Here is a 47,710-nt window from a genome sequence, read left to right as displayed (position 1 = left end):
GAGGCCGGCCCCGCCGTCCAGCCGTCGGCACTCGGACCGCTCGACGCGGTACTTCTCAGTCACGACCATCACGCCGACAACCTCGACGACGCGGGCCGGGCAATCCTGCCCACGGCAACCACCGTCATCACCATCCAGGCAGGGGCTCGCCGCATCGGCGGGGTCGGACTCGCAGGCTCAGCCACACCCTGACAGCGTCCGGACGGCCCACCATCCGCATCACGGCAACCCCTGCCGCCAGCGAGAGACACCGGACGACTAGGGCAGCCATCCCGATGCTGCTATGGATGTCGAGCTCCGTCCGTGGGCGCCCCTCTCGCCAGCAGAGCTTGACTCCGAGGAACGATCAGCGGTCGCTGGACTGGCCAGACATAGAGGTTGACAGGTACGCAAGTACCCCACCTTCTACAGCGTTGCGGGAGATGACCGCGTGGCTGGCCGCCGAGCAGGTCACGCAAGTGGCGATGGAAGCCACCGGCGCGCACTGGCGGCCCGTCTTCCACGCCCTCGCCGAGGCCGACGGGCTGGAGATCCTGCTGTGCAACGCCCACCACGTCAAGAACGTGCCGGGCCGCATAACCGACGCCTCCGACGCGGTGTGGCTGGCCGAACTGTGCGAGGTAGGGCTGCCGCGCGGCAGCTTCATCCCGCCCGCCGACATCGCCGCGATCTGGGAACTGACCCGCTACCGCAAGAAGCTGATCGAGGAACGCACCCGGGAGAACCAACGGCTGCACAAGGTCCTCGAAGACGGCGGCATCAAGCTCGACTCCGTCGCCTCCGACGTCGGCCGCCCCGGTCGTCACTCGGCTAGTCACTCAGTCCACGGGCGGGCTTCCGGCTGTCCCTGTCTGCGTGGGCTCTAATGGCCTCGTGCGTATGCCCTCTACACCCTCGCTTCTCTACTACCTGCGGTTCCCTCTGTGGTGCTTCATGTTGCCCGTGCTGCTGTTCGCCGGTCTTCCTGCCCTGATGTTGGCCGGTCAAGGCGAGTTCGGAGCAGCATTCCTAGTGTTGATCAGCAACGTCTACGCGATCATCCTCGGCCGCCTGCTCCTCGCTAGGAACCTTCTCGGGAAGGGAAGGGTGAAGCCCGAGGACCTAGCGTGAACGCCTTCACCAACTCGCCCCTCGCCTGCGCTTGCTAGCCATCCCGCCGCCGACCCGGCATGTCAAGACGGCGTTGACGCACGTACGGACGCTGGCGGGCCGGGCGGTGGTCTGCTCGGCTTGCCCCGGGTGGTCGGCTGGCGGGATGGCCCTGCACCACCCACGGACCGCAGCGCGCGGACGGACCCCGGCCATCCTGGAGTCGTTGCGCCCCCGCCGGAGGCGCCGTGACGCGACCCGGCGACCGGCGTGACCCGCCGCGCGGACCCGGCGTGCCCTTCCCTGCGCCGCGTCGCTCGGGCGCGGCGCGGCCGGCTGCCGGCCCATGAGCCTCAACCACTCTCGGCGCTACCGTCCGCGGCGGCCCCGGGCTTCCCGCTCTCCGCGCCAGCCGCCGGGCATCCGGCGCGGCGGCCGCAGAGCGACAGCTGCGCGGCCGGCGCGCGCCCGGCGGCGGCGCGTGCGGCCCGTTCAGGGCCACCTTGATGGATGTACAGGAATTTTGAACCACTCCGCCGGCAACCCGTTCGACAACCCGTCGCAGTAGAGGTCAAGGCCTGTTCGACTCAGCGACGAAGACGCCGCGGCCTGGACGTCCGACCAACACGCCCTGCTGCCGCAGCCTCGCCACCGCCCGGCTGATCGTGGACTGCGAGACGTCGTACTCGTCTGCCAGCGCGCGGCCGGAGGGAAGCTGAGAGCCAGGCGGATAGGTCCCTTTCTTGATCTTGCTCTGGAGATCGTCGAGCAGCTCGTCCATTGTGGGCGGAATAGGCACGTCAGGCCCCTTGCAGTCGGTTGGCCCGCCCAGTATCGAGCAACCGCTCCGACACCGGCAACGCATGTAGCGCTGGTGACGCAGGTGGGCAGCTGACTCAGAGACATGCTTGACATAGGTGACTCGGTGGCAATACCGTCGCTCTCGGTGATGCGGTGCTGCTGCGGTCGGTTGGCGCCTCTCGTACCGGTCTCGCATCGCCGTCGAGACCTCACCCTCCGCGCTCCCCCAGCGCGGCCCTGCTGCCGTACCCCAAAACAAGGCGGCAGGCTCTCCGCTGACGGCAACTGGCGGAGGCCGCCCCCTCTTCGACACGACTCGACGAAGGGCGATCCCCCGTGCGCAACCTGTTCCGTCGGCTGGCGGGCCGACGCGAGGAGAGACACCCCCTGAACGAAGCCCACGGCCGAGTTCCCCTGCGGCCCTGGCAGATCCGCGACCGGTGCTTCAACGTCCGCCGGCGCGGCCTCGACCCGGTCGAGATCCGCACCTTCCTGCACCGGGTGGCCGACGAACTGGCCGTCGCGCAGACCGCCCTGGTCGCGGTGCAGGAGGAGAACGTACGGATCAAGAACGCCCTGCGCGAGTGGCAGAGCGCCCAGTCGGCGAACCACCGTTACCGATGACCGACCGCTGGGTGATCCACCTGCCGGTCACCGCGCCGGACCTGCACCGTGCCCGGATCTTCGCCCGTACCGCCGCCCGGGTGCTGGCTCAGCTCACCGCCCGGGTCGAGCCGGGCGGGGTGACTGTGTCGGCCGAGGACCAGCAGTGCGTACGCCACTGGGTCTTCTGCGACCGGCCGCTGCCCGGCGGCGGGCGGTGTGCGCTGCCGGTGGACCACACCGCGGCCTGCGCGCGGCGCGCGCCGTGGCTCAGCCGCCGGTGAAGACGACCGGGCGCAGGTGTGCGGGCAGGTGGCCGGAGCTCAGCTCAGTGCGATCACGCGCTCGCGTACCGGTGGCAGGCAGGTGCTCGCGCTGCACGCGCCGTACGTGACCACCAGCTCGGTCGGACCGCCCCCGGTGGACCGGACTGGCAGCGTGACGGTGACCGGGCCGTCCGGGTAGACGGGCAGGTTGACGCCCAGCTCCTCGATCCGCAGGTCGCTGACCGGCACGTCGGCGCTCGCCGCGCCGGTCGCGTCGAGGCTGCCCCGGACGGCGACGACCGTCGGGATGCCGAGCCCCTGCACCCCGTCGGGTGGCAGTTCGAGGCTGTAGAGGTGGAAGCCAGGCCGCTGCGGGCGGAAGGTTGTCCGCACCCGCGCGCCGTCGGGTCCGTCGGTCAGCGTGGCCTCGACGGTCACGCCGCCGGCCTCCAGCCGGCCGGTGCGGTCGGCCGTCGGCGACGGCTCGGCGGTCCGGGTGCATCCCCCGGTGAGGAGTACGCCGGCCAGCGCCGCGGCCAGCAGGGCAACACGACCGGTCAACTCTTCGGCGCCCACTTGGTGAGGAACGCGTTGACCTGCTTGCTGTCCATGTCGCGGGCGTTGGCGAAGGAACCGTCGTTGGTGGCCACCCGGACCTTCCCGTCGGGCGTCAACACCACCAGTGCCGGAATGCCGCTCCGCTGCAGGTTGATGTACTTCCCAGCGAACTTCAGATTGTGGTCGAACTCGCCGACGTCCACCGCCAGCAGGTGATAGTTCTGCTCGAGCAGTGGCTTGGTCTCCGCCGACTGGAACAGCTCGTGCAGCACGTGGCAGTCCGGGCACCAGTCCGCACCGAAGTCGATCAGCACCGCCTTGCCGTCCGCCCGGGCCAGCGCGAGCGCGGCCTTCAGGTCGGCCGCCGGGTTCCGCTTCGGGTCGTACCGGTCCGGCAGCGTCACCTTCGGGGCGGTCGGGGACGCGGCGGGCTTCGCGGCCGCCGTGGTGGCGGGTGCCGTGGCGGCGGGCGCCGCCCCCTGCGTCGATGGAATGTCCTGGCTGGCGCAGGCCGCCAGCAGCAGCGCCGTTCCAGCCGCTGCCGCGAGACCGAGGCGTTGCAGCATCACCACCAGTTACCCCCCGTGGATTGATCAGGCGCCGGAGGATAACGCAACACAACCTCGTGCCGCTGCCCCGATGATCAGCCGAGGTGGAACGCCGCCCTCGGCGGCGGTCACGAGCGGCGGCGCAGGTAGCGGGCGCGGCGGCCGGCGTCGTGGAAGCCGAGCCGCCGGTACAGCGCGGCGGCCGGGTTGTTGTCGTTGACGCAGAGCCACACCTCCCCGGCGCCGTCGGCGGCCAGGGCCCGCAGCGCGCTCGCCACCAGGTACGCCCCGACCCGCCGCCCCCGCCAGCCCGGGACGACGCCTACCTGGTCGACCCAGTTGTCGATGACGTTGAGGAAGCCGACCGCCGTGCCGTCGGGACCTCGGGCGATCAGTGACAGGTCAGGCCGGTACTCGTCGTCCTCCCGCAGCTCGCCCAGCCACTCGTCGGCATCCGGCTCCACGAAGCCGGGCCGGTCGCAGAACGACGCACGGTAGGTCTCGAACAGTTCGGCGCCGATCTCCGAGGTGATCGGTTCGGTTCGCACTCCGTCCGGCGCAGCCAGGTCGGGAAGCGCGTCGAGGTCGTGCCGCAGCACCCACTCCAGGAAGGTCTGGTCGAAGCCGCGCGCGGTGAACAGGCGGTCCGCGTCGGCGCTCCACGACTCGGTGGTCACCAGCAGGTCCGCGTCGCCGACCTGCTCGTCCGCCCAGCTCAGCAGCCGGCCGCCGAGGCCCCGCCCGCGCCACGCCGGATGCACCAGCCCGGTGCCGGTGGCCGGCCGGCGGTCGGTGCCGACGCCGACGGCCGCGACGAGCGCGTCGTCGTGCCAGGCACCGAGGGTACGGGTCTGGAGCAGTCGCGCCCGCAGCACCGGTGAGTCGGCGAACAGCGGCAGCCCGCCGTCGGCGGCCAGGCACGCCTCGGCCAGCTCGGCCAACCCGGCGAGGTGCTCCTCGCCGAATTCCTTCCAGGTGAGGGCGTCCACGCCCGGGTACGTCCGGTCCACCATCGATCCTTCGTCGTCCTGCTCCGGCGCACCAGTAGGCGTCCCAGCCACCGACCCTGTCAACGCGGTTTCCGGGTAGGAGGGCTCAGAGCACCCGGGTGACCTGCTCGGCGGCGATGCGGGCGTCCAGCTGCTCCCGGTCCAGGTTGGCGCAGAGCACTACCGACGCGCCGGCGGCGAGCGGGGCGAGCAGCCACTTGAGCGGCTGCTCGTGCTCGGCCGCGTCGACCAGCAGCCGGTCGCCGGCCCGCAGGTCGAGCTGCTCGGCGATCCCCTTCGCCAGCGCGGCCCACTCGCCGTAGCTGGTGCCGTCCGGGCTGGCCGGGTCGGACGGGCGGATGGCGGTGTAGTCAGGCGACGTGTCGGTGTGCCGGAGCACCTCGGCGGACCAGTCGAGCCAGCCCGAGGGCACGTCGGTGAGCGGGCCGGGTCCGGTGCCGACGAGGTAGCGGTGCACCCCGTCGGGCACGTCCTCGAGCCAGTCGTCGAGGCGTTCCGGGGTCACGAAGACCGCGTCGTACGGCAGGTCGCCGCCGGGTTCGAGGACCGGCAGCCCGGCGGTGGCCCGCGGCCGGAACGACACCGCCATCCCGACCGACCAGGCGCCCACCAGCACCGCGGCGGTCCGCCAGTGCGGCGGCAGCAGCACCGCGACCCGGCTGCCGGGGCCGAGCCCGCAGCCGTCGCGAAGCAGCGCCGCGCTGCGCGCCGCCCAGCCGCCGAGCTGCTGCGCGGTCAGCTCGGTGCGCTCCCCGGTCGCGTCGTCGTAGTAGCTGAGCAGCGCAAGGTCGGCCTCGCGCGGCGCGTCGGCCGGAACGGGTACGGGCGTGTGGACAGCCATGCGGATACTCCTCCCTGCCGGTCCGCCCACCCTAACGATCCAGCGTCAGCGGCAGAATCGGTGCACCAGGAGCACCAGCCGGCGCTCGTGGTCGGTACGCCGGAGCCGGCCGCTGCGCATGAGCGTGACCAGGCCGTGCAGCCCGCTCCAGAAGGTCTCGGTGAACGTCTCCAGGTCGTCGTCGGCGGCGACCGGCCGCAGGGTCTCGGCCAGCTCGGCGAAGCCCCGGGCCAGGTCGACCGGGACCTCCTGGCTGGCGAACGGGAGGTCGACCGCGAGGGTGAACATCGCGTCGTAGAGCGCGGGCCGCCGCTCGGCGAAATCGGCGTACGCCGTGGCGACGTCGACCACCGCCTGTCGCTCGTCGGTCGCGGCGGCACGCGCGGCGGCCAGGTCCCCGGCCAGTTCGGCGAAGCCCTCCACGGCGACGGCGGCCATGATGGCGTCCTTGCCCTTGAAGTGGCTGTACAGCACGGGCTGGCTGTACTCGATCCGCGCGGCGAGCCGGCGGGTGGTGACGGCGTCCCAGCCCTCCGACTCGGCCAGCTCCCGGGCCGCGGCGACGATCGCCCGCTCCCGTTCCGCCCGCTCGCGCTCCCGGCGCGCCTGAATCACCATGACCGCAATCCTAGCACCGCTAGCGAAACTGCCGCCGATCTGCTAGCTTCGCTCTCGGATCTAGCAGCGCTAGCAAATTGGAGCCGAACATGCTCAGCCCCCTCGCCTACGGGCTCGCGGTCGTCCTCAGCCTCCTCGTCGTCGTCATCGGTGCCCGGTTCCTCCTGCAGCCCGAGGCTGCCGCCGCCGGTTACGGCGTACCGGCCAAGCCCGACGGCGACCCCGCCTACCTCACGATCAAGGGACTGCGCGACCTCAGCTACGGCCTTCTCGGCCTCGCCCTGATCGCCTTCACCACCGCCGACGCGGTCGCCTGGTTCATGCTGATCGTCGCGCTCAACCCGCTGGGCGACACCCTCGTCGTGCTCCGGCACGGCGGCACGAAGGCCGCCGCCTTCGGCATCCACTTCGCCACCGCCGTGGTCGTACTCCTCGACGCCGTCCTGCTGTTCGCCCTCTAGACACCCCCCTCGGAAGGAGCCCATCAGATGTCCCTGATCACGCCCGACTTCGACAGGTCCGTCATCGTCCGCGACGCCGACGCCGAGGTGGTGGGGCGGGCACCGACCACCATCCGGCTGCTCGCCGACAGCAGCGCCACCGGCGGCGCGCTCTCCACTCAGCGGGTCACCCTGCACGACGGCGCGGACGGCGCCCGGCCGCACCACCACGCCAACTCCGCCGAGCTGTTCTACCTGCTGGACGGCACCGCGCAACTGCTCTCCGGCGACCAGGTGGTCACCGCCGAGCGGGGTGACCTGGTGATCGTGCCGCCCGGCCTGGCGCACGCGTTCGCCGCCGCCCCGGGCGAGAACGCCGACATCCTCATCGTCATCACGCCCGGCGTCGAACGGTTCGAGTACTTCCGCCACCTGGAGCGGATCGCGTACGGGAAGGTGCCGCCGGAGAGCCTGCTGGAGGTGCAGGAGCTCTACGACACGTACTTCCGCAGCAGCCCCACCTGGGACGCCGCCCGCCGCTGACCCCCGGACCCGGACTGCCCCGAGGCTCAGGACCCGGGGCAGTTCGGGCCGTGGCGCTACGGGCGTCGGTTCGGTGTGCCGGGCGGCGGTGGTTTCGGTTCGCTGGGGCGGTAGCGCCAGGCGATGGTGTCCGAGGCGGCGATCGCGGTCAGGATGACAACGGCCACCACGGCGATCAGGATCGGTGCCAGGAACGCCACCACGGGCGACAGCACCACCAGCAGGAGCAGACCGATCACTCGGGACACGGCGACCTTGCTGAACGACAGGTAGTCGAGCCGGGCACGGCCGGCCAGGTAGATCGCGGGTCCGCACAGGATGACGGCGGACCAGACCAGGTTGGCCTGGGCGATTGGGTGGGTGATGACGATCTCGTCGCCGACCGCGCTGAGTACGATGCCGCCGGCCATGAAGAGATGGGCGTACGAGGCGGACCGGCTGAAGACTGCCGGCGCGGCGCTGGCCGCGATCGCAGCCGGGAGGAGCAGGCCCGCGCGGTAGAAGTAGATCCGCCACAGCAGCGTGGTGATGGCGAAGGCCAGCACGAACGCGATCAGTCGGTCACTCGTGTTGCCGGCGGTCATCGGCGCGCCCGTTCTGTCAGCTCTGCCGCATTTATGCCGTCAGTCGTACCACGCGCCGCACAGCCCGGAACCCTCCGCCGGGAATCCAGGGCGGTCGACACGCCACGAACTGGCCGCGCTGGCGACCGGATCCTGCCTCAGAGCTGCGGGGCGATGTGTTCGGCGAGCTTCTTGTACTTGGCCACCGGGACGACCGGCGCCCCGGTGAACAGCACCACCCGCAGGTCGGACTGGTAGGCCACGGCGAAGGCGAGGAACCGCGTCCCGTCGCTGACGTAGGTCACCGCGGCGTCGCCTAGCCCGTCCAGGTGGGTGACCTTCGCGCCGCTCTTCCGGGCGATCGTGTCGAGAGTGCTGGCACCGTCCGTGGCGCGGTCCCGCAGGGCCACCACGTTGATCGCCATGGCTTCCTGACCCTTGCTCTCGTAGGCGCAGCCGAGCGTGGGTTCGCTGTCCTTCTGGTCAACCGGCTGTTCCTCGGCGGTCAGCTTGGTGCCGCTGGAGCTGCCGAGCACCGAGACCACCACGTTGGCGGGGAGCAGCGCGCAGGCGGAGGTGATCTTCTTGATCGGAGCGGGTGCGCTCGCCGTGGGCGTCGCGGCCGCAGGCGCCGCCCATTCGGCGGCGGATCCGGAACTGTCGGTACCCCCGCACCCGGTGGCCGTGAGTGCCGCCGCCGTAACGGTAAGAAATGCGCCGATGCGGCGAATGCTGCCCAGCATGGTCATGTCGCCCTCCTCAGTCGAATCGGACTCTAACCAGGTCGGGTCCCATGAACCAAAATCGGGGAGGTCCTCAGCCGGGCAGCTCGGGGCCGCCGTCCAGCAGCGGGGCCAGCAGGTCGCCCTGCTTCGCCACCCGCTTGAGGACCTCGTCGGCCGTGTACGGCTTGGTCGAGGGCCGCTTGCCCGCCGCACCCGCCTCGACCTCGTCCCAGGTCAACGGCGTGGACACCGACGGCACCGCCTGGGCGCGCAGCGAGTACGGCGCCACCGTCGTCTTCGCCGCGTTGTTCTGGCTCCAGTCGATGAACACCTTGCCCGGACGCAGGTTCTTCGCCATCTTCGACACGATCTGCTTCGGGTGCGCCTTCTCCAGCTCCTGGGCGATCCGCCGGGCGTAACCCGAGACGAAATCGGAATCCTGGGTGCCGGCGATCGGGCAGCAGAGCTGCATGCCCTTCTTCCCGGAGGTCTTCGGGTACGACTCGATGCCGTCGTCGGCGAGCCGGTCCCGCATCAGCAGCGCCACCTGGCAGCACTGTTTCAGCACGGCCGGGGCGCCCGGGTCCAGGTCGACCACCATCATGTCCGGGTGCTCGCCGATCTTCCACTGCGGCGTGTGCAACTCCAGGGCGGCGAGGTTGGCCAGCCAGACCACGGTGGGCAGGTCGTCGGCGACCACGTAGTCGATGGTCTCCCGCCCCTTGCTCGACCCGGGCGCGGGCAGGGTCTCGGTGCGTACCCAGGCGGGGGTGGCGGCCGGGGCGTTCTTCTCGAAGAACGAGCCGCCCTCGACGCCGTTCGGGTAGCGGATCCGGGTCAGCGCCCGGTCCCGCAGGTGCGGCAGCAGCACCGGGGCGATCCGGGTGTAGTAGTCGATCACCTCGCCCTTGGTGAAGCCGGCCTTCGGGTAGAGGATCTTGTCCAGGTTGGACAGCTCCAGCGAGCGTCCCTCGACGTCCACCTTCAACCGGTCAGCCGGCATCGTCGACCTCCTCGGGCGGTTTGTCCGGACGCAGGCGCAGGATCCGGGGAAACCGCAGCCGCCCGTCCGGCGTGCGCTGGCCGTACTTCACCTCCACCACGACCTGCGGAGTTACCCAGATCGCGCCGCGGGCATCCTCGCGCGGCACGTCCCCGGCGAACGGTGCCGCGCCGGTGCGCAGCGGTTCCAGCTCGCGCAGCAGGTCCCGTTCGAGGGCCGCGCCGATCCCGCCGCCGACCCGGCCCCGGTAGGTGAGCCGCCCGTCCGGCCGGGGCACCCCGACCAGCAGGCCGCCGACCTTCCGCGCGCCGGGCCGCCAGCCGCCCACCACGAAGTCGCCGGTCACCTCCAGCTTGACCTTGACCCAGTCCGGCGAGCGCACCCCCGGCCGGTAGGCCGAATCGACCCGCTTGGCCATTACCCCCTCGAGGCCATGCTCGCCGGCCGCCTCGTAGGTGGCCACGCCGTCGGCGAAGGCGGGTGGCACCGCCCACCGGGCAGCGCCGAGCCCGAGCGACTCCAACGCCGCGCGCCGCTCCCGGTAGGGCCGGCCGGTGAGGTCCTCGCCGCGCAGCCGCAGCAGGTCGAAGATCATGTACGTGACGGGCATGGTGGCCGCCAACCGCGCCGCCTTGGCCGGGTTGCGCACGTGCATCCGCTCGGCCAGCGCGGTGAACGACGGCTGCCCGAGCTCGTTGAACAGCACGACCTCGCCGTCCAGCAGCGCGTCGTCGACCTGCTCGGCCAGGTTGAGCAGTTCGGGGTAGGCGGTGGTGATCTCCACGCCGGAGCGCGCGTACAGATGCCGGTCGCCGTGGGAAATGTCGGCGAGCGCGCGGACCCCGTCCCACTTGAACTCGTACGCCCAGCCGGCACCGGCCGGGAGCTGCCCGGTCATCGCGAGCATCGGCTTCAACGGCGCGCCGGGCACCTTCTGACTGTAGTTGCACACGGAAGCACGTGCGTGCCGTTCGATCATTTGCGATTCTGGTCAGAACCAGGGAGAGGAGCGCGAAATGCGGGCCATCTGGAAAGGAGCGGTGTCGTTCGGCCTGGTGTCGATCGGGGTGAAGGTCTACTCGGCCACCGAGGAGAAGGACATCCGCTTCCACCAGGTGCACCGCGACGACGGCGGCCGCATCCGCTACAAGCGCACCTGCTCGGTCTGCGGCGAGGAGGTCACCTACGACGACATCGCCAAGGGGTACGACATCGGCGGCGGCGAGATGGTCATCCTCACCGACGAGGACTTCGCCGACCTGCCGCTGAGCACCTCCCACGCGATCGACGTGCTGGAGTTCGTCCCCGCCGAGCAGGTCGACCCGATCCTCTACAACAAGGCGTACTTCCTGGAGCCGGAGGGCTCGGCCACCAAGCCGTACGTGCTGCTGCGCCAGGCGCTCGCCGACTCGGAACGGGTGGCGATCGTCAAGGTGGCGCTGCGCCAGCGCGAACAGCTCGCCACCCTGCGGGTCCGCGAGGGCGTGCTGCTGCTCAACACGATGCTCTGGCCGGACGAGATCCGTACCCCGGACTTCGGGTTCCTCGGCGAGGACCTGAAGGTGCGTCCCCCGGAGCTGGCGATGGCCAGCTCGCTGATCGACTCGATGGCCGGCGAGTTCGAGCCGGACGCCTTCACCGACGATTACCGGGCGGCGTTGCAGGAGGTCATCGACGCCAAGATCGAGGGCCGCGAGGTGGTCCAGCCGGAGGAGGAAGAGGCCGCGCCGGCCGCCGCGGTGGACCTGATGGCCGCCCTGAAGGCGTCGGTCGAGCGGGCCCAGGCGGCCCGGGGCGAGGCACCGACCGGCGCCGGGGCCGAGCCGACCCCGATCTCGGCGGCCCGCTCGGCACAGAAGGCGGCGCAGAAGGCGGCCGAGAGGAAAGCCCCCGCGAAGAAGGCGGCCGAGAAGAAGGCGGAGCCGGCGAAGAAGGCCGCCAAGAAGGCGGAGCCGGCGAAGAAGGCGGCGGCCAAGAAGACGGCGGAGAAGAAGGCGGCCAAGGCCCCCGCGAAGAAGGCCGCCGCCAAGAAGGCCGCCCCCCGCAAGACCGCCTGACGGCGCGGCCCACGGGGTGAGGAGGGGCTCCTTGCTCTACCCGAGGCGTTGACCAGGGGCCCCTCCTTTCGCTCAGCCGCGGCCGAGCTTCTCCGTCGGGGTGATGCGGACGATCACCCGCTCCTCGCCGGGCTGGGCGAACGGGTACTTGTCCTGCCCGAGGTACTTCTTCGCCATCCGGTCGATGTGCTCGTCGGCGCCCTCGGTGACGAACTCCGTGGTGCCCTTGACCCAGAGCGTGCGGAAGTCGTTCGCCTTGTCCACGACCGACACCGCGACCATCGGGTTGCGGGCCATGTTGAGGTACTTCTGCCGGCCCTTCACGGTGTTGAACACGATGTGCTCGCCGTCGGTGTCCACCCAGACCGGGGTGACGTGCGGGGTGCCGTCGGACTCGATGGTCGCCACGTGGGCGAGCTGCGGTTCGGAGAGCAGAGCCAGGTCTTCTTCGGTGAGGATCGCCATGGCCGTGAACGTACCGCGCCGGAACCCGTGTCGCTGCCGGTCGCCACCGGTACGCTGCGCAGAGGCCCGCGAGAGGACGCCGAGGTGCCGTACACCCCCGACTTCGACCGGCTGCGGATGCCGGGTTTCCGGTTCGCCGACGAGTTCGGCGAGCACGAGATCGAGGTGCATCCCGCCGGCATGGTGGTGCTGCCGACCGGCCGGGTGGTCGGCTTCGACCCGCTGATCTGCCCGGAGGCCGAGCCGTACACCGTCGGGGTCGAGCCCGGCCGGTATCCGGCGCGGGCCTGGGTGTCGTTGGTCCGGGAACCGGGCGGGTCCGAACGCCGGGTCGCCGCGTTGGAGCTGGTGGTCCGGGACGAGCCGGTGGCCCGCTGGGAGACGGCCCAGGTCGAGGGTCGGAGTCCGGCCGGGGACGACGACGGCGGGTACTGCGTCGACTCCGCCACGGCGGCGCTCGCCGACCCGGTGGCGCTCGCCGCCCTCCGCGGCTGGGACGAGGATGACGTCCTCGGCGCCTTCCTCGCCGAGGACGACGGCGCCGGACGGCGCCCGATCATGGGACTGGCCGACGTGGTGACCGACGAGGCCACCGGGGCGAACGTGCTGACCGTCACCACCGGCTGGGGCGACGGTTGCTACCAGACCTGGATCGGCCGGACCGCCGACGACCGGGTCGCGTCGTTCCTCACCGACTTCGGCGTGCTGCCCGGCAAGGAATGAGCTGTCCGGATCCGGCCGGCCGTAGGAGCACCGCAGGCGTCCGGCCGGGTACCGTGTGCGCTGGCCTCGGCGGCGGCCCGCCGAGCCGCAGCCACCCACCCAGCAGGGGAGTCGACGTGAGCGAGCGTGTGCACAACCGGTCGGCGGGCCAGGGCCCGGGCACCAAGGCGGAGCGGCGGCTGGCCGCCCAGCTGGCGGCGAAGAAGGCCGCCGAGGCGCGCCGCCGCCGGCAGTCGATGCTCGGTGCCGCGGCCGGTGTCCTCGCGGTGGCCGCGCTGATCGGCGGCATCGTCTGGCTGAACAGCGGGGACGACGACACGAAGTCCACCGCCGCCGCCCCGTCGGCCAGCGCCACCGTCCCGGCCGGGGAGACGGCTCCCCCCGCCCCGGCGCTCCCCGAGGGCGCCGACCCGGCGCTGAAGACCAAGCCGACGGTCGGCCCGGGCACGGGCGAGCTGAAGAAGCTCACCGTCACCACCCTGATCAAGGGCACCGGCCCGGCGGTGAAGGCCGGCCAGCAGATCACCACCAACTACGTCGGGGTGCTCTACAAGGACGGTAAGCCGTTCGACTCCTCCTGGGACCGGGGCCAGCCGGCCACCTTCGCCATCGGCGTCGGCCAGGTCATCAAGGGCTGGGACCAGGGCCTGGTCGGGGTGCCGGTGGGCAGCCGGGTGCAGCTGGACATCCCGGCCGATCTGGCGTACGGCGACACCGGTGAGGTCTCCGGACCGCTGCGCTTCGTCGTTGACGTGCTCGCCGCGCGGTAGCTCACACCAGGCTTCCGTACGGTCACCGAGCGGCAGTAAGTTCAAGGTCACCGTGGGCGGTCCATCCGCCCGCGGCGACCTGCCCACCGACGCGGAGGTGCACGTGGCGGCGCTGGACGACCCGGGGATCGCCCGGCAGATGTGGACCTGCTTCGAGCCGGTCCACGCGGTGACCTACTTCCACCCGCGGGCCCGGGCGGCCTACGAGGCGGTCGGGCTGCGCGGCTACTGGCGGGGCTACTTCGCCGGCCGGTCCGCCCCGCTCGGGCCGGTCGAGGCGCCGATCGTGGTCGCCGCGTTCTTCAGCTTCGCGCCGTCCATGGTGGCCCGGGCGCTGCCGTCGGTGTGGCGGCTGGCCACCCCGCAGGAGGCGCTGCGTGCCCGGCTCACCGGCGCCGTGCAGGCCCTCGCCGAGTTCACCTACGAGCTGCCCGAGTCGCACCTCGTCGAGGCGGCGGACCTGCTGGAGGAGGCGGCCGGGCGGGTCGAGACTGCCGGCCGGATGCTCGGCGCGGTCAACGCCGCCCTGCCCCGCGGGGAATACCCGCTGGCCCGGCTCTGGCAGGCCGCCACCACGCTGCGCGAGCACCGCGGCGACGGGCACGTCGCGGCGCTGCTCGGTACCGGGCTGGACCCGGTCGAGGTGGTGGCCTGGCGGTGCCGGGTCGACCAGTCCCGCGAATTCCACCAGATGGCCCGGGGCTGGACCGACGAGGAGTGGGCCACCGCCGAGGAGCGGCTGGTCGAGAAGGGCTGGCTGACCGCGGACCGGGAGCCGACCGAGCACGGCACCGCGACGTTCCGGGCCGCCGAGGAGGCCACCGACCGGGCCGCCCTCGGCCCGTGGCGGGCGCTGGGCGCGGAGCGCGCCGCCCGGGTGCGCGAGCTGCTCGACCCGATCGCCACCCGGTGCCGCACGATCATCCCGCCGAAGGCCCCGATCGGCCTGCCGGCGCAGCGCGGTAGCGCCACCGATGCGCCCAGCCCGGCGCGCTGAGTGGTAGCTGACCCTGTCCTGATCCGGCCGAGGTCCGGTGCCGGCCGTTCGCGCGCACGCTCAGCGCCGCGCCAACGGACCGTCCGGGCCGCGATCAGCCAACGTCAGGTGGATTGGCCGGCGCGAGCAGATCCAGTGCCCGCGCCGTCGTCAGGTTGGACGATTGGGGATCGACGGAGTCGAACAGGCGCGCACCTGTTTCGACTGCGAGAGCGACCAACGCGTCCAGCGCGGGCGTGATCTCCTGCCGGAATTCGTGCACCGGCTCGCCCCAGGATCTGTCGGTGAACTCGACGACCACCCGTTGTACGCCCTGCGCTCCGGCATAGACGAACCCATCAATGCTGGCTCGCGCTCCGGTAAATTCGAGCTCGACAATGTCTCCGTCCGCGATCGGCAGATCCAGCTCGGGGTCGTCCCCGAACACCTCGCGCAATCTGCCGAGTACGACGGCGACCGGCAACTCGGCCCCTGGCTCACCGGCTTCATCAAATCGCATGACGACAAGTTGGTCACCCATAAAAGGCCGGGTTGGGTCGGCCATACGGTCGACCCAACCCGATCACCTCCTCAAGACGCTATTCCGGGAAGTGGATGGTATATGGGATATTGTTCGCAATCAAGCAGTCGAGCACCGCCTGGGTTGGGCCCAGGCTGTTGTAGCCGTGGTGCGGCAGGAAATGCCAGTGGACCCCTCGTACCTTGTACTTGCTTGTCTGCTTGTTCGCGTCCACTACGTCGACAGACGGCTGCTTGAGCATCCAGGCGTCCTTCTGGCATTCGGCCAATTCGCTGCCGTAGTCCGGGACGCCGGTCTTCACCTCGTGCAGGGTCAGTTCGCCCGCCGGATCCTCAACGGCGATGTCCGGCTTCCGCGAAACCGATCTCGGCGTCGGATACTGAGGCGTCAACACCTTGAGGTTGCGGTGTCGGGTACCCGTCAGCAGATTGTCGGCGACGAAGTCCTCCCCGTCCCGCCAGTTGAACATGTAGCGAACACGCGGACCCTTGACGTGCAGGACGTTCTGGTACGCGGCCCGCAACCTGGCGAAACTCGTCCGCTCACCCTTGGCGAGTCGCAGCATGCTGGAGCGGACGGAGAGAGTGCCGAAGCCAGCGGTCGCCGACTCCGCGGCGAAGCCAGCGTCCTGAAGCGCGGTCCAGTCGTCACCGAGGATCTGCTCGAGCGCGGCTTCCTTGATGCTGTCCGGAATGCTCTCGTACGTGGCGACGAGCAGGACGACTTGTTCGAGTCGGTGCGCGAATTTGAGGACGAATCGCAGGGCCTTCCCCGGAATCGCCACGGCGTCACCCACGTAGGGGACGACGCCGAGAATGCTCAGCCCCGCACCGATCCAGTCGCCGTGGATCAGCCCGGCGATCGTGTCGCGGATGTCGGCGAGGCCACCGACGATCCAGCCGACGACCGGGATGAAGCTCAGCGCGCCGGAGCACAGGTTCCCGGAGAGCCAGGCGATCGAGTCGCGCGGGGCGAAGTCGCCGGCGAACATGCCGAGCAGGAAGTCGGACACGTACGTCCACTTGCTGACCTGCTCGTCCGGCCGGCCCGGGTCGAGGCCCTGGTCGTCCTTGTGCGCCACCTCGTAGTCGTCGCGCAGGCCATCGCCGTCGGTGTCCTGGACCAGGGGGTCGATGCCCCAGTCGTTGATCTCCGTGCCGTCGGACAGGCCGTCACCGTCGCTGTCCACATTGTTGACGTCGGTGAGGGCTTCCTCCTCGGCGACGTCGATCAGCCCGTCACCGTCGGTGTCCGCCTCGTTCGGCACGGGCACGATCGGCGGGACGTCGCCTGGCGCCGGCGGGGCGCGGGGCTGGTCGGGGACCAGCGGGTTGGTGCCGTTGGCGACCTCGGTGCCGTCGTTGGCCCCGTCACCGTCGGTGTCCGGGTCGGTGGGCGAGGTGCCCAGGTCCTGTTCCTGGAGGTTGGTGAGGCCGTCGTTGTCGACGTCCTCGTCGCCGTCGGTGACCGAGTCGCCGTCGGTGTCGACCTTGTTCGGCCTGGTCCAGCCTGCCAGCTCGGTGATCTCGAACTTGTCGGTCAGCCCGTCGCTGTCGGAGTCGACCAGCAGCGGACTGGAGCCGAAGCGCAGTTCGACCACGTCGACCACGCCGTCGGAGTCGTGGTCGCCGTCGTAGGTGATGCCCAGCCGGGTCAGCACGTTGAAGCCGCTCGCCCAAGCCCGCCCGGCCTGGATCGTCGCCGGCTCCACGTTGGCCTTGACCAGCATATCGTCGGCCTTGGCCAGGCTCGCCTTCGCCTCCTCCAGATCCGCGAACGCCTCGGTCAGCCCCGCCGGGGCGGGTGCGGGTGGCGGGCTGGCCCGGAACGGGCCGATGGTCGCCTCGGCGTCCTGGATCGCCGCGTCCGCCAGCAGCCGGACCCCGGAGAGGGTCTCCACCAGAGCCCGGACGTGCGCCTGCTCCGCCTCACCGCTTGGCGGGCTGGCGCCGGTCAACCGGCTCTTGAGGAACGACTCCAGGTGCTCCAGGTTGTCGAACGCGACCTGGCCGTCGGCGGCGCTCTTGAGCCGGGCGCCGTCGAAGTATCGGCTTTCCACGTCGGCCAGCACCGGGGCGAGCCGGCTGTCCCCCAGCCCACCCTCCACGTACGGGCTCAACGCCTGGCAGGACTCGGTGATGTAGAGCTTCGCGTCGCGGGTGTACTTCGCGGTCGGGATCTTTCCGACCTCCGTCTGCCACAGGGGGGTTTCCCCTGCCGACGCCGGACCGCCGAAGAGCGCCAGCTGCGCCACGACGGCAGTCGCCACCGCCGCAGCCAGACTTCTTCGTCGCAGTCGCCCATGGAAACCCATAGATACTCCCATTCGTCGATTGGGCGTGATCGTGGGCAGACTAGCCGGCAGGCGTTAGCGTTCGCCGTCCCTTGTGGCGTTTCCGGATGTACGTTCCACATCGGACAGGGGGTGCGTCTTCCGGACCAGCGCCGCCGACCGCGGCACCGCCACCGGCACGCCCACCCGGGCGCGCTGCGCGAGCGGCCGACACCCGACCGGGCGATCCGGCAGGATGGGTACGTGGTGGATGCGGTGCTCTTCGACCTGGACGGCGTGATCGTGGACTCCGAGCCGGTCTGGGAGGAGGTCCGGCGGGCGTACGTGGCCGCGCACGGCGGCACCTGGCAGCCGGACACCCAGCGCCGGCTGATGGGGATGAGCACCGGCGAGTGGGCCGCCTACCTCAGCGTTGAGCTGGGCGTGGACCGCACCGCCGAGCAGGTCGCCGCCGAGGTGGTGGCCGAGATGACCCGCCGGTACGCGGAGCGCGTACCGCTGATCGACGACGCTGACGCGGTGGTGCGCCGGATGGCCGCGCGGTGGCCGCTGGGGCTGGCCAGCTCCTCCCCCACCGCGCTGATCGCGGCGACGCTGGCGGCCACGGGCCTGACCGACGCCTTCGGCGCGACCCTGTCGACCGAGGAGACCGCCCGGGGCAAACCCGCGCCGGACGTCTGGCTGGCGGTGGCGGCGCGGCTCGGCGTGGACCCGGCCCGGTGCGTGGCGGTCGAGGACTCCTCGAACGGGGTCCGGTCGGCGGCCGCCGCCGGGGCGCGGGTGGTGGCGGTGCCGCACGGGTCGTACCCGCTGGACCCGGACGCCGAGGCGCTCGCGGCGGTGGTGCTGCCCTCGATCGACGCGCTCATCCCGGAGCTGGTGGCGGGGCTGGACTGAACGGCCGGCTTGCTCCTGACGCGACGTCAGGTCATAGCGTCGGTTCCCGTCGCCGCAGGGTGCGGTGACGCGAGGAGGGAGCGGGACGTGGCGTCCACCTGGCGGATCGGTGAGCTGTGCCGGCGTACCGGGCTGACCGTCCGGACCCTGCACCACTGGGACCACGTGGGGCTGTTGCGGCCGTCCGCGCGGACGTCGGCGGGGCATCGGCTCTACGACTCCGGTGACGTGGACCGGCTGTACCGGATCGTCGCGCTGCGCGAGTTGGGCCTGTCGCTGGAGACCATCGGCGCGCTGCTGGACGGTGGCGGGGCCGGGGGCCCGGGACTGGCCGACCTGCTCGGCGAGCACCTGGCGCACGTGGAGCGGCAGCTCGCCGCACTGGGCGGGCTGCGCGACCGGCTGGCCGCGCTGGTGCCGGCCGTACGCGCCGCCGGTGGGGCCACGCCCGTCGACCTGCTCGCCCTGATCGAGGAGGTGACCAGGGTGGACGACACGATCCGGAACTACTTCACCGAGGAGCAGCTCGCGGCGTTGGCGAAGCGGCGGGAGCAGTTCGGCGAGGCGGCGATCCGCGACGTACAGGAGGAGTGGCCGAGGCTGATCGCCCAGGTCCAGGCGGAGCTGGACGCCGGGACCGACCCGGCGGATCCGCGGGTGCGGGCGCTGGCCAAGCGCTGGATGGAGCTGTTGGAGGCGTTCCACGGCGGGGACCCGGGGCTGCGGGACTCGCTCTACCGGATGCAGGCGGAGAACAGCACGGAGATCGCCCGGCAGTTCGGCGGCCCGTCACCGGAGCTGATCGACTACGTGAAGCGGTCCGTGGCCGCGGGCTGAGCTGCCGCGGGAGTGGGTCGGTCGACCCCGGCCCACTCCCCGGGGTTACCACCCGCGCCTTCGTCGCCGGTATGTCCCGCATCACACCCCTCCTACCGCCGACCACCTCGTTGTACGTTTTCCCCGGCACGTTCGATCGGAATGATCAGAGAGCTTCCGGGTAGCGCAGCCGGTGGCGCACGTGGCGACGGTGAGGGGACGGCGATGAGGGCGATCGTGTACGAGCGCAGCGGGGACGCCTCGGTGCTCCACCTGGCGGAGCGGCCGATCCCGGAGCCGGTCCCGGGCGAGGTACTGGTGCGGATGGCGGTCTCCGGGGTCAACCCGACGGACTGGAAGGCCCGCCAGGCGTGGCCGCTGCCGGCCGGCTGGCAGATCCCCGGTCAGGACGGCGCGGGCGTGATCGAGGCGGTCGGCGAGGGTGTCGACCAGATCCTGATCGGCCAGCGGGTGTGGCTCTGGGAGGCGGCCTGGCAGCGGCCCTGGGGCACCGCCTCCGAGTACACGCTCGTCCCGGTCCGGCACGCGGTGCGGCTCGGCTCGGCCTCGTTCGACCTGGGCGCCTGCCTGGGCATCCCGTTCATGACGGCGCACCGCTGCCTGACCGCCGGCGAGTTCATGCCGGACAAGCTGCACGCGGGCGCGCTGAGCGGCCACGTGGTGCTGGTGCAGGGCGGGGCGGGTGCGGTGGGCAACGCGGCGATCCAGCTCGCCCACTGGGCCGACGCCTGCGTGATCGCGACGGTGAGCAGCCCGGAGAAGGCGCAGCTCGCCGCGGCGGCCGGGGCCGACCTGGTGATCAACTACCGGGAGCAGGACGTGGTGGAGGAGGTCCGCAAGATCGCGCCCGACGGGGTGCACACCATCGTCGAGGTCTCCGCCGCCTGCAACGCCGCCACCGACGTGCAGGTCGTGCGGAACGGCGGCGCGGTCTGCGTGTACGCCGACAACGGCGGCACCGAGGTGACCCTGCCGATCCGACCGCTGATGATGCCGAACGCCCGCTGGCAGTTCGTGCTGATCTACACCGCCCCGAAGGCGGCCAAGGCGCAGGCGGTGACCGACATCGCGGCGGCGGTGGCCCAGGGCGCGATCCGGGTGGGCGAGGAGGCCGGCCTGCCGCTGCACCACTACTCGCTGGCGGCGACCGCGACGGCGCAGAAGGCGGTGGAGGACGGGGCGGTCGGCAAGGTGCTCATCGGCACGACCGAGGTGGGATAACGCGAACCGATTTCGCCATCATCGGGACAGAGACGAACAAGTTTCGCGAGAATGACTTTGCGGGTCGCCCCGCAAAATGGACGGGCGGCCCCGGCGCGGTGCGAACGCCGGGGCCGCCCTCTGGGGAGGGATGCCTTAGGAAAGGTGTTCCCTACCCGTGCAGCGACGCTACGCCGGAAAGTGTTACGGCGCGGTCAGTTCCCGTACCTCGAGGCCACCTTCGGCGTACCGGGAGCGCACCACCTTCTTGTCGAACTTGCCGACGCTGGTCTTCGGGACCGCATCGATGAACGCCCAGCGCTCCGGCAGCTGCCAGCGCGCCACCGACTTCCCCAGGAACTCGCGCAGCTCCTCGGCGGTCACCGAGGCGCCCTCCCGGACCACCACGGTGGCCAGCGGCCGCTCGTCCCAGCGCTCGTCCGGCACGCCCACCACGCACGCCTCCAACACCGCCGGGTGCGCCATCAGGGCGTTCTCCAGCTCGACCGAGGAGATCCACTCCCCGCCCGACTTGATCACGTCCTTGGCCCGGTCGGTCAGCGTGATGTAGCCGTCCGGCGAGAGCATGCCGACGTCCCCGGTCCGCAGCCAGCCGTCGCGGAACTTCTCCTCGTCCGGCGTCTCGTCCCCGACGTACCGGGCGGTCACCCACGGCCCCCGGACCTCCAACTCGCCGACGGAGGTCCCGTCGGCGGGCAGCGGCTCACCGAGCGGGCCGACGATGCGCGCGGCGACCCCGGCGGGGATGCGACCCTGGGTGTAGCGGTAGCGCCAGGCCGTCTCGCCGGTGGCGCCGGCCGGCGGCCGGGAGACCGAGCCGAGCGGCGACATCTCGGTCATCCCCCAGGCGTGGATGACCTCGATCCCGTGCCGCTCGTGGAACGCGTGCATCAGGGCCGGCGGGCAGGCCGAGCCGCCGACGATCACCTCCTTGAGCGAGGAGGTGTCCACGTCGTGGCTGTCCAGATAGGTCAGCAGGTCGGTCCAGATGGTCGGCACCGCGCCGGCCAGGGTGGGCCGCTCGGCGGCGATCATCGCGGCGATCGGCTCGGCCTGGAGGAACCGGTCCGGCATGATCAGCGACGCGCCGGAGAGGAACGCCGCGTACGGCAGGCCCCAGGACATCGCGTGGAACATCGGCACGATGGCCAGCTCCCGGTCCTTCGGGCCGAGCCCGAAACCCTCCGGCATGCAGACCTGGAGCGAGTGCAGGTAGATGGAGCGGTGCGAGTAGGCGACCCCCTTGGGGTTGCCGGTGGTCCCGGAGGTGTAGCAGAGCGCGGCCGCGTCGCGCTCGTCCACCTCGGGCCAGTCGAAGATGTCCGGCCGGTCGGCCAGCAGGGCGTCCCAATGGTGTACGACGATCCGGTCGCCGGCCGCCGCCACCAGCGGGGCCGGGTCGCCCCCGCCGACCACCACCACGTGCCGCACCGTGGTCATCTGGCCGATCACCCTGGCCAGCAGCGGGATCAGCGTGCTGTCGACCAGCACCACCCGGTCCTCGGCGTGGTTGGCGATGTAGGCGACCTGGTCGGGGAAGAGCCGGAGGTTGAGCGTGTGCAGCACCGCGCCCATGCTCGGCACGGCGAAGTAGGCCACCAGGTGCTCGTTGTTGTTCCACATGAACGTGGCGACCCGCTCGTCACCGGTCACCCCGCACTCGTCGCGCAGCGCGTGGGCCAGCCGGGCGGCGGTGCGGCCGACCTCGGCGTACGACATCCGACGGGGTTCGGCGCCGGTCCAGGTGACGACCTCCGCCGTGCCGTGCACGGAGGAGCCGTGTTCGAGGATCCGGGCGACCTGGAGGGGGGCGTCCATCATCGTGCTACGCATGGGTAGCAAGCTAGTGTGACCGGTCCCACGTTGGGAACCCCCGGAAAGCCGGTCCGGCCGGCGGAACATGCGTAAATTGTCCGGGTGAGCATCTCGTGGGCCGACTCGTACGTGGGGCAGCTACGCGCCCTGGCCGGTGACCGCACCCTGATGTTCGTCGGCGCCCGGGCCGTGGTCCGGGACAACGCCGCCCGGGTGCTGCTGATCCAGCGCTCCGACAACGGCCAGTGGGCCATGCCGGCCGGCGCCATGGAGCTGGGCGAGTCCATCGCCGACTGCGCCGTCCGGGAGGTACGCGAGGAGACCGGGCTGCGCGCCCTGCGGGTCGGCGCCTTCGCTCTCTACACCGGCCCCGACCGCACCCACACCAACATGTACGGCCACACCTACCAGATCTTCACCACCGCGTTCCGGGTCGAGGAGTGGGACGGGGACCTGCTCCGGGTGACCGACGAGACCACCGACGCCGGCTTCTTCCACCCCGAGGAGCTGCCCACCCCGCTCTCCGCCAGCGTCATCGAGACCCTCGCCGACCTGGACGTCTTCGAGCAGACCAACCGCCTGATCCTCAAGTGACGGCGGTGCCGACCCCCGCCGGCCGCTCGCTGAGCACCCCGTCGTCACCCCGGCCGGCACCCGGGCGGGCGCCGGAACGTTCCGCGCCGATCCCGGCGACCACCACGAAGGCGATGCCGGCCACCGCGCCGACGCCCGGCACCTGACCCAGCGCGACCAGGCCGACGACCAGGGCGATGGCGGGCTCGAGGCTCATCAGCGTGCCGAACGCGGCGGTGGTGAGCCGGCGCAGCGCCAGCAGTTCCAGCACGAACGGGACGACGGGCAACAGGACGGCCAGCCCGAGGCCGACCAGGAGCACCTGCCAGGTCAGGTCGCCGAACGTCGAGGGACCGACGACCAGGGTCGCGACCACGGCGGCCACCGGCATCGAGACCGCCAGGCCGCGGATGCCGGAGACCTCGTCGCCCACCCGCTGGGTGAGCAGGATGTACGCGGCCCAGCAGGCCGCCGCGCCGAGCGCGTACGCCACCCCCACCAGGTCCGAGCCGCCGTGCCACGGCTCGGTGAGCAGCAGCACCCCGACCGCCGCGAGCGCCGGCCAGAGCTTGGTGCCGCCCCGACCACGGGCCACGGCCACCCCCAGCGGCCCCAGGAACTCCAGCGCACTGGCCGTACCCAGGGGCAGCCGGGCCACCGCCGCCATGAACAGGATGGTGACGCCGGCCGTCACCACGCCGAGCGCCACGCAGGCCCGCAGGGCGGATCGGGTGAAGGCCGACGGGCGGGGCCGGACCACGACCGCCAACAGCACCCCGGCCCAGGCCAGGCGCAGCCAGGCCGCACCCTCCGGGCCGACCCGGTCGAAGAGCCCGACCGAGGCGGCCAGCCCGAGCTGGACACAGGTCATCGACGCGACCGCCATCGCGGTGCCGGCACGGGTGGAGGTCGCGGTGGTCATGCGGACAAGTAGAGCCGGTCCAGACCGTTCGCGTCCACGTGCCAGTTCTGGACGAACCACTCGGGGATCGTGAACAATCATCCCCGTGGACCTGCGTCGCCTGCGCCTGCTGCGCGAACTGGCCCGGCTCGGCTCGATGCGCCAGGTCGCCGACGAGCTGCACGTCACCACCTCGACCGTGTCGCAGCAGCTGGCGGCGCTGGCCCGGGAGGTGGGCACGGAGCTGGTCGAGCCGCACGGTCGCCGCGTCCGGCTCACCCCGGCCGGCCGCCGACTGGCCGAACACGCCGTGACGATCCTCGCCGCGGTCGACGCGGCCCGGCTCGACCTGGATCCGCGGGCCGAGCCGGCCGGCACGGTACGGGTCGCCGGCTTCGCCACCGCCGTCCGGCGCTCGCTGCTGCCGCTCACCGCCCGGCTGGCCACGGACCATCCGCGGGTGCGCCTGCGCATCCACGAGCACGAGCCGGCCGAGGCGTACGCGTTGCTCGCGGCCGACGACGTCGACCTCGCGCTGATCTACGACTACAACCTGGCCCCGCTGGCCGCGGACCACGCGCTGGAGGCCACCCCGCTGTGGTCGGCGGCGTGGCACCTCGGGGTGCCAGCGGACGCGCTGCCCCGCCCGGGAGAGGGCGCCCCGGCGATCTTCGACCGGTTCCGGGACGAGGACTGGATCGTCAACTCGCGCAACACCGCCGACGAGGTGGTCGTCCGGACCATCGCGTCGATGGCGGGCTTCGAGCCCCGAATCGTGCACCGCGCGGACAGCCTCGACCTGGTCCAGGACCTCATCGTCGCGGGACTCGGCGTCGGTCTGCTCCCCGCCGACCAGCCGACCGGGCCCGGCGTCCGCCTGCTGCCCCTGACCGGACCGCAGGCCCTCCTGCGCGCGTACGCCGTGACCCGCCGCGGTCGGGCGGCCTGGCCGCCGCTGGCGCTGATCCTCGACCTGCTCACCGCCCACGCGGGGCCGCCGCACGAACCGTGACGCACGACCAGCGGCGGCCGGTCAGAGCATCGTCTGGGACTTCGCCTCCATCTCGGCGGCGGCCTCCTCCTTCGACTCCCTGGTCAGCGGCTTCCCGCCGGGGGCGGCCGCCTTGCCGCCGAGCGGATCCGCGCCGCCGGTGGCGCCCTGCGGACCGGTGCCGCGCAGCTGAGCGTTCGGCAGGGCCAGGGTGACCAGCACCGCGAGGATGGCGATCAGCCCGGTGGTCAGGAAGACCAGGTGCAGCGACTCCACGAACGCGCTCTGGATTGCGGCCCGCACCGGGCCGGGCAGGGCGAGGACCGTCTTCGGGTCGTTGATCGAGATGTTGGCGCCGCCGCTGGCCGCCACCGCCGCCTGCTGCTGCGGCGGGAGCTGCGCGATCGCGGCCGGCAGCCGGTCGGCGAGGTGGCGGGTGAGCTGGGAGGACAGCACCGCGCCGAGGATCGCCACGCCGAACGAGCCGCCCAGCGAGCGGAAGAATGTCGCCGACGAGGTGCCCGCGCCGAGGTCCCGCGGATCCACCGCGTTCTGCACGGCCAGGATCAGGGACTGCATGCACAGGCCCAGCCCGACGCCGATCACCACCATGAAGCCGAACGCCACCCAGAGCGAGGTGGCCACCTGGAGCTGCCGGAAGAGCAGCATGCCCGCGACCAGCACCGCCGAGCCGGCCACCGGGAACCACTTGTACCGCCCGATCCGGCTCATCGCCCGGCCGGTGAGGATCGAGGTGACGATGATGCCGGCCATCATCGGCAGCATCAGCAGACCGCTGCGGGTCGGCGAGGCGCCCTTGACGATCTGCAGGTAGAGCGGGATGAAGATGATCGACCCGAACATCACCAGACCGAGCACGAAGCCGGCCAGGTTGGCCAGCGAGAAGGTGCCGATGCGGAACAGCCGCAGCGGCAGGATCGGCTCGGCCACCCGGGCCTCCTGGAGCAGGAAGAGCACCCCGAGCACCGCGCCGGCGACGAAGAGCCCGATGATCACGCCGGAGCCCCATCGGTACTGGGTGCCGCCCCAGCTCAGCGCCAGCAGCAGGCAGCTCACCCCGGCGACCAGCAACCCCGCACCGAGCCAGTCGATGGCGTGCTCCCGCCGCTGGAACGGGACCAGCCGCATGACGTGGTAGCAGACCACGATGGCCAGGATCGCCAGCGGCACGTTGATGTAGAAGATCCACCGCCAGTTCGTCTCCGCGAAGTACCCGCCCACCAGCGGGCCGGCCACCGACGACAGGCCGAAGACCGCGCCGAAGAGCCCCTGGTAGCGGCCCCGTTCCCGGGGAGAGACCACGTCCGAGATGATGGTGAACGCCAGCGTCAACAGACCGCCGGCGCCCAGCCCCTGCACGCCCCGCGTGACGACCAGCTGGGTCATGTTCTGCGACAGGCCGGCCAGCAGCGAACCGAGCAGGAACGTGCCGATCGAGAAGAGGAACACCGGGCGGCGCCCGTACAGGTCGGCCATCTTGCCGTACAGCGGAGTCGAGGCGGTGGAGGCGAGCAGGTACGCGGTCACCACCCACGAGTAGTGGTTGATCCCGCCCAGCTCGCCGACGATGGTGGGCAGCGCGGTACCGACGATGGTCTGGTCCAGCGCCGCCAGCAGCATCCCGGTCATCAGACCGAACATCAGCAGGCGGATCTGACGGGCGTGCAGCACGGGACGACCGTTGGCCAGGGCAGTCATTCCGGGTTCTTTCCCACCTCCCGCAGATCATGCCCCCGAACCACGAATCGGCGACGCGGGCGATCCGTCGCCCACGTCGCCGGCTCGATGATCAGTGCTTCCCCTCCGCGAACTCCTCGACGATCTTGGAGCAGAAGGCCAGGAGGTCGCCCGGCTTGCGGCTGCTGACCAGGCCGTGGTCGGTCACGACCGCCTCGTCGACCCAGGTTGCGCCGGCGTTGGTCAGGTCGGTGCGCAGGCTCGGCCAGGAGGTGAGCCGGCGGCCGCGCACCACGTCCGCCTCGACCAGCGTCCACGGGCCGTGGCAGATCACCCCGACCGGCTTGCCGGCGTCGAAGAACGACCTCACGAACCGGACCGCCTCCGGGTCCGTCCGCAGGAAATCCGGGTTGGCCACGCCGCCGGGCAGCACCAGCGCGTCGTACGCCCCGACGTCCGCTTCCTTCGTCGTCACGTCGACCGGGTACTGGTTGCTCCGGTCCAGGTGGTTGAAGGACTGGATCGAACCGGGCTTGAGCGAGACCAGCTCGACCCGGGCACCGGCGTTCTCCACGGCCTCGCGGGGCTTGGTGTACTCGACCTCCTCCACTCCGTCGGCGGCCAGGAAGGCGATCCGCTTGCCCTGCAATGTCGCTGCCATGGTGGTTTCTCCTCTCCCGGGGTTGCCTGAACCCGTTCCCGACACCGACGCCGCGAAACCGGACGTCGGGGGTGGCCTGGCCCGCACCGGCCGGCCGGAAGCGGACAGGTTTGGCCGGACCGGCTCGGGGGACCCCGAGAGGCATGGCAGGAGCAGCAGCGGAAGAGCGCCGGCTCGCCACTGTCGTGGAGAGCTGGCTGGGGCGTCCCGTGCTGGTCGTCGGCGACGCCATGCTGGACGAGTGGCGGTTCGCGGAGTCCGAGCGGCTCTGCCGGGAGGCCCCCGCCCCCGTCCTCACCCTGCGCCGACGCATCTCCGCGGCCGGCGGCGCGGCGAACACCGCGGTCAACGTCTCCGCCCTCGGCGGCCGGGCCGCGCTGGTGGCCCCGGTCGGCGCCGACGTGGCCGGTGACGAACTGCACGACTGCCTCGACCGCGCCGGGGTCTGGGACCGTACGGTCAACCAGCCCGGCCGGCCGACGCCGGTCAAGCGGCGGATGCTCGCCGGCAACCAGATCCTGCTCCGCGAGGACTCCGGCGACCCGGACGACGCGCTCGACGACGACGGGGTGGCCCGCCTGCTCACCGCGCTGCACTGCGCCACCGAGGAGCTGTGGGCCGCCGCGAAGGGGCAGGCGCTCACCCTGGTCGTGTGCGACTACGGCCTGGGCGCGCTGCCCGCCGCCGTGCGCGCCTGGCTGGTCGCCAACCGGGACCGCTACGCCACCGTGGCCCTCGACGCGCACGACCTCGCCGACTGGCGCGGCCTGAACCCCACCGTGGTCACCCCGAGCTTCGCCGAGGCGGCCCGCCTGCTGGCCCGGGCGGCGGCCGGCTTCGGCGGCACGACCCGTGCCGGCGCGCCCGGCACCACCGCCGGCGACCTGCACCTGGACCACCCGGCCGAGCTGGCCGACGGGCCGTCCGAGCTGGTCGTCGGCGCGGCGCCTGGCGGGGCCGGCGAGCGGCCCGCGGGCACCCCGCACCCGACCTCCGGCGCGCCCACGGCCGACCGCCCCGGCGCGTCCGCCGGCCCGACCGGCGAGCCGACGCCCGGCGAGGAGCGGGTCGCGCTGACCGTGGACGGGCTCACCGTGACCGGCACCGGCGTGACCGTGAACGCCTCGGTCGGCGAGGGCGTGGACCGGGCCGTGCTGGCCGAGTCGCGGCTGGCCGAGCTGCGCGCGCACACCGGCGCGGACGTGGTGGCGGTGACCCTGGACACCGAGGGTGCGGTGGTCGGCGGGGCCGACGGCGAGCCCCGACGCAGCCACAGCACCCCGGTCCCGGCCAGCCACGCGGTGGGCGCCGGGGACGCGTACCTGGCGGCGATGACCCTGGCCCTGGCCGCGGAGGCGAGCCTGCCGACCGCCGCCCAGCTCGCCCAGCTCGCCGCCACCATCACGATCTCCGACACCGGGACCTGCGTGTGCCGGCAGGAGGACCTGCTCGACGCGCTGGGCACCGGGCCGGAGCAGACCGACCACCCCACCCTGGTGGGCGCCAGGGAGCTGACCGCGATCGTCGCGGAGCACCGCCGCGCCGGCCGCTCGATCGTCTTCACCAACGGCTGCTTCGACGTGCTGCACCCCGGGCACGTCCGCTACCTGACCCAGGCCCGCGCGCTCGGTGACCTGCTGGTCGTGGCGGTCAACTCGGACGGCAGCGTACGCCGGCTCAAGGGGCCGGACCGGCCGGTCAACCCGGTCGAGGACCGGGCCGCCCTGCTCGCCGCGCTGGAGTGCGTCGACCACGTGGTGGTCTTCGAGGAGGACTCCCCGGCCACCCTGATCGAGACGGTCCGCCCGGACGTCTACGTCAAGGGCGGCGACTACCCGCCCGAGATGGTCCCGGAGGCGCCGCTGGTCCGCCGGCTCGGCGGCCAGGTCCGCACCCTCGGGTACGTGCCGGACCGCTCCACCTCGGCGATCATCGACCGGATCCGGGCCCAGTCGGTCACCCCGACCGTCGGTGAGGGTACGGGCAGGCCGACGTGAACCGACCGCTCGACCTCGGCACCCCGGAGCGGTTCCGCCATCCCCGGCGGCTCGACGTGCTGATCCCCACCCGCAACCGCCCGGCCGAGCTGGCGGTCACCCTGTCCGGGCTGGCCGCGCAGGAGGGCGGGTCCGACTTCGGGGTGGTGGTGAGCGACCAGTCCGACGACGGGCCGGCGTACGCGCACCCGGCGGCGGCCACCATGGTCCGGGCGCTGCGCCACCGGGGTCACCCGGTGCTGCTGACCCGGCGGCTGCCCCGGCGCGGCCTGGCCGAGCACCGGGCGTACCTGCTCGACCAGTCGGCGGCCCGGTACGTGCTGTGCCTCGACGACGACGTCTGGCTGGAACCGGGGGCGCTGTCCCGGCTGGTCACCGCGATCCGCGAGCTGGGCTGCGGGTTCGTCGGCAACGCCGTGCACGGCCTCTCCTACGTCGACGACGTCCGCCCGGAGGCGCACGCCCACTACGAGGAGTGGCACGGCCCGCCGGTCCCCGAGCGGGTCCGCCCCGGCACACCGGAGTGGGAGCGGGCGGCCATCCACCCGGCGGCGAACATCCTGCACGTCACCGAGAAGCTGCGGCTGCCGGCGGGGGCCTGGCGGGCGTACAAGGTCTCCTGGATCGGCGGGTGCGTGCTCTACGACCGGGCCAAGCTGATCGACTCCGGCGGCTTCGAGTTCTGGCGCCAGGTGCACGAGCAGCACCAGGGCGAGGATGTCGCCGCGCAGATCGCGGTGCTGGAGCGGCACGGCGGCGCGGGCGTGCTGCCCAGCGGCGCCTACCACCTGGAGTCGCCGACCACGGTCACCGAGCGGCAGGTGGAGGCCTGGGAGGCGGTCGTCGCCGACCAGCGGTCACCGGCCTGACCTTCCTCACCCCGCCAGCAGTTCGCGGGCCGCCTCGACCACCTCGACCACCGGCACGTCGGCGACGAACGAGTCCCGGTGCGGGCAGTCGCCGTCCCCGGGGCGGTGCGGGTAGATCCCTGGGGTGCAGTCGATGCCGCAGACCGGGCAGTGGGTGGTCCAGGAGGCGATCGGCCGGTGCCGGGCGCGCAGCGGCGAGGCCCCGTTGATCAGGTTGCCGACCCAGTAGACGCCCACCGTCGGGGCGCCGACCGCGCCGGCCAGGTGCAGCGGCCCGGTGTCGTTGGAGATCACCAGCGCGCAGCCCTCGAAGCAGGCGGCCAGCCCGCCGAGGCTGAGCGTGCCGACCTGCCGGCGGACCGGCACGCCGGCCGCCGCGACCACCTCGTCGACCGTCTCCTGCTCGGCCGGCGTGCCGGTGACCAGCACCTCGTACCCGTCCCCGGCGAGGGCGCGGGCGACCTCGCCGAACCGCTCCGGCGGCCAGCGTCGACGGGTGTCGGTCGCGCCCGGGTGCAGCGCCACCCGGCTCCGGGTGGGCTCGCCCAGCACCTCGCGGGCCTCCGCCCGGTCGGCGTCGGTCACCGGCAGGGCCGGCATGATCGTGGTGGCGGGCGCGCCGACCAGGGCCGCCACCTCCAGGTAGCGGATCACCTCGTGCTGGTAGTAGACGTACCGGATCCACCGGTCCAGCGGCGGCGCGTCCTCGGCCCGCAGGCCGGCGGCGACCCGGGCGCCCAGCCCGGCGACGACCGGGTTGGAGTTGGCGCCGCCACCGTGCAGCTGCAACGCCAGGTCGAAGCGTTCCGTCCGGCACGCCGCCAGGAAGTCCGCCAGATCGGACGGTGCCTCGTCCGGGCCGGCGTCCCGGATGCCGGGCGCGGGCGGGACCACCAGCACTCGGTCCACCGGGCCGGGGCGAGCGCGCCAGAGCTTCGCGTGCCACGGCGCGCCGAGCAGCACGATCTCCGCCGAGGGGTACGCGGCCCGCAACGCCTCCAGCGCCGGCAGGACGAAGATGAAGTCGCCGAGCGCGTTCGCCCGCAACACGGCGATCCGCTCCACGTCGGGGACGCGCTCGCCGACCGGGCCGAGCACGGACGGGGTGGCCACCCGACCCCTACGGCCGGTCGATCTCGTCGACCGTGGTGTCCGGGTGGTGCAGCTCCCGGTCCGCGGCCGGGTCGGCCAGGGTGCGCGTACCCCCGGGGGCGGCCCGCGGCCCGGTGCGCCCGACGGTGATGGTGCGCGGCGCGGGCCGGACCGCCCGGGGCAGGCGTACCCGGAGCAGGCCGTGGTCCATCACCGCGTCGATCCGGTCGGGGTCCACCCGGGACGGCAGGTCCACCCGGTACTCGAAGCCGCGCGTCTCGAAGCCGCCCGGGATGCCGTGGTCGGCGTTGACCTCTGCCTCCGACCGGGCCCGTACGCACAGCTCCCGGTCGTCCAGCTCGACGGCGACCTCCTCCGGCGCCACGCCGGGCAGCCGGACGATCACCTCCCAGCCGTCGGCGACCTCGGTCAACTCGACGTCGGCGCTGCCCGAGCGGCCACCGACCAGGCGGCTCAGCTCGGACCGCAGCGACTGCAGCTCACCCATCGGGTCCCAGCCCTGCTGGCGCCCACGCCAACCCCGACCGCCGCTGTGTTCCGTCATCGCACGTCTCCGATCCGCTGGTGAGCCGAGGGGGGTCGCAGCGAGCTCGGGGCGTTCAGGTCGTGCTCCGGGTCCACGCCGACGCCGAGCCGGTCGACCAGCTCACCGCCGAGCCAGGCGCTGACGCCGAGGATCGCCACGGCGACCACCTCGATGGCGATCAGGGCACCCCCGGCGGCCCGGGACTCGGCGTTGAGCCGGACCACCCACACCGCGGCGAAGAGCAGGATCACCGCGACGTTGGCGGCGGCGTGGGTGAGGCCGACCCGCTTGGCGCGGGTGCCCGTGGGCAGGGCGAGCAGGTCGACCGAGCCGGCCACCGCGGCCAGCAGGCCGCCGATCAGGCCGACCGCGATGTTCCAGTACGCGACCTCGCCCAGGAAGTCCGGCCCGCCCACCGTGTCGACCACGTCGAAGATGACCGCGGTGACCAGGAGCGCGACGGGAAACATCACCAGCATCGGGTGCACGGGATGGCCGAGCACCTTCAGTCGGCTCTCCATCTCCGCCTCCATCGGTCGCGTCCGGGCGCGCTGCGGATTGGGCCCTACCCACCCGCTCCGGGGGCAAACCTCGCGTACGACGCGCTCCCCTAGGCTGACGATGACGGAAATCGACCGGACGCGCGCCGGAATCGCCGTCATGGTCAACGGACGGGGGAGGTCGTACGTGGCGACGCAGGAGATCACCACTGCCGAGGAGCTGGCCGATCTGCTGGGCACGCCGAACCGGCGGGCGCGGGACAAGGAGCGCCAGGTGCTGCACGCGCGGGACCGGGAGTGGCTGGCCGCCTCGCCGTTCTGCCTGGTCGCCACGGCGGGCGCGGACGGCAGCTGCGACGTCTCCCCGAAGGGTGACCCGCCCGGCTTCACGCTGGTGCTGGACGAGACGACCATCGCCATCCCGGAGCGGCCCGGCAACCGGCGGGCCGACGGCTACCGCAACATCCTGGCCAACCCGCACGTCGGGCTGATCTACCTGATCCCCGGGCGGACCGACACGCTGCGGATCAACGGCCGCGCCCGGCTGGTCCGGGACGCGCCGTGGTTCGACGACATGGTGGTCCGAGGGCACCGCCCGGTGCTGGCGGTCGAGGTCGCGATCGAGCAGATCTTCTACCACTGCGCGAAGGCGTTCCTCCGCTCCGAGCTGTGGCGGCCGGAGACCTGGCAACCGGACGTGCTGCCGTCCCGGGCCCGGCTGGTCAAGGAGGTCGAGGCGCCGACGGAGAACCTCGCTGATCTCGAGCGCCACTACGGCCCGGACTACGTGAAGACCATCTACGTCTGACCGTTCCTCCCCCGCCGCCCCGTCCGATGTGCACCGATCCGGTTGACGGCGACTTCCCGGGGTACGGATTCCAGTGGGGACGACTGAACGACGAGGAGGGTCCTGACCACGAAGGTCGAGAAGTCCATCGAAGTCAACGTGCCGGTGAGCACCGCGTACAACCAGTGGACGCAGTTCGAGGAGTTCCCCCGGTTCATGGGCGGTGTGCAGGAGGTACGCCAGCTCGACGACCGGCGGATGCACTGGATCGCCGAGATCGCCGGCGTGAAGCGCGAATGGGACGCCAAGGTCCTGGAACAGGTGCCGGACCGGAAGGTGACCTGGGCGGCCACCAGCGGCGCCACCAACGCCGGCGCGGTCTACTTCCAGCCGATCGGCGCCGACCGCACCCAGGTCCGCCTCTCCCTCGAGTACGAGCCGGAGGGGCTGGTCGAGAAGGCCGGCGACAAGCTGCACATCGTCGAGAAGCGGGCCGAGTCCGACCTGGAGAACTTCAAGTCGTACATCGAGGGCCGGGGCGTCGAGACGGGCGCCTGGCGCGGCACCGTCGACGAGGGCCGTACCCTCGGCACACCCGGCGTGGAGAACGCCGCCGGCTCGATCGGCGACGACGGCAAGGTCGGCGTCTCCGGCAAGGCCGTGGCGGCGGGCGCGGCGGCCGCGGGCGCGGCGGCGGCCGGTGCCGCCGCGGTGGCCAAGCACCGCAAGGACGGCGACAAGGACGCCCGCTGACTTTCACCTCCCGGCCGGAGCGAGCCCGGCGGGCCGGCCCGTGCCGTGCCCGTCGGGCTCGCTTCGTTTACGCCGGCCCCGGAAAGACGGCGGCTCCCCCGCCGCGTCGCGACGGGGGAGCCGGTCGGAGATGCCGACGAGGTCAGCTGACCTTGAAGCTCCGCCGCGGGCTGTAGCCGGCGGCGTGGTCCGTGTCGGCGGGCTTGTACACCCGGTAGTAGTAGGTGCCCCGGCTGGTCGGCTTGATGGAGAACGAGTAGGCGCTCGACGACGAGAGCGTCCTGCTCGTGATGTTCTTCCATGAGGTGCCGACCAGGCGCTGCAGGTAGACCGTCTGACCCGCGTGGCTCGGCGAGACCGAACCGGAGAGGGTCACCGTGCCGCCCAGGGCGAACGAGGTCTTCGACAGGTTCCCGGTCACCAGGGTGGCCACGGTCACCGTCCGCAGCGGGGTGACGCTACCAGTCAGGCTGCTGGAGCCCCGGTAGAGCCACTCGTAGCTGACGCCCTTGGCCGGCTTGTGCGTGTACGTGAGCGCGCCGCCGGTCCCGCTGGTCACCGTGGTGATCAACGTGTACGACGAGGCGCCCTTGTACTTGCCGTACAGCTGGACGGGCAGCCCGGCGAGGCCGGCGCCGGTGTCCTTGCGGACCAGCTTGCCGGTCAGCGTCACCGCGCCACCGTAGGTCAGCGCGGTGGTGCTGCTGCCGATCGTGACGCCGGTGCCGAGCATCGTCAGGATCGGCGCCGAGCTGTACAGACCGGACCGGTCCCGCACCCACACCCGGAAGGTGTAGGTGGTGCCGGCGACCAGGCCGGTGGCGGTGGCGGAGCTGCCGGCGCCGGCGTACACCGCGATGCCCTCGCTGACCCGGGACGGCGCGGTGGTGCCCGGGTTCGCCCGGATGATGACCTGGTCCAGGTCGGTGATGTCCGGCAGGGTCCAGGTCAGCGTCGCCCCCGCGAGGGCACCCTGCGCCTTGAGGCCGGTGACCGCCGGCGGCGCTACGTCGACCGTACGGAAGGTGGTGCTGAACTTCTCCGTCTGGACGGCGCCCGCGCTGTCCTTGACCCCGCTGACCGCGATCCGGTACGGCGTGTTGTCCTGCAGTGCCGCGGTCGGGGTCAGGGTCACGGTGTCACCGCTGACCGAGAGGTCGGCGGCGATGTCGGCCCCGGTACGGCCGTTGACCAGGCGCACGGTGGACGAGGTCACCGAGGCCGCGTCCACGTTCCGGGCGAAGGTCACGCTCGGCGTCGCCGTGAGCGGCACCGCGGTGGCGAAGTCGGCCGGGGCCACGTCGCGCGTCCCGAGCCGCTCGCCCACCGGGCTCGGCTGGGCACCGTTGTACGCCACGACCAGGCCGTAGTTGTAGTTCGCGGTGACGACGTCGATCTTCTTGTCACCATCGATGTCGCCGAGCGCCATGCCCTGCACGGGGGTGTGGGTGGCGTACGGCATGGCGGAGAAGCCCGGCGCGCCGAACGAACCGTCCGCCTGCTGCGGGAGGACGGCGACCGAGGTGCTCTGCAGCGTCACCACGTCGTTGCGGCCGTCGCCGTTCACGTCGGCGGCCTCGATCGGCTCGGGCAGGTCGCCAGCCGGGAACAGCTGAGGCCCGGCCAGGGTGCCGTCCGTGTTCTGCCGCAGCACTGCGACGTTGGCGGCCGGCCTGTTCAGGTACAGCGTGGCGACGACGTCGGCGCGGCCGTCGTTGGAGACGTCGGCGACCTCGATTCCCTCGATGCCCCAGGTGCCGGTGTAGACCACGTGGTCGGTGCGGTTCCAGCCGGCGTCGGTGTGGTGCCAGACCCGCACGGTCTTGTCCAGGAAGCCCACCACGTCCAGGCGGCCGTCACCGTCGACGTCGCCGACCTCCAGCTCCGGGCTGGCCTCGGCGTCCACCGACGAGACGGTGAAGGTGTGGTCCGCCTCCTGGGTCAGCAGCTTGACTCCGTCGCTGGTGACCACCAGGTCGGTGTCGCCGTCCCCGTCGAAGTCGGCAGCGGCGATGGTCGAACTGTTGGGCGTGCCGGCAATCGTGCCGGTCGACTCCAGCGTGCCGCCGGCGGTCTGCTGGAAGAGCTGCACACCCGCGCCGGTGGTCAGGGCGACGTCCTGCTTGCCGTCCCCGTTGGTGTCGAGCACGGCGAGGCCCGGGGACTCCCCGTACTGCAGGCCGGTGGCGTACTTGACCGGCGCGGCGAGCGTGCCGTCGGGCTGCTGCGCGTAGACGAAGAGCTTGTAGTCGTTCGCGTCGTCGAAGTAGAAGGTGGTCGCCATCACCACGTCGTTGCGGCCGTCGCCTGTGACGTCACCGATGGCCACCGTGCTCGGCCACGAGCCGGTCGTCTTCGCCTGGTAGGGCCCGAACATCGGCGCGGTGGCGCTGGCCAGCGACAGGGTGTAGGCCCGGGTGTCGAGAGCGCCGTTGTAGTTGCGCACCGAGACGTAGTAGGTGCCCTTGTCGATCTTGGCGGAGACCTTCTCCGGACCGCCGGCAGCCGCCGTGTCGGACTCGCCGACCAGGCGCAGGTTGCTGTCGTAGACCGCGAGGACCGGGTCGACGTTCTGCGACAGGTTCATGTCGTACCCGGGCGGGGTCACCGTGACGTCGACGGCCTTGAGGCTGTCGACGGAGAACTTGTACCAGTCGACGTCGCCCTCGGCACCGATGGTGCCGGTGACCGAGGCACCGAGCGCGGCGGCCCGGGCCGGCACGTCGTTGGGCTCGTTCGTGCCCAGGGACGGGGCCGGGAACTCCGGCGCCCAGCTGCCGCCGACCGAGGCGTACGCGTCGAGGATGCCGTAGCCGTAGTACGGGTCGACACCGCGCGGGCCGGCGTCCCGGGCGTTCTTGCGGATCCAGGAGAGGACCTGCGCCGGGGTCAGCGACGGGTACATCGTCCGCACCAGCGCGGCCGTGCCGGAGACGATCGGGGCGGAGAAGGAGGTGCCGTCGCCGATGTAGTAGTCCGTGCCGAGGCCGGTGGAGACGATGCCGGCGCCGGGAGCGGCGATGTCGATCCAGTCACCGTACGAGCTGAAGTCGGTGAGCTTGCCCGAGGCGTCGGTCGCGGCGACCGAGATGACCTCGGAGTACGCCGCCGGGTACTGGGCCCGGCCGTCGCCGTCGTTGCCGGCGGCCACCACGACCACCGCACCCTTGCCGGTCGCGTACTTGATCGCGTCGTGCAGGGCGGTGTCGTCACCCTCACCGCCGAGCGACATGTTGATGATCTTGGCACCGTGGTCGGCGGCCCAGATGACGCCCTCGGTGACGTCCGAGTCATATCCGGAGCCGTCGGCGCCGAGGACCTTGACCGGCATGATGCGGGCGGTCCACGCGGCGCCCGCCACGCCGATTCCGTTGTTGGTGTTGGCCGCCGCGATGCCGGCCACCATCGTGCCGTGGCCGTTGTCGTCGGCCGGCAACGCACTCGGGGTGATGGCGTTGTAGCCGGTCACCGTCCGGCCCTTGAGGTCCGGGTGGTTGACGTTCACGCCAGTGTCGACCACCGCGATGATCTGGCTGGTCGAGCCCTTGGTCCGGTCCCACGCCTGGGGCAGCCGGACGGTGTTCAGGTAGGACTGGTCACCGTAGGTGTACGCCGGATCGTTCGGCGCGACGGTGGCCGTGCGCTTGTAGTCGAGGCTGACGCTGGCGACCGCCGGATCCTTGCGCAGGCTGCGCATCAGGTCGGCGGCGGAGCCCGCACCGCGCACCTTGACCCAGCGGGTCCCGGCGATGGCGGAGCTGCTGCGGACGTCCTTGCGGGAGAGGACGCGGTCCTTGGCGGACTTGGCGGCGTTGGACTTGAAGCGGACCAGGACGCCGTTCGGGTCGAACTCGCGGTCCTTCAGGTCACGCGGACGTTCCGGCCGCGGCAACTGCTTGGCGCTGAACTTGTGGTCGGGCGACTGGGCGGCGTAGGCCAGGTACGCGGGTGGGACGAGCGCCCCGGTAACGGCCAATGCGAGCGCAGCCACCGCCGAGCGGCGGAGTGGCAAGGGAACCCCCGTTATTAAGGGATGTAGAAGACCGCAGCCAAGATCGTGGGCGTGCGGGCGATCGCAGTGTGCCAGAGCGGCAGCCGCGACACCAGCGCCAAACGGGTGTGTTCCTGCTGTCCGAATGCGCCGGTCGACGTACCCCCAAATGCGATGGCTGTCATGGTCCGGTCGTGACCGAGGCGGAGTACGACACCCTGCAGACCGGGTGGAACAGCGCCAGTGGTCGACCGCGCTGCGGGTAATCACCCTGGGCTGCAACGTGGTCCTGGACTGGGGAACCTCGGTGGCTGCGTCCTCACCGACGGCCAGGTCGCAGTCGTAGCGGCACGCCAGACTCCCGCATTCACCGGCGTCGCAGTCGTGGGTGATACTTCCTTGCCCGCTGATCAAGCGGGGACAAGGAGCAGCCGCATGGAGCCGCAGTCTGGACACGGCGACGATGCTGTCGCACGTGCGCGTGAGCTGGTTCTGGCCGAGCAGTTTGAGCCCGCCATCGCACTGCTGCGCAAGCATCTGACGACGCATCCGGACGACGGCGTTGCCTGGCGCCGCCTCGCCGGCGCGTTGATTGGGCTCGGCCACCATCCCTCAGCGGTCAAAGCGGCCGGTCGAGCAATCGAAGCCAACCCCGAGGATGTGGCGGCCTACCGCTACCGGGCGCTTGCTCGTCACCTGCTCACTAGGGACCGGGAGTCGTATGCCGACGCAAAGCGCGCGGTGGAGCTTGCACCCAATGATCACGAGGCGCTGAGCCTGCTTGCCTGGAACGTCCTCAGAGTCGATCGCGACGCGGCCCGGCTCAAGGAGCTTGTCCAGCGGGCGCTCACCGTGAATCCAAGCAGCCCAGCTGCGAGGGGCGCGGTCAGGGGATACCGAAGGATCCACCGCCGCACCATGGCGGCTGCGGTACTCCTTGCGGCCCTCCCGCCCGGGGTGATGCTGCTGTTCCGTTGGCTCGTCACGGTAGACACCCTCAGCTCGGACGACGCTCGCTGGGTGATCTGGGCCGGTGTTGTCGCCTTGGCCGCCAGCTTTGTCGGCACCCTGCTCGGGAGGCCGGCGCCCGGCGCGCTTCCGTTGCTCACGCTGCCCCAGGTAGTGGCAACGATGAGCGCCGCCGGAATCATCGCGGCAGGTGCGGGTTACGGTGCCACTCGCGGAGTCCTAGCCGCAGCCGCCCTTGGCCTGGCCTCGGCCGCGATATCGGGCTTCTTCGCGTTCTCGCTATACCCTCGCGGCGCCCGGGGTGGCCGCGTGCCAGGAGAGTCTACGAATGGCCGTAGATCGTCTAGCCGGATGCGTCACGCACGTCCCGAGACTGATCTGTCCTGAGACCCGACAACGCCGGCAGCCGGCTTGATCGGCTGGTGCCTGGCGGGATCTCGCGGACGCAGCCCGGCAGGAGTCCAACCAACCGGCGGCAGACTCATGAGCTGGCGGGGCCTGTTTCGTCAGGTGACGGACCAGGCAGAACGGATGCCCTGCGGGGTCGGCAAAGATACGCCAGCTACGCCCACCCGCTCCCTCGTCCAGCACGGTTGCCCCCAGGGCCAGCACCTGCTCCTGGGCGCGGTCCAGGTCCGCAACACCGAAGTCCAGGTGAAACTGCTGAGGCCGGGATGGATCGGGCCAGAGCGGCGGTCGGTAATCCGCCGCCCGCTGGAAGGCCAGGACGAGGCCGGACGGCGTGTGAAGCGTCGCCCAGTCGTCGCTGAGTGCCCATCGCTGATCCCGCTGATTGACGGCACCGCCGAGGAGAGCCTGGTAGAACTCGGCAAGTTCCGCCGGGTGGGAGCAGTCCAGCACCACACACTGCAGGTCGGCGATCACGGGCCGATCCTAGACATCGCGCACGCCCTGCTTCTTGGCGTATCGGTGATCGATGCGCGGCGACCTCCGGTTACGTGAGGTCAGCGGCAGGCCTCTGGCCGGACATGCAAGGGCCTATGGAGCCGCCGGGCGGAATCGAACCGTCGACCTACGCATTGCGAGTCGGCTCCCGGCTGCTGGTCCACCGCCAGGTCCTCGCTGCCGATCTGACGTCAGGGTCCGCGATCGTCCGCTCGTGCTCGCAGGTATGGCTGCTCGCTTGGCTGCTCGGCAGACTGCAGGATCAGGTACCTGCCGAAGCTGCCTGCTCCGTGGCGCGGGACCGGTCTGTAAGCACGGCGTCGTTCCTGGTGTTGTCGGTCTCGTCAGCCGGGGTGAGGATCGCGGTCACCGCCGCGCCGCGGTCGAGCAGGGCCTTGCGGTTCACCACGGCCACAACGACTGCCGTCGCAACGAACAGCCACATGTCCCACGGTTGGGCATCGGGCCAGACCGGGTTGTTCATCTGGGCGTGGAACAGGAACGGCACCAGCAGACTTCCCCGTGCGGCGTTGAACATCGGCGTGAGGATGACGCTGATCGCCACGACGCCGAAGAAGAACGGCCAGAACGCCCACGCGGACTGCTTCGTTCCGCTCAACAGGAACGCCGGCGTGTGCCAGAACGCCACCACCAGGCCGAGCAGCAGCCCAGCCCACAGCGGCGAGAACCGCCGCTGCAGCAGCGGCAGCGCCACGCCCCGCCAGCCGAGCTCCTCGATAGGGCCGATGAACAGCATCGCCAGTAGGGCCGGCAGCACGGCGTACCACGGTGAGAAGGGGAACGGGTCGGCCAGGTTGCCCGTGATCGCCGCTCCGACGTAGAACACCGCGGGCATGCCAATCAGCAGCACCAGCCACCACGACAGCGACATCCGCCACAACCTAAAGCGACGGAAAAAGCTGCCCAGGCCGGACAACCCGTAGTGGCGCCACACCATGAACACGCCCACGATCCCGGGTGCGTAGACCAGGAAGATGAACACCGGGTTGGTGTAGCCCATCGGCCCGAAGATCGACTCGACCTTCGCCTGGAACAGCACGTACAGCATGCCCATACCCCAGGACAGAGCGAACGTCGCGAGGAAGAAAGTGCGGAGCGAGCGGAAAGTCAGTCCCGCCGCCCTCGGCTCTGCTGTGTTGCGCCTGCGCATGTTCATGCCACTGCTCCCCGGGATCATCGCTCTTCGCCCGATGCCAGGTACGACGCAGGCAGGCCGGCCAACCCTCCGAGCAGGTGGGCGTCACCCGCGCCCCGGGCCAATGAACGGGTGCTCGAAGTACTACCAGCCATCGCGGTGGAGAAGAGCATCAGCGGGCGATGCCAACCCATCGCCCTGCGCAGTGCGGCGTTCATGGTTGCCTTTCTAGATCAATTGGACGTGGTCGGCCTGCGTGCCGTCTGCATCCAGGGTTCCGCTGGGCGCGGCGCGCGGGCATCGGGACCTACCCTTGATCGGCCCCTGATTTGCCCCTGACCTGGGGTTTTCGCTGCCTCCGGCGGCCCGGCAGCGGTCCCAGAAACAACTCAGGAGCCCTCGCGTGAGGGCTCCTGAGACGCTGTTAGCTCTCGTCGGGGTGGCCGGATTTGAACCGACGACTGCTCGCGCAGGCAGCGCTGGCCGAACTGAGGTAGGGGACGGTGGTGCCTGGTCAGGACTCGCGGTTGAACAGTCGTTTCGACCAGAGGTAGCCGCCCAGCGCGATGACGACGCACCAGACGAGCGCGATCCACGCGTTGTTCCCGATCGGCTTGTCCATCAGCAGGCCGCGCAGGGTTTCGATGATCGGCGTGAACGGCTGGTACTCGGCGAACCAGCGCAGACCGGCCGGCATGGAGTCGGTGGGGACGAACCCGCTGCCGAGGAAGGGCAGCAGAACAAGCGGCATGGGCAGGTTGCTCGCGGTCTCGACACTCTTGCTCACCTGGCCGAGTGCGACGGACAACCAGACGAGTGCGAAGGTCACCACCACCAGGAAACCGGCCGTGGCGAGCCACGCGCCCAGCCCGGCGGTGGGCCGGAAGCCGACCAGCAGCGCCACGCCGATCACGATCGCCAGGCTGAACATCGCCTGGATCATGCTGCCCAGGACGTGGCCGGTCAGCACCGAGACGCGGGCGATGTGCATGGTGCGGAACCGGGCGATGATGCCTTCGGTCATGTCCATGGCGATCGAGATCGCGGTCCCCTGGACCGTGGCCGTCACGGTCATCAGGATGATCGCGGGCGCCACGTAGTTGGCGTACTCGGCGCGCCCGCCGGTCGCGCCGCTGTGTAATGGCCCGCCGAGCCCGGCGCCCAACGTGCCGCCGAACACGTAGACGAACAGCAGCAGGAAGACGACGGGCATCCCGACGAGCATCACGGTCATCGACGGGTACCGCAGCATGCGCTTGAGGTTGCGGCGCAGCATCGTCGCCGAGTCGCGTAGCGGATGGAAACGGAGGTCCGCCGGAGCCGGGCCGGTGAGGGCGTGGGTGCTCATCGAGTGGTCACCTTCTCGTTGGTGGAGTTACCGGTGAGGGCGAGGAAGACGTCGTCGAGATCGGGGGTGTGCACGGACAGCTCGTCGACCTCGATGGCCCGGTCGTCGAGCCGGCCGATCAGGGTCTTCAGCGAGCGCAGGCTGCCGTCGCTGGGCACCCGCAGGGCGAGCGCGTCGTTGTCGCGCGAGGCCTGACCCAGCACGCGCATGGCCGCGTCAAGGCCCTGCGGGTCGGCGAACCGCAGGCGAACGTGTCCACCGGGGATGCGGCGCTTCAGTTCTTCCGCGGTTCCCTCCGCGACCACCCGGCCGCGGTCGAGGACCGCGATCCGGTCGGCCAGCTCGTCGGCCTCCTCCAGATACTGCGTGGTCAGGAAGATGGTGACGCCGCCGGACACCAGGTCCCGGACGATCTGCCACATGTCCCGGCGGCTGCGCGGGTCCAGTCCGGTGGTCGGCTCGTCGAGGAAGATCACTTGCGGGCTGCCGACCAGGGTCATCGCCAGGTCGAGCCGCCGCAGCATGCCCCCGGAGTAGGTCGATGCCGGCTTCCTGGCCGCCTCGGTCAGGTCGAACTGCTCGAGCAGCCGGGCGGTGCGCAGCCGGCCGTCGCCCCGGGCGAGGTGGTGCAGATCCGCCATCAGCCGCAGGTTCTCCTCGCCGGTGAGCAGCTTGTCCACTGCGGAGAACTGCCCGGTGACGCCGATCGCGGCGCGCACCGCGTCCGGCTCGCGGGCGAGGTCGTGCCCGGCGATCTGGACGTCACCGGCATCGGCACTCAGCAAAGTGGACAGAATCTTGACCGTGGTGGTCTTCCCGGCGCCGTTCGCGCCGAGCAGCGAGAAGACCGTTCCCCGTGGCACGTTCAGGTCGAGGCCGTCGAGCACGACGTGGTCGCCGAATGATTTCCGTAGCCCGGTTGCGGTGATCGCCGGCCGGGATTGCGTGATGCTCATGGTTCCCTTTCTCCGGGGCTGGAAGTGGATCAGGAGCGGTGGATGGTGATGTCGCCGTAGGAGGTGCGGCCGCGTACCTCGACGGTCTGGTCGGCCTGGTCGGGCCGGGTGGTGTTCTCCATCAGGTTGCGCACGTGCCCGAATCCGGTGTTGACCTCGAGCCAGGCGGCGGTGCCGTCGGCGATGCCGATGTCCAGGTCGCCCATGGCGGTGCCGAGGACGACCGAGCCGCGGACCACCTCGCGGAGGCGGATGCTGCCGTTGGAGGTCTTCGCGTCGACGCCGGCGCCGGCCCGCTCGACGTGGATGTCGCCGTTGGCCGCGCGCACCCGCACGTCGCCGGTGACCGCGTCGATCGTGGTGTCGCCGTTGGAGTTCTTGACCACCGCGGTGCCGTCGACCTCGCCGATCTGGACCTTGCCGGAGCCGGTGGAGATCTCGGCATTGCCCGTGATGCCGTCGGCGGTGACGTGACCGGCCGACGTGGCCAGGCGCAGCGGGCCGGTTCGTTCGAGCCGGACGTTCCCGGCGGAGGTCTTGAGCCTGCACTCCCCAAGCCGACCGGCGCAGCGGATGTCGCCCACCTGCATGTCGGCGGACACCTGGGAACCGCTGGGGAGCTCGATGGACACGTCGACCGACCTGGTCTTGCGGGAGAAGTCGAAAACGCGCGCCTTCGGACCGGTGACCCGGAGCATGCCGTTGGTGTAGTCGACACGGACCTGCTGAGCGGCTTTCACGTCGGACTCGTCGGCTTCGTCGCTCGGGCGGACCTCGACGACGGTGTCGGTCCGGTCGCTTGCGGCGATCCGCACGTCGCCGACGCCGAGTTCGAGCGTGACGGAAATCGGTTCGGGCGTTTCGTAATTTGGCATGGTTGTCCCCGCATCATGGGTAGGTGAGCCGTCCCCGCAGGTCGGGGACGCGGTGTGAGGAAAGCGAGCGGTGCGGTTAGCGCACCCAGCCGGTGAAGCGCTGCTGGGTCCGTTTCCCGCCGCCGCGTGGCTCGGGACGCTGATCGCGATCGGACCGCTGCAACCCGGCAGCGGCGGCCCGGACCAGCCAGGCGTTGACCGAGCGCCCCTCCTTGGCCGCAGCCTCCTCGATCGCGGCCTTGAGCTGCTCGGGCATGCGTACGTTGATCCGCGCGGCGGGGCCCTCCTCGGCGATCAGCAGATCGCTGTCCGGCGCGCCGTCGATCGTCGCCGCAGCGCCCCCGGCCGCGAGCTCGAGCGGCTCGGCGGGTGGCGCGGTCACGACGAAGCTCGGATCGCGTCCGCGCAGGCGCAGCTCCACCGAACCCGGAGCCAGGTCCCGGGTGATCTCATCGGCGGCGGCGGACAGCGCGTCCAGCAGCGTCATCCGGATCGCCGACTCGAGCGACCCGGTCAGGCGCTCGACCAGCGCACGTGCCTCCTCACCGCCGGCTTCAGCAAGCGTGGCGAACTCACGTCCGAGGTTGCTCACATACGAGGTCAAGTCCATGGTGCCATGGTGGCACATGTATGGCACATGTGCAAGCCATGTTGGCTCACGGGAGGTGTCATGTTGGCGCCGCCTGACGCGTCCGGATGAAAGAGCGCAGGTCAAGCGTGGGTAGGGTCCTCTGCAAGGCTCCCGCGAGGATCAGAGCCCCACGGCACGGTGGTGGTGGACTCGGAGGGCCGGCGCGTCGCGGTGATCGAGCTGACCAAGGTGCGGGTCGTCCGGCTCGCCGGTGTCGATCTGCAACATGCCCTCGACGATGGCGAGGGAGATGAGTCTGTGGCGCAGTGGCGGGCCGGGCACGAGGCGTTCTGGCAGAGCGAGGAAGTGCGCGACGTCCTCCTGCACCACATGCCCCTGCCAGCGCGCCGTCACCTGGGTACTCGCGGTTTCCTCCCTAGCGGAGGCGCAGTCCTGCGATGAGCAGTCCGACCATGCGGCGGGCGTCGTATCGCGGGTCGCGGCCCGCGCCGATGCAGAGGTTGCCGACGCCGCGCATCAGTTCGTAGGCCTCTACGTCGGGGCGGATTTCGCCAGCCGTGGCAGCAGCGTCGAGCAGTTGGCCGCATACGGGGACGAGGCGGTCGAGGAAGTAGGCGTGCAGGGTCTGGAAGGTGGCGTCGTCGGACTGCAGCGCCTCGGCGAGGCCGTGCTTGGTGACTAGGAAGTCGACGAAGAGGTCGATCCATCGAGCTAGAGCGGCGTGCGGTGTGCTGCTGTCCGCCAGCAGGGCCGGACCGGCCTCGGCGCAGGCCTCGACCTGGTGCCGGTAGACGGCGACGATGAGATCGGCTCGCGTGGGGAAGTGGCGGTAGATCGTGCCAACACCGACGCCGGCCCTGGCAGCGATATCGCGTACCGGCGCATCGACGCCGGAGTCGCGGAAAGCCGCTGCGGCCGCGTCGAGCAGGGTCTGCTCGTTGCGCCGGGCGTCGGCCCGTTTGCGCGAGGCTGACGCCCCCGATCGGCTGTCGATGTCGGCCACTGCGCCGTTACCTCCGTCACATCGCTTGGTAAGCGGAACCATGTTCCGTATCGTTCTAACGGAACGCGGTTCCGCTTGCTCATGATGTCAGGGCAGGCGCCCCATGTCCAAGCCGCGCATCACCAACGCGGTTCACCCCTCAAGGAGAAACACGATGCCCCACTCCGATGAAGGCGTCGGCGCGCCCACCCCGGTCGTCTCGGTCAGTCCGGTGGTGCTGCCGGCTCCAGGCCGTGGCGACGACCTGCAGGTGCGAGTGTCGGCCCCCACGACCGGGCACGAACTACCCGTCATCGTCTTCTCACACGGCTTCGGCTGGTCGATGAACGGCTACGCCCCGCTGGTCGACTTCTGGGCGGCCCGCGGCTTCGCGGTGGTTCAACCCACGCACCTCGACTCCCGGACGCTGAACGTCACGCCTGACGACCCCCGCTACCCCGACATCTGGCGTTTCCGCGTCGCGGACCTCAGGCACATCCTCGACCAGCTCGATCTCATCGAAGCCGCCGTTCCCGGTCTGCGTGGGCGCCTCGATCGAAGCCGCATCGCCGCCGCCGGACACTCCTCGGGTGGCCAGACGGCGAGCATGCTGCTGGGCGCGCGAGTCCTCGGCGCCGACGGCGTCCCCGGCGAGGACATGTCCGATCCGCGGATCAAGGCGGGCGTGCTGCTGTCCACGACCGGCACGGGCGGAGCCGACCTGAGTCCGTTCGCCGCCGAGCACTTCCCCTTTATGAGCCCGAGCTTCGCGGATATGACCACGCCGGCCCTCGTGATCGCGGGCCTAAAGGACCAGTCGCCGCTGTCCGTCCGGGGGCCGGACTGGTTCGCCGACCCGTACCACCTGAGTCGCGGCCCCAAGAGCCTGCTCACCCTCTTCGGGGCAGAACACTCCCTTGGCGGAATCGCTGGCTACGCCGTCACGGAGACGACCGACGAGAACCCCGAACGCGTCGCCCTGATCCAGCGGCTCACCTGGGCCTACCTGCGCAGCGCGCTCTACCCCGCAGACGCCAGTTGGGCCGCGGCGACCGCCGAGTTGACCAACAGCACCGATCCAATGGGCCGAATCGACTCCAGGTGAAGCGCGCGCACCGCGCCGGTGCGGACTCGCATGGCTACCACGGGAAGAAGATCACGGACGGAAACGAAAGGACTGACGGCCCCTATGCCGCACACAACCCGGCCCCGCTTCGGGATCATGACCGCGCCCTCACAGGTCGATTACCACGACGTCCTGCGGGTCTGGCGCGAGGCAGACACGATCCCGCAGATCGAGCACGCGTGGCTGTTCGATCACCTCATGCCGATCGGCGGCGACCCGAACGGGCCGACCTACGAAGGCTGGACCCTGCTCTCGGCCCTCGCCGCACAGACCCGGCGACTGCGCCTCGGTCTGCTCGTGACCAGCAACCGCTTCCGACCGCCCGCAACGTTAGCCAAGATCGCCGCGACTGTCGACATTGTCTCCGGCGGGCGGCTCGACTTCGGTATCGGTGCGGGTTCACGACCCAGCCACCCCCTGGCCCGCCGCGAGTACGAGGCACACGGCCTGCCCTTTCACGACCCGGCATACGCCGTGGGAAGCCTCGCCGAGGCGTGCACGATCATCCGACGGTTGTGGACCGAGGCCGAACCGTTTGACTTCCACGGCACCTACCACCGTCTCACCGGAGCCTTCGGCAACCCGAGACCCATCCAACGCCCCCACCCACCGATCCTCATCGGCGGACGCTCGGCCGCCGTGCTGCGCGTGGCCGCCGAGCACGCCGACGTGTGGAACATCCCCGGCGGCGACATCGACGACGCGGCCGGCCGCAGCGCACTACTTGACCGCTACTGCACCGAGATCGGGCGCAACTCCGCCTCGATCACCCGCTCGATCCAACTGCCCGTCTCCTACAACCAGCCCAGCATCACCAGAGATGCGATCGGCAAAGCGATCGATGCAGGCTTCCAGCACATCGTCTTTGGACTGCCCGCGCCCTACCCCGCCAACGTCGCCCAGTGGGTCACCGACGAGCTCATCACTCCGTCGGCCTAAGAATGACGAAGCCGATTGATTCTCCATCGTCTGTGGACCTCTTGCGGACTGGATGCGGACCGCCTCTGCTAGGCGGACGGGGACGGGGCCTCCGGTGGCCGGCCGGCGGCGCGTCGAGCGTCCGCAACGGCTACCCCGAGCAGCACGACGGCAGCGGCGATGGCGGCGAGCAGCGGCGGGGCGAAGAACAGCGGCGGCGCCAGCAGGACCAGAGCGGCGATGCCGACGAGGCGGCGCACGGCGAGCCGGTTGAAGACGACCCGTTCCAGCCGACTGCGGCCGAACAGGAAGAGCGCCG

The 47,710-nt window shown here is 71.2% G+C and carries 48 protein-coding genes and 5 pseudogenes; 24 read left to right on the top strand and 29 right to left on the bottom strand.

Annotated elements, in window-relative coordinates:
- The 3 genes and pseudogenes from ACFYOS_RS31170 to ACFYOS_RS31160 form a co-directional block, all read left to right on the top strand.
- Positions 1-192, top strand: a pseudogene (locus tag ACFYOS_RS31170) (MBL fold metallo-hydrolase); the annotation flags it as partial.
- Between the two features lie 230 nt (positions 193-422).
- The gene (locus ACFYOS_RS31165; RefSeq protein ID WP_387149213.1) at positions 423-866 is read left to right on the top strand and encodes a transposase; all 444 of its coding nucleotides are present in this window, start codon (positions 423-425) and stop codon (positions 864-866) included.
- A gap of 76 nt (positions 867-942) precedes the next feature.
- The gene (locus tag ACFYOS_RS31160) at positions 943-1,110 is read left to right on the top strand and encodes a hypothetical protein (RefSeq protein ID WP_387149211.1); all 168 of its coding nucleotides are present in this window, start codon (positions 943-945) and stop codon (positions 1,108-1,110) included.
- Positions 1,111-1,660: 550 nt separating this feature from the next.
- Here the strand turns inward: ACFYOS_RS31160 and ACFYOS_RS31155 are convergent.
- The gene (locus ACFYOS_RS31155) at positions 1,661-1,870 is read right to left on the bottom strand and encodes a winged helix-turn-helix domain-containing protein (RefSeq protein WP_387149208.1); all 210 of its coding nucleotides are present in this window, start codon (positions 1,868-1,870) and stop codon (positions 1,661-1,663) included.
- Positions 1,871-2,247: 377 nt separating this feature from the next.
- Between ACFYOS_RS31155 and ACFYOS_RS31150 the strand changes: the two genes are divergently transcribed.
- Together ACFYOS_RS31150 and ACFYOS_RS31145 are read left to right on the top strand one after the other, a co-directional pair.
- A complete protein-coding gene (locus ACFYOS_RS31150) occupies positions 2,248-2,514 on the top strand; it encodes a DivIVA domain-containing protein (RefSeq protein WP_387149228.1) in 267 nt (88 codons plus the stop codon).
- Positions 2,511-2,777, top strand: coding sequence for a hypothetical protein (locus ACFYOS_RS31145; protein ID WP_387149206.1), 267 nt, complete (start codon positions 2,511-2,513; stop codon positions 2,775-2,777). The genes ACFYOS_RS31150 and ACFYOS_RS31145 overlap by 4 nt, the downstream gene beginning before the upstream one ends.
- Before the next feature lie 39 nt (positions 2,778-2,816).
- On the opposite strand, the gene ACFYOS_RS31140 is transcribed toward ACFYOS_RS31145, so the two are convergent.
- From ACFYOS_RS31140 to ACFYOS_RS31120, 5 genes are all read right to left on the bottom strand, one after another.
- Positions 2,817-3,320, bottom strand: a complete 504-nt coding sequence (locus ACFYOS_RS31140; RefSeq protein WP_387149204.1) for a hypothetical protein — start codon at positions 3,318-3,320, stop codon at positions 2,817-2,819.
- Positions 3,317-3,883: a thioredoxin family protein gene (locus ACFYOS_RS31135; RefSeq protein ID WP_387149226.1), complete on the bottom strand. Its 567-nt coding sequence runs from the start codon at positions 3,881-3,883 to the stop codon at positions 3,317-3,319. Before ACFYOS_RS31135 ends, ACFYOS_RS31140 begins: the two co-directional genes overlap by 4 nt.
- A 110-nt stretch (positions 3,884-3,993) precedes the next feature.
- Positions 3,994-4,875 (bottom strand): GNAT family N-acetyltransferase, encoded by an 882-nt coding sequence (locus tag ACFYOS_RS31130; protein ID WP_387149201.1) that lies wholly within the window; start codon positions 4,873-4,875, stop codon positions 3,994-3,996.
- Positions 4,876-4,960: 85 nt separating this feature from the next.
- Entirely contained in the window at positions 4,961-5,716 is a 756-nt protein-coding gene (locus ACFYOS_RS31125) for a TIGR03089 family protein (RefSeq protein ID WP_387149198.1), read from the bottom strand.
- Between the two features lie 45 nt (positions 5,717-5,761).
- Positions 5,762-6,334, bottom strand: coding sequence for a TetR/AcrR family transcriptional regulator (locus ACFYOS_RS31120; protein ID WP_387149196.1), 573 nt, complete (start codon positions 6,332-6,334; stop codon positions 5,762-5,764).
- Between the two features lie 89 nt (positions 6,335-6,423).
- Here ACFYOS_RS31120 and ACFYOS_RS31115 point away from each other — a divergent pair, with 89 nt between their 5' ends.
- Together ACFYOS_RS31115 and ACFYOS_RS31110 are read left to right on the top strand one after the other, a co-directional pair.
- Positions 6,424-6,795, top strand: coding sequence for a DUF4267 domain-containing protein (locus ACFYOS_RS31115; RefSeq protein ID WP_387149193.1), 372 nt, complete (start codon positions 6,424-6,426; stop codon positions 6,793-6,795).
- 27 nt (positions 6,796-6,822) lie between these two features.
- A complete protein-coding gene (locus tag ACFYOS_RS31110) occupies positions 6,823-7,317 on the top strand; it encodes a cupin domain-containing protein (protein WP_387149190.1) in 495 nt (164 codons plus the stop codon).
- A 56-nt stretch (positions 7,318-7,373) separates the two neighbouring features.
- On the opposite strand, the gene ACFYOS_RS31105 is transcribed toward ACFYOS_RS31110, so the two are convergent.
- The 4 genes from ACFYOS_RS31105 to ligD (ACFYOS_RS31090) form a co-directional block, all read right to left on the bottom strand.
- Positions 7,374-7,901, bottom strand: coding sequence for a low temperature requirement protein A (locus tag ACFYOS_RS31105; protein ID WP_387149188.1), 528 nt, complete (start codon positions 7,899-7,901; stop codon positions 7,374-7,376).
- 137 nt (positions 7,902-8,038) lie between these two features.
- A complete protein-coding gene (locus tag ACFYOS_RS31100; RefSeq protein ID WP_387149185.1) occupies positions 8,039-8,629 on the bottom strand; it encodes a hypothetical protein in 591 nt (196 codons plus the stop codon).
- 67 nt (positions 8,630-8,696) lie between these two features.
- On the bottom strand, positions 8,697-9,608 hold the full coding sequence (ligD, locus tag ACFYOS_RS31095) for a non-homologous end-joining DNA ligase (RefSeq protein WP_387149182.1): 912 nt from the start codon (positions 9,606-9,608) through the stop codon (positions 8,697-8,699).
- Positions 9,598-10,539: a non-homologous end-joining DNA ligase gene (gene ligD, locus ACFYOS_RS31090; RefSeq protein WP_387149223.1), complete on the bottom strand. Its 942-nt coding sequence runs from the start codon at positions 10,537-10,539 to the stop codon at positions 9,598-9,600. Before ligD (ACFYOS_RS31090) ends, ligD (ACFYOS_RS31095) begins: the two co-directional genes overlap by 11 nt.
- 85 nt (positions 10,540-10,624) lie before the next feature.
- Between ligD (ACFYOS_RS31090) and ACFYOS_RS31085 the strand changes: the two genes are divergently transcribed.
- Positions 10,625-11,665 (top strand): Ku protein, encoded by a 1,041-nt coding sequence (locus tag ACFYOS_RS31085; RefSeq protein WP_387149179.1) that lies wholly within the window; start codon positions 10,625-10,627, stop codon positions 11,663-11,665.
- Positions 11,666-11,737: 72 nt separating this feature from the next.
- Here the strand turns inward: ACFYOS_RS31085 and ACFYOS_RS31080 are convergent, their stop codons facing one another.
- A complete protein-coding gene (locus tag ACFYOS_RS31080; protein ID WP_387149176.1) occupies positions 11,738-12,130 on the bottom strand; it encodes a PPOX class F420-dependent oxidoreductase in 393 nt (130 codons plus the stop codon).
- Positions 12,131-12,214: 84 nt separating this feature from the next.
- Here ACFYOS_RS31080 and ACFYOS_RS31075 point away from each other — a divergent pair, with 84 nt between their 5' ends.
- The 3 genes from ACFYOS_RS31075 (at position 12,215) to ACFYOS_RS31065 (ending at position 14,620) form a co-directional block, all read left to right on the top strand.
- Complete coding sequence (locus tag ACFYOS_RS31075; protein WP_387149174.1) at positions 12,215-12,853, top strand: DUF4241 domain-containing protein; 639 nt, start codon at positions 12,215-12,217, stop codon at positions 12,851-12,853.
- Between the two features lie 116 nt (positions 12,854-12,969).
- Positions 12,970-13,623: an FKBP-type peptidyl-prolyl cis-trans isomerase gene (locus ACFYOS_RS31070; RefSeq protein WP_387149171.1), complete on the top strand. Its 654-nt coding sequence runs from the start codon at positions 12,970-12,972 to the stop codon at positions 13,621-13,623.
- Positions 13,624-13,762: 139 nt separating this feature from the next.
- Positions 13,763-14,620, top strand: coding sequence for a hypothetical protein (locus tag ACFYOS_RS31065; protein ID WP_387149221.1), 858 nt, complete (start codon positions 13,763-13,765; stop codon positions 14,618-14,620).
- A 94-nt stretch (positions 14,621-14,714) separates the two neighbouring features.
- On the opposite strand, the gene ACFYOS_RS31060 is transcribed toward ACFYOS_RS31065, so the two are convergent.
- Together ACFYOS_RS31060 and ACFYOS_RS31055 are read right to left on the bottom strand one after the other, a co-directional pair.
- Positions 14,715-15,119 (bottom strand): hypothetical protein, encoded by a 405-nt coding sequence (locus ACFYOS_RS31060; RefSeq protein WP_387149169.1) that lies wholly within the window; start codon positions 15,117-15,119, stop codon positions 14,715-14,717.
- 79 nt (positions 15,120-15,198) lie between these two features.
- Positions 15,199-17,409, bottom strand: coding sequence for a hypothetical protein (locus tag ACFYOS_RS31055; RefSeq protein WP_387149167.1), 2,211 nt, complete (start codon positions 17,407-17,409; stop codon positions 15,199-15,201).
- Between the two features lie 267 nt (positions 17,410-17,676).
- Here ACFYOS_RS31055 and ACFYOS_RS31050 point away from each other — a divergent pair, with 267 nt between their 5' ends.
- The 3 genes from ACFYOS_RS31050 to ACFYOS_RS31040 all read left to right on the top strand — a co-directional run bounded on the left by ACFYOS_RS31050 (position 17,677) and on the right by ACFYOS_RS31040 (position 20,388).
- On the top strand, positions 17,677-18,330 hold the full coding sequence (locus tag ACFYOS_RS31050; RefSeq protein WP_387149218.1) for an HAD family hydrolase: 654 nt from the start codon (positions 17,677-17,679) through the stop codon (positions 18,328-18,330).
- A gap of 87 nt (positions 18,331-18,417) precedes the next feature.
- On the top strand, positions 18,418-19,167 hold the full coding sequence (locus ACFYOS_RS31045; protein WP_387149164.1) for a MerR family transcriptional regulator: 750 nt from the start codon (positions 18,418-18,420) through the stop codon (positions 19,165-19,167).
- A 204-nt stretch (positions 19,168-19,371) separates the two neighbouring features.
- The gene (locus tag ACFYOS_RS31040) at positions 19,372-20,388 is read left to right on the top strand and encodes an NADPH:quinone reductase (RefSeq protein ID WP_387149161.1); all 1,017 of its coding nucleotides are present in this window, start codon (positions 19,372-19,374) and stop codon (positions 20,386-20,388) included.
- Positions 20,389-20,571: 183 nt separating this feature from the next.
- Here ACFYOS_RS31040 and ACFYOS_RS31035 read toward each other — a convergent pair whose 3' ends face one another.
- The gene (locus ACFYOS_RS31035) at positions 20,572-22,221 is read right to left on the bottom strand and encodes a fatty acid--CoA ligase (protein ID WP_387149159.1); all 1,650 of its coding nucleotides are present in this window, start codon (positions 22,219-22,221) and stop codon (positions 20,572-20,574) included.
- 84 nt (positions 22,222-22,305) lie between these two features.
- Between ACFYOS_RS31035 and ACFYOS_RS31030 the strand changes: the two genes are divergently transcribed.
- Positions 22,306-22,797 carry an NUDIX domain-containing protein gene (locus ACFYOS_RS31030; protein WP_387149157.1) on the top strand — a complete coding sequence of 164 codons (492 nt, stop codon included), beginning with the start codon at positions 22,306-22,308 and terminating at the stop codon, positions 22,795-22,797.
- On the opposite strand, the gene ACFYOS_RS31025 is transcribed toward ACFYOS_RS31030, so the two are convergent.
- Positions 22,790-23,698 (bottom strand): DMT family transporter, encoded by a 909-nt coding sequence (locus tag ACFYOS_RS31025; RefSeq protein ID WP_387149154.1) that lies wholly within the window; start codon positions 23,696-23,698, stop codon positions 22,790-22,792. The two genes, ACFYOS_RS31030 and ACFYOS_RS31025, sit on opposite strands and share 8 nt — an antisense overlap.
- Positions 23,699-23,783: 85 nt before the next feature.
- Between ACFYOS_RS31025 and ACFYOS_RS31020 the strand changes: the two genes are divergently transcribed.
- Positions 23,784-24,689 carry a LysR family transcriptional regulator gene (locus ACFYOS_RS31020; protein WP_387149151.1) on the top strand — a complete coding sequence of 302 codons (906 nt, stop codon included), beginning with the start codon at positions 23,784-23,786 and terminating at the stop codon, positions 24,687-24,689.
- 21 nt (positions 24,690-24,710) lie between these two features.
- Here the strand turns inward: ACFYOS_RS31020 and ACFYOS_RS31015 are convergent, their stop codons facing one another.
- Positions 24,711-26,387 (bottom strand): MDR family MFS transporter, encoded by a 1,677-nt coding sequence (locus tag ACFYOS_RS31015; protein WP_387149149.1) that lies wholly within the window; start codon positions 26,385-26,387, stop codon positions 24,711-24,713.
- Positions 26,388-26,478: 91 nt separating this feature from the next.
- Positions 26,479-27,027 carry a type 1 glutamine amidotransferase domain-containing protein gene (locus ACFYOS_RS31010; protein ID WP_387149147.1) on the bottom strand — a complete coding sequence of 183 codons (549 nt, stop codon included), beginning with the start codon at positions 27,025-27,027 and terminating at the stop codon, positions 26,479-26,481.
- A gap of 143 nt (positions 27,028-27,170) precedes the next feature.
- On the opposite strand from ACFYOS_RS31010, the gene rfaE2 reads away from it, so the two are divergent.
- Positions 27,171-29,024 (top strand): D-glycero-beta-D-manno-heptose 1-phosphate adenylyltransferase, encoded by a 1,854-nt coding sequence (gene rfaE2 / locus ACFYOS_RS31005; RefSeq protein ID WP_387149144.1) that lies wholly within the window; start codon positions 27,171-27,173, stop codon positions 29,022-29,024.
- Positions 29,021-29,893: a glycosyltransferase gene (locus ACFYOS_RS31000; RefSeq protein WP_387149141.1), complete on the top strand. Its 873-nt coding sequence runs from the start codon at positions 29,021-29,023 to the stop codon at positions 29,891-29,893. Before rfaE2 ends, ACFYOS_RS31000 begins: the two co-directional genes overlap by 4 nt.
- A gap of 6 nt (positions 29,894-29,899) precedes the next feature.
- Here ACFYOS_RS31000 and ACFYOS_RS30995 read toward each other — a convergent pair whose 3' ends face one another.
- From ACFYOS_RS30995 to ACFYOS_RS30985, 3 genes are read right to left on the bottom strand one after another with little or no spacing between them, the layout of a single operon-like run.
- The gene (locus tag ACFYOS_RS30995) at positions 29,900-31,006 is read right to left on the bottom strand and encodes a glycosyltransferase family 9 protein (RefSeq protein WP_387149138.1); all 1,107 of its coding nucleotides are present in this window, start codon (positions 31,004-31,006) and stop codon (positions 29,900-29,902) included.
- 7 nt (positions 31,007-31,013) lie between these two features.
- Positions 31,014-31,550, bottom strand: coding sequence for an Hsp20/alpha crystallin family protein (locus ACFYOS_RS30990; protein WP_387149136.1), 537 nt, complete (start codon positions 31,548-31,550; stop codon positions 31,014-31,016).
- Positions 31,547-32,053 carry a DUF2231 domain-containing protein gene (locus tag ACFYOS_RS30985; RefSeq protein WP_387149135.1) on the bottom strand — a complete coding sequence of 169 codons (507 nt, stop codon included), beginning with the start codon at positions 32,051-32,053 and terminating at the stop codon, positions 31,547-31,549. Before ACFYOS_RS30985 ends, ACFYOS_RS30990 begins: the two co-directional genes overlap by 4 nt.
- 166 nt (positions 32,054-32,219) lie before the next feature.
- On the opposite strand from ACFYOS_RS30985, the gene ACFYOS_RS30980 reads away from it, so the two are divergent.
- Both ACFYOS_RS30980 and ACFYOS_RS30975 read left to right on the top strand, forming a co-directional pair.
- Positions 32,220-32,840 carry a pyridoxamine 5'-phosphate oxidase family protein gene (locus tag ACFYOS_RS30980; protein ID WP_387149133.1) on the top strand — a complete coding sequence of 207 codons (621 nt, stop codon included), beginning with the start codon at positions 32,220-32,222 and terminating at the stop codon, positions 32,838-32,840.
- Positions 32,841-32,942: 102 nt separating this feature from the next.
- Positions 32,943-33,392 (top strand): annotated as a pseudogene (locus ACFYOS_RS30975) (SRPBCC family protein); the annotation flags it as partial.
- A 322-nt stretch (positions 33,393-33,714) separates the two neighbouring features.
- Here the strand turns inward: ACFYOS_RS30975 and ACFYOS_RS30970 are convergent.
- Positions 33,715-37,548: a S8 family serine peptidase gene (locus ACFYOS_RS30970; protein ID WP_387149130.1), complete on the bottom strand. Its 3,834-nt coding sequence runs from the start codon at positions 37,546-37,548 to the stop codon at positions 33,715-33,717.
- A 450-nt stretch (positions 37,549-37,998) separates the two neighbouring features.
- Here ACFYOS_RS30970 and ACFYOS_RS30965 point away from each other — a divergent pair, with 450 nt between their 5' ends.
- Entirely contained in the window at positions 37,999-38,919 is a 921-nt protein-coding gene (locus tag ACFYOS_RS30965; RefSeq protein WP_387149127.1) for a tetratricopeptide repeat protein, read from the top strand.
- 129 nt (positions 38,920-39,048) lie between these two features.
- Here the strand turns inward: ACFYOS_RS30965 and ACFYOS_RS30960 are convergent.
- The 6 genes and pseudogenes from ACFYOS_RS30960 to ACFYOS_RS30935 form a co-directional block, all read right to left on the bottom strand.
- Positions 39,049-39,417 (bottom strand): annotated as a pseudogene (locus ACFYOS_RS30960) (VOC family protein); the annotation flags it as partial.
- Between the two features lie 283 nt (positions 39,418-39,700).
- On the bottom strand, positions 39,701-40,615 hold the full coding sequence (locus tag ACFYOS_RS30955; RefSeq protein ID WP_387149125.1) for a CPBP family intramembrane glutamic endopeptidase: 915 nt from the start codon (positions 40,613-40,615) through the stop codon (positions 39,701-39,703).
- 493 nt (positions 40,616-41,108) lie between these two features.
- Positions 41,109-41,942: an ABC transporter permease gene (locus ACFYOS_RS30950; protein ID WP_387149123.1), complete on the bottom strand. Its 834-nt coding sequence runs from the start codon at positions 41,940-41,942 to the stop codon at positions 41,109-41,111.
- Entirely contained in the window at positions 41,939-42,898 is a 960-nt protein-coding gene (locus tag ACFYOS_RS30945) for an ATP-binding cassette domain-containing protein (RefSeq protein ID WP_387149120.1), read from the bottom strand. The genes ACFYOS_RS30950 and ACFYOS_RS30945 overlap by 4 nt, the downstream gene beginning before the upstream one ends.
- Before the next feature lie 29 nt (positions 42,899-42,927).
- A complete protein-coding gene (locus tag ACFYOS_RS30940; RefSeq protein WP_387149118.1) occupies positions 42,928-43,773 on the bottom strand; it encodes a DUF4097 domain-containing protein in 846 nt (281 codons plus the stop codon).
- A gap of 76 nt (positions 43,774-43,849) precedes the next feature.
- On the bottom strand, positions 43,850-44,383 hold the full coding sequence (locus ACFYOS_RS30935) for a ribbon-helix-helix protein, CopG family (protein WP_387149115.1): 534 nt from the start codon (positions 44,381-44,383) through the stop codon (positions 43,850-43,852).
- A 162-nt stretch (positions 44,384-44,545) separates the two neighbouring features.
- On the opposite strand from ACFYOS_RS30935, the pseudogene ACFYOS_RS30930 reads away from it, so the two are divergent.
- Positions 44,546-44,716 (top strand): annotated as a pseudogene (locus tag ACFYOS_RS30930) (ASCH domain-containing protein); the annotation flags it as partial.
- Between the two features lie 64 nt (positions 44,717-44,780).
- Here ACFYOS_RS30930 and ACFYOS_RS30925 read toward each other — a convergent pair.
- A complete protein-coding gene (locus ACFYOS_RS30925; RefSeq protein WP_387149112.1) occupies positions 44,781-45,368 on the bottom strand; it encodes a TetR/AcrR family transcriptional regulator in 588 nt (195 codons plus the stop codon).
- Positions 45,369-45,522: 154 nt separating this feature from the next.
- On the opposite strand from ACFYOS_RS30925, the gene ACFYOS_RS30920 reads away from it, so the two are divergent.
- On the top strand, positions 45,523-46,452 hold the full coding sequence (locus ACFYOS_RS30920; RefSeq protein ID WP_387149215.1) for an alpha/beta hydrolase family protein: 930 nt from the start codon (positions 45,523-45,525) through the stop codon (positions 46,450-46,452).
- 117 nt (positions 46,453-46,569) lie between these two features.
- Positions 46,570-47,412, top strand: coding sequence for an LLM class flavin-dependent oxidoreductase (locus ACFYOS_RS30915; protein WP_387149110.1), 843 nt, complete (start codon positions 46,570-46,572; stop codon positions 47,410-47,412).
- A gap of 68 nt (positions 47,413-47,480) precedes the next feature.
- On the opposite strand, the pseudogene ACFYOS_RS30910 reads toward ACFYOS_RS30915, so the two are convergent.
- Positions 47,481-47,710: pseudogene (locus tag ACFYOS_RS30910) on the bottom strand (low temperature requirement protein A); the annotation flags it as partial.

Source organism: Micromonospora sp. NPDC005806 (assembly GCF_042871425.1).
Classification (GTDB): domain Bacteria; phylum Actinomycetota; class Actinomycetes; order Mycobacteriales; family Micromonosporaceae; genus Micromonospora.
Note: the sequence above shows the minus strand (reverse complement) of the source record. Positions and strands in the feature narration are given on the sequence as shown.

Bases quoted from the DNA above. Each gene is read 5' to 3' on its own strand.
- ACFYOS_RS31165 (WP_387149213.1), top strand. From the start codon at position 423: ATGACCGCGTGGCTGGCCGCCGAGCAGGTCACGCAAGTGGCGATGGAA.
- ACFYOS_RS31155 (WP_387149208.1), bottom strand. From the start codon at position 1,870: ATGGACGAGCTGCTCGACGATCTCCAGAGCAAGATCAAGAAAGGGACC.
- ACFYOS_RS31145 (WP_387149206.1), top strand. From the start codon at position 2,511: ATGACCGACCGCTGGGTGATCCACCTGCCGGTCACCGCGCCGGACCTG.
- ACFYOS_RS31135 (WP_387149226.1), bottom strand. From the start codon at position 3,883: ATGCTGCAACGCCTCGGTCTCGCGGCAGCGGCTGGAACGGCGCTGCTG.
- ACFYOS_RS31125 (WP_387149198.1), bottom strand. From the start codon at position 5,716: ATGGCTGTCCACACGCCCGTACCCGTTCCGGCCGACGCGCCGCGCGAG.
- ACFYOS_RS31120 (WP_387149196.1), bottom strand. From the start codon at position 6,334: ATGGTGATTCAGGCGCGCCGGGAGCGCGAGCGGGCGGAACGGGAGCGG.
- ACFYOS_RS31115 (WP_387149193.1), top strand. From the start codon at position 6,424: ATGCTCAGCCCCCTCGCCTACGGGCTCGCGGTCGTCCTCAGCCTCCTC.
- ACFYOS_RS31110 (WP_387149190.1), top strand. From the start codon at position 6,823: ATGTCCCTGATCACGCCCGACTTCGACAGGTCCGTCATCGTCCGCGAC.
- ACFYOS_RS31105 (WP_387149188.1), bottom strand. From the start codon at position 7,901: ATGACCGCCGGCAACACGAGTGACCGACTGATCGCGTTCGTGCTGGCC.
- ACFYOS_RS31100 (WP_387149185.1), bottom strand. From the start codon at position 8,629: ATGACCATGCTGGGCAGCATTCGCCGCATCGGCGCATTTCTTACCGTT.
- ligD (WP_387149182.1), bottom strand. From the start codon at position 9,608: ATGCCGGCTGACCGGTTGAAGGTGGACGTCGAGGGACGCTCGCTGGAG.
- ACFYOS_RS31085 (WP_387149179.1), top strand. From the start codon at position 10,625: ATGCGGGCCATCTGGAAAGGAGCGGTGTCGTTCGGCCTGGTGTCGATC.
- ACFYOS_RS31080 (WP_387149176.1), bottom strand. From the start codon at position 12,130: ATGGCGATCCTCACCGAAGAAGACCTGGCTCTGCTCTCCGAACCGCAG.
- ACFYOS_RS31065 (WP_387149221.1), top strand. From the start codon at position 13,763: ATGTGGACCTGCTTCGAGCCGGTCCACGCGGTGACCTACTTCCACCCG.
- ACFYOS_RS31060 (WP_387149169.1), bottom strand. From the start codon at position 15,119: ATGCGATTTGATGAAGCCGGTGAGCCAGGGGCCGAGTTGCCGGTCGCC.
- ACFYOS_RS31040 (WP_387149161.1), top strand. From the start codon at position 19,372: ATGAGGGCGATCGTGTACGAGCGCAGCGGGGACGCCTCGGTGCTCCAC.
- ACFYOS_RS31035 (WP_387149159.1), bottom strand. From the start codon at position 22,221: ATGCGTAGCACGATGATGGACGCCCCCCTCCAGGTCGCCCGGATCCTC.
- ACFYOS_RS31025 (WP_387149154.1), bottom strand. From the start codon at position 23,698: ATGACCACCGCGACCTCCACCCGTGCCGGCACCGCGATGGCGGTCGCG.
- ACFYOS_RS31015 (WP_387149149.1), bottom strand. From the start codon at position 26,387: ATGACTGCCCTGGCCAACGGTCGTCCCGTGCTGCACGCCCGTCAGATC.
- ACFYOS_RS31010 (WP_387149147.1), bottom strand. From the start codon at position 27,027: ATGGCAGCGACATTGCAGGGCAAGCGGATCGCCTTCCTGGCCGCCGAC.
- rfaE2 (WP_387149144.1), top strand. From the start codon at position 27,171: ATGGCAGGAGCAGCAGCGGAAGAGCGCCGGCTCGCCACTGTCGTGGAG.
- ACFYOS_RS30990 (WP_387149136.1), bottom strand. From the start codon at position 31,550: ATGACGGAACACAGCGGCGGTCGGGGTTGGCGTGGGCGCCAGCAGGGC.
- ACFYOS_RS30985 (WP_387149135.1), bottom strand. From the start codon at position 32,053: ATGGAGAGCCGACTGAAGGTGCTCGGCCATCCCGTGCACCCGATGCTG.
- ACFYOS_RS30965 (WP_387149127.1), top strand. From the start codon at position 37,999: ATGGAGCCGCAGTCTGGACACGGCGACGATGCTGTCGCACGTGCGCGT.
- ACFYOS_RS30955 (WP_387149125.1), bottom strand. From the start codon at position 40,615: ATGAACATGCGCAGGCGCAACACAGCAGAGCCGAGGGCGGCGGGACTG.
- ACFYOS_RS30950 (WP_387149123.1), bottom strand. From the start codon at position 41,942: ATGAGCACCCACGCCCTCACCGGCCCGGCTCCGGCGGACCTCCGTTTC.
- ACFYOS_RS30945 (WP_387149120.1), bottom strand. From the start codon at position 42,898: ATGAGCATCACGCAATCCCGGCCGGCGATCACCGCAACCGGGCTACGG.
- ACFYOS_RS30940 (WP_387149118.1), bottom strand. From the start codon at position 43,773: ATGCCAAATTACGAAACGCCCGAACCGATTTCCGTCACGCTCGAACTC.
- ACFYOS_RS30935 (WP_387149115.1), bottom strand. From the start codon at position 44,383: ATGGACTTGACCTCGTATGTGAGCAACCTCGGACGTGAGTTCGCCACG.
- ACFYOS_RS30920 (WP_387149215.1), top strand. From the start codon at position 45,523: ATGCCCCACTCCGATGAAGGCGTCGGCGCGCCCACCCCGGTCGTCTCG.
- ACFYOS_RS30915 (WP_387149110.1), top strand. From the start codon at position 46,570: ATGACCGCGCCCTCACAGGTCGATTACCACGACGTCCTGCGGGTCTGG.